General features: G+C 71.7%; 50 protein-coding genes and 1 tRNA gene (1 of these 51 only partly in view). 28 read left to right on the forward strand and 23 right to left on the reverse strand.

Going from position 1 to position 56862, the window contains the following annotated elements; all coding sequences use genetic code 11:
• From ACFYOB_RS04480 to uvrB, 4 genes are all read right to left on the reverse strand, one after another.
• On the reverse strand, positions 1–1063 hold a 1063-nt coding region (locus tag ACFYOB_RS04480), incomplete at its 3' end, for a TerC family protein (RefSeq protein WP_388554382.1).
• A gap of 270 nt (positions 1064–1333) precedes the next feature.
• Entirely contained in the window at positions 1334–3328 is a 1995-nt protein-coding gene (locus ACFYOB_RS04485; RefSeq protein ID WP_388554385.1) for a TerD family protein, read from the reverse strand.
• 39 nt (positions 3329–3367) lie between these two features.
• Positions 3368–3946: a TerD family protein gene (locus tag ACFYOB_RS04490; protein ID WP_328925100.1), complete on the reverse strand. Its 579-nt coding sequence runs from the start codon at positions 3944–3946 to the stop codon at positions 3368–3370.
• Positions 3947–4034: 88 nt separating this feature from the next.
• A complete protein-coding gene (uvrB, locus tag ACFYOB_RS04495; protein WP_388554388.1) occupies positions 4035–6188 on the reverse strand; it encodes an excinuclease ABC subunit UvrB in 2154 nt (717 codons plus the stop codon).
• Between the two features lie 291 nt (positions 6189–6479).
• Between uvrB and ACFYOB_RS04500 the strand changes: the two genes are divergently transcribed.
• From ACFYOB_RS04500 to ACFYOB_RS04510, 3 genes are all read left to right on the forward strand, one after another.
• Positions 6480–7385, forward strand: a complete 906-nt coding sequence (locus tag ACFYOB_RS04500; RefSeq protein WP_388554390.1) for a glycerophosphodiester phosphodiesterase — start codon at positions 6480–6482, stop codon at positions 7383–7385.
• 113 nt (positions 7386–7498) lie between these two features.
• Positions 7499–8062, forward strand: a complete 564-nt coding sequence (locus ACFYOB_RS04505) for a methylated-DNA--[protein]-cysteine S-methyltransferase (protein WP_388554393.1) — start codon at positions 7499–7501, stop codon at positions 8060–8062.
• Positions 8063–8229: 167 nt separating this feature from the next.
• Positions 8230–9525: an MFS transporter gene (locus ACFYOB_RS04510; protein ID WP_388554395.1), complete on the forward strand. Its 1296-nt coding sequence runs from the start codon at positions 8230–8232 to the stop codon at positions 9523–9525.
• On the opposite strand, the gene ACFYOB_RS04515 is transcribed toward ACFYOB_RS04510, so the two are convergent.
• A complete protein-coding gene (locus ACFYOB_RS04515) occupies positions 9515–9892 on the reverse strand; it encodes a cupin domain-containing protein (protein WP_388554398.1) in 378 nt (125 codons plus the stop codon). The two genes, ACFYOB_RS04510 and ACFYOB_RS04515, sit on opposite strands and share 11 nt — an antisense overlap.
• Before the next feature lie 178 nt (positions 9893–10070).
• Between ACFYOB_RS04515 and ACFYOB_RS04520 the strand changes: the two genes are divergently transcribed.
• A complete protein-coding gene (locus ACFYOB_RS04520) occupies positions 10071–11015 on the forward strand; it encodes a pseudouridine-5'-phosphate glycosidase (protein WP_388554401.1) in 945 nt (314 codons plus the stop codon).
• Complete coding sequence (locus ACFYOB_RS04525) at positions 11012–11926, forward strand: carbohydrate kinase family protein (protein WP_388554403.1); 915 nt, start codon at positions 11012–11014, stop codon at positions 11924–11926. Before ACFYOB_RS04520 ends, ACFYOB_RS04525 begins: the two co-directional genes overlap by 4 nt.
• 50 nt (positions 11927–11976) lie before the next feature.
• On the opposite strand, the gene ACFYOB_RS04530 is transcribed toward ACFYOB_RS04525, so the two are convergent.
• Together ACFYOB_RS04530 and ACFYOB_RS04535 are read right to left on the reverse strand one after the other, a co-directional pair.
• Positions 11977–12618, reverse strand: coding sequence for a uridine kinase (locus ACFYOB_RS04530; RefSeq protein ID WP_388554404.1), 642 nt, complete (start codon positions 12616–12618; stop codon positions 11977–11979).
• Positions 12619–12628: 10 nt separating this feature from the next.
• On the reverse strand, positions 12629–13009 hold the full coding sequence (locus tag ACFYOB_RS04535) for a cupin domain-containing protein (RefSeq protein ID WP_388554406.1): 381 nt from the start codon (positions 13007–13009) through the stop codon (positions 12629–12631).
• Between the two features lie 146 nt (positions 13010–13155).
• On the opposite strand from ACFYOB_RS04535, the gene ACFYOB_RS04540 reads away from it, so the two are divergent.
• Positions 13156–13812 carry a DUF2293 domain-containing protein gene (locus ACFYOB_RS04540; protein ID WP_388554408.1) on the forward strand — a complete coding sequence of 219 codons (657 nt, stop codon included), beginning with the start codon at positions 13156–13158 and terminating at the stop codon, positions 13810–13812.
• On the opposite strand, the gene ACFYOB_RS04545 is transcribed toward ACFYOB_RS04540, so the two are convergent.
• Positions 13805–14587, reverse strand: coding sequence for a chaplin (locus ACFYOB_RS04545; protein WP_388554410.1), 783 nt, complete (start codon positions 14585–14587; stop codon positions 13805–13807). The two genes, ACFYOB_RS04540 and ACFYOB_RS04545, sit on opposite strands and share 8 nt — an antisense overlap.
• 34 nt (positions 14588–14621) lie before the next feature.
• On the opposite strand from ACFYOB_RS04545, the gene ACFYOB_RS04550 reads away from it, so the two are divergent.
• The 4 genes from ACFYOB_RS04550 (at position 14622) to ACFYOB_RS04565 (ending at position 19181) form a co-directional block, all read left to right on the forward strand.
• The gene (locus ACFYOB_RS04550) at positions 14622–15161 is read left to right on the forward strand and encodes a hypothetical protein (protein ID WP_388554413.1); all 540 of its coding nucleotides are present in this window, start codon (positions 14622–14624) and stop codon (positions 15159–15161) included.
• Between the two features lie 154 nt (positions 15162–15315).
• A complete protein-coding gene (locus ACFYOB_RS04555) occupies positions 15316–16152 on the forward strand; it encodes a vWA domain-containing protein (protein WP_388554416.1) in 837 nt (278 codons plus the stop codon).
• Positions 16149–16997 (forward strand): hypothetical protein, encoded by an 849-nt coding sequence (locus tag ACFYOB_RS04560; protein ID WP_388554419.1) that lies wholly within the window; start codon positions 16149–16151, stop codon positions 16995–16997. Before ACFYOB_RS04555 ends, ACFYOB_RS04560 begins: the two co-directional genes overlap by 4 nt.
• Positions 16998–17000: 3 nt before the next feature.
• Positions 17001–19181 carry a hypothetical protein gene (locus ACFYOB_RS04565; protein ID WP_388554421.1) on the forward strand — a complete coding sequence of 727 codons (2181 nt, stop codon included), beginning with the start codon at positions 17001–17003 and terminating at the stop codon, positions 19179–19181.
• An 18-nt stretch (positions 19182–19199) separates the two neighbouring features.
• On the opposite strand, the gene ACFYOB_RS04570 is transcribed toward ACFYOB_RS04565, so the two are convergent.
• The 3 genes from ACFYOB_RS04570 to ACFYOB_RS04580 all read right to left on the reverse strand — a co-directional run bounded on the left by ACFYOB_RS04570 (position 19200) and on the right by ACFYOB_RS04580 (position 24670).
• A complete protein-coding gene (locus tag ACFYOB_RS04570; protein WP_388554424.1) occupies positions 19200–20405 on the reverse strand; it encodes an SWIM zinc finger family protein in 1206 nt (401 codons plus the stop codon).
• Positions 20402–23248, reverse strand: coding sequence for an SNF2-related protein (locus ACFYOB_RS04575; RefSeq protein WP_388554427.1), 2847 nt, complete (start codon positions 23246–23248; stop codon positions 20402–20404). The genes ACFYOB_RS04570 and ACFYOB_RS04575 overlap by 4 nt, the downstream gene beginning before the upstream one ends.
• An 87-nt stretch (positions 23249–23335) precedes the next feature.
• Positions 23336–24670, reverse strand: coding sequence for a helix-turn-helix domain-containing protein (locus ACFYOB_RS04580; RefSeq protein WP_388554430.1), 1335 nt, complete (start codon positions 24668–24670; stop codon positions 23336–23338).
• A gap of 169 nt (positions 24671–24839) precedes the next feature.
• Between ACFYOB_RS04580 and ACFYOB_RS04585 the strand changes: the two genes are divergently transcribed.
• Complete coding sequence (locus ACFYOB_RS04585; protein WP_388554433.1) at positions 24840–25457, forward strand: hypothetical protein; 618 nt, start codon at positions 24840–24842, stop codon at positions 25455–25457.
• Between the two features lie 37 nt (positions 25458–25494).
• On the forward strand, positions 25495–25755 hold the full coding sequence (locus tag ACFYOB_RS04590) for a DUF6343 family protein (RefSeq protein ID WP_388555553.1): 261 nt from the start codon (positions 25495–25497) through the stop codon (positions 25753–25755).
• Between the two features lie 3 nt (positions 25756–25758).
• Here the strand turns inward: ACFYOB_RS04590 and ACFYOB_RS04595 are convergent, their stop codons facing one another.
• From ACFYOB_RS04595 to rpsA, 4 genes are all read right to left on the reverse strand, one after another.
• Positions 25759–26160 (reverse strand): tetratricopeptide repeat protein, encoded by a 402-nt coding sequence (locus tag ACFYOB_RS04595; protein ID WP_388554436.1) that lies wholly within the window; start codon positions 26158–26160, stop codon positions 25759–25761.
• A 51-nt stretch (positions 26161–26211) separates the two neighbouring features.
• Positions 26212–26826 carry a dephospho-CoA kinase gene (gene coaE / locus ACFYOB_RS04600; protein WP_388554438.1) on the reverse strand — a complete coding sequence of 205 codons (615 nt, stop codon included), beginning with the start codon at positions 26824–26826 and terminating at the stop codon, positions 26212–26214.
• A gap of 76 nt (positions 26827–26902) precedes the next feature.
• On the reverse strand, positions 26903–27841 hold the full coding sequence (locus tag ACFYOB_RS04605; RefSeq protein ID WP_328925119.1) for a PAC2 family protein: 939 nt from the start codon (positions 27839–27841) through the stop codon (positions 26903–26905).
• A gap of 178 nt (positions 27842–28019) precedes the next feature.
• On the reverse strand, positions 28020–29528 hold the full coding sequence (gene rpsA / locus ACFYOB_RS04610; RefSeq protein WP_030010959.1) for a 30S ribosomal protein S1: 1509 nt from the start codon (positions 29526–29528) through the stop codon (positions 28020–28022).
• Between the two features lie 406 nt (positions 29529–29934).
• On the opposite strand from rpsA, the gene ACFYOB_RS04615 reads away from it, so the two are divergent.
• Entirely contained in the window at positions 29935–30795 is an 861-nt protein-coding gene (locus ACFYOB_RS04615; RefSeq protein ID WP_388554441.1) for a class I SAM-dependent methyltransferase, read from the forward strand.
• Between the two features lie 4 nt (positions 30796–30799).
• The gene (gene hrpB, locus ACFYOB_RS04620; protein ID WP_388554444.1) at positions 30800–33346 is read left to right on the forward strand and encodes an ATP-dependent helicase HrpB; all 2547 of its coding nucleotides are present in this window, start codon (positions 30800–30802) and stop codon (positions 33344–33346) included.
• Here the strand turns inward: hrpB and ACFYOB_RS04625 are convergent.
• From ACFYOB_RS04625 to ACFYOB_RS04635, 3 genes are all read right to left on the reverse strand, one after another.
• Positions 33336–34310, reverse strand: coding sequence for a DUF3068 domain-containing protein (locus tag ACFYOB_RS04625; RefSeq protein ID WP_388554447.1), 975 nt, complete (start codon positions 34308–34310; stop codon positions 33336–33338). The two genes, hrpB and ACFYOB_RS04625, sit on opposite strands and share 11 nt — an antisense overlap.
• A gap of 14 nt (positions 34311–34324) precedes the next feature.
• Positions 34325–34465 (reverse strand): SPW_0924 family protein, encoded by a 141-nt coding sequence (locus tag ACFYOB_RS04630; RefSeq protein ID WP_215019838.1) that lies wholly within the window; start codon positions 34463–34465, stop codon positions 34325–34327.
• A gap of 199 nt (positions 34466–34664) precedes the next feature.
• Complete coding sequence (locus ACFYOB_RS04635) at positions 34665–35939, reverse strand: lytic transglycosylase domain-containing protein (protein ID WP_388554450.1); 1275 nt, start codon at positions 35937–35939, stop codon at positions 34665–34667.
• Between the two features lie 110 nt (positions 35940–36049).
• On the opposite strand from ACFYOB_RS04635, the gene ACFYOB_RS04640 reads away from it, so the two are divergent.
• Complete coding sequence (locus ACFYOB_RS04640) at positions 36050–36913, forward strand: DUF4184 family protein (RefSeq protein ID WP_388554453.1); 864 nt, start codon at positions 36050–36052, stop codon at positions 36911–36913.
• A 40-nt stretch (positions 36914–36953) separates the two neighbouring features.
• On the opposite strand, the gene polA is transcribed toward ACFYOB_RS04640, so the two are convergent.
• Positions 36954–39677 (reverse strand): DNA polymerase I, encoded by a 2724-nt coding sequence (polA, locus tag ACFYOB_RS04645; protein WP_388554455.1) that lies wholly within the window; start codon positions 39675–39677, stop codon positions 36954–36956.
• A gap of 133 nt (positions 39678–39810) precedes the next feature.
• Between polA and ACFYOB_RS04650 the strand changes: the two genes are divergently transcribed.
• The 8 genes from ACFYOB_RS04650 (at position 39811) to ACFYOB_RS04685 (ending at position 49485) form a co-directional block, all read left to right on the forward strand.
• Positions 39811–42081 (forward strand): FdhF/YdeP family oxidoreductase, encoded by a 2271-nt coding sequence (locus ACFYOB_RS04650; protein ID WP_388554458.1) that lies wholly within the window; start codon positions 39811–39813, stop codon positions 42079–42081.
• A gap of 54 nt (positions 42082–42135) precedes the next feature.
• Entirely contained in the window at positions 42136–42615 is a 480-nt protein-coding gene (locus tag ACFYOB_RS04655; RefSeq protein ID WP_388554461.1) for a PaaI family thioesterase, read from the forward strand.
• Positions 42616–42823: 208 nt separating this feature from the next.
• A complete protein-coding gene (locus ACFYOB_RS04660) occupies positions 42824–43225 on the forward strand; it encodes a hypothetical protein (protein WP_388554464.1) in 402 nt (133 codons plus the stop codon).
• A 551-nt stretch (positions 43226–43776) separates the two neighbouring features.
• Positions 43777–45012, forward strand: coding sequence for a branched-chain amino acid ABC transporter substrate-binding protein (locus tag ACFYOB_RS04665; RefSeq protein ID WP_388554467.1), 1236 nt, complete (start codon positions 43777–43779; stop codon positions 45010–45012).
• 141 nt (positions 45013–45153) lie between these two features.
• A complete protein-coding gene (locus ACFYOB_RS04670) occupies positions 45154–46086 on the forward strand; it encodes a branched-chain amino acid ABC transporter permease (RefSeq protein ID WP_388554470.1) in 933 nt (310 codons plus the stop codon).
• Positions 46087–46091: 5 nt separating this feature from the next.
• Positions 46092–47813: a branched-chain amino acid ABC transporter permease gene (locus ACFYOB_RS04675; protein ID WP_388554473.1), complete on the forward strand. Its 1722-nt coding sequence runs from the start codon at positions 46092–46094 to the stop codon at positions 47811–47813.
• A 5-nt stretch (positions 47814–47818) separates the two neighbouring features.
• Positions 47819–48772 carry an ABC transporter ATP-binding protein gene (locus ACFYOB_RS04680; RefSeq protein ID WP_388554476.1) on the forward strand — a complete coding sequence of 318 codons (954 nt, stop codon included), beginning with the start codon at positions 47819–47821 and terminating at the stop codon, positions 48770–48772.
• Positions 48769–49485 carry an ABC transporter ATP-binding protein gene (locus ACFYOB_RS04685; RefSeq protein WP_388554479.1) on the forward strand — a complete coding sequence of 239 codons (717 nt, stop codon included), beginning with the start codon at positions 48769–48771 and terminating at the stop codon, positions 49483–49485. The genes ACFYOB_RS04680 and ACFYOB_RS04685 overlap by 4 nt, the downstream gene beginning before the upstream one ends.
• A gap of 58 nt (positions 49486–49543) precedes the next feature.
• Here the strand turns inward: ACFYOB_RS04685 and ACFYOB_RS04690 are convergent, their stop codons facing one another.
• The gene (locus ACFYOB_RS04690; protein WP_388554482.1) at positions 49544–50194 is read right to left on the reverse strand and encodes an ANTAR domain-containing response regulator; all 651 of its coding nucleotides are present in this window, start codon (positions 50192–50194) and stop codon (positions 49544–49546) included.
• Between the two features lie 93 nt (positions 50195–50287).
• Between ACFYOB_RS04690 and ACFYOB_RS04695 the strand changes: the two genes are divergently transcribed.
• A tRNA-Leu gene (locus tag ACFYOB_RS04695) sits at positions 50288–50370 on the forward strand.
• Positions 50371–50457: 87 nt separating this feature from the next.
• Positions 50458–51246: a helix-turn-helix domain-containing protein gene (locus ACFYOB_RS04700; protein ID WP_388554485.1), complete on the forward strand. Its 789-nt coding sequence runs from the start codon at positions 50458–50460 to the stop codon at positions 51244–51246.
• Here the strand turns inward: ACFYOB_RS04700 and ACFYOB_RS04705 are convergent.
• Positions 51243–52208 (reverse strand): GlxA family transcriptional regulator, encoded by a 966-nt coding sequence (locus ACFYOB_RS04705; protein WP_388554488.1) that lies wholly within the window; start codon positions 52206–52208, stop codon positions 51243–51245. The genes ACFYOB_RS04700 and ACFYOB_RS04705 overlap by 4 nt on opposite strands.
• A 111-nt stretch (positions 52209–52319) precedes the next feature.
• Between ACFYOB_RS04705 and ACFYOB_RS04710 the strand changes: the two genes are divergently transcribed.
• Both ACFYOB_RS04710 and ACFYOB_RS04715 read left to right on the forward strand, forming a co-directional pair.
• Positions 52320–52643 carry a putative quinol monooxygenase gene (locus tag ACFYOB_RS04710; RefSeq protein ID WP_388554491.1) on the forward strand — a complete coding sequence of 108 codons (324 nt, stop codon included), beginning with the start codon at positions 52320–52322 and terminating at the stop codon, positions 52641–52643.
• 80 nt (positions 52644–52723) lie between these two features.
• Positions 52724–52975, forward strand: coding sequence for an EF-hand domain-containing protein (locus tag ACFYOB_RS04715; protein WP_388554494.1), 252 nt, complete (start codon positions 52724–52726; stop codon positions 52973–52975).
• 85 nt (positions 52976–53060) lie between these two features.
• Here the strand turns inward: ACFYOB_RS04715 and pyk are convergent, their stop codons facing one another.
• Both pyk and ACFYOB_RS04725 read right to left on the reverse strand, forming a co-directional pair.
• Positions 53061–54488 carry a pyruvate kinase gene (gene pyk / locus ACFYOB_RS04720; RefSeq protein ID WP_388554497.1) on the reverse strand — a complete coding sequence of 476 codons (1428 nt, stop codon included), beginning with the start codon at positions 54486–54488 and terminating at the stop codon, positions 53061–53063.
• Positions 54489–54659: 171 nt separating this feature from the next.
• Positions 54660–55361, reverse strand: a complete 702-nt coding sequence (locus ACFYOB_RS04725; protein ID WP_388554500.1) for an SIMPL domain-containing protein — start codon at positions 55359–55361, stop codon at positions 54660–54662.
• 128 nt (positions 55362–55489) lie between these two features.
• Here ACFYOB_RS04725 and ACFYOB_RS04730 point away from each other — a divergent pair, with 128 nt between their 5' ends.
• Positions 55490–56862, forward strand: the 5' portion of a protein-coding gene (locus ACFYOB_RS04730; RefSeq protein WP_388555556.1) for a bifunctional metallophosphatase/5'-nucleotidase. Its footprint extends 412 nt past the window's final position; only the first 1373 of its 1785 coding nucleotides appear in the window; the start codon lies at positions 55490–55492; its stop codon lies off the right edge, out of view.

Consider the following 56862-nt stretch of genomic DNA (forward strand, 5'->3'; position numbering starts at 1 on the left):
CCCGGGGGGCGGGGGGGGCGGGCGGGGCCGGGGGGGGGCCCCCGCGGCCCCCGCCCCGGGGTGCCCCCCGGGGGCCCCCCCCCCGGGGGGGCCGCGGGGGGGGGGGGGCGCCCCCGCCCCCCCCCCGCTTCTTCGAGGCCATCAGGCTGGTGATCGTGGTGATGACCAGGACACCGCAGATGACACCCAGGGAGACCGGGATCGAGATCACCGGGACGTGCACCCCGTTCTCGTGCAGCGCGTGCAGCACCAGCTTGACGCCGATGAAGCCCAGGATGACCGACAGGCCGTAGCTGAGGTGGACCAGCTTCTTGAGCAGGCCGCCGATGAGGAAGTACAGCTGGCGCAGACCCATCAGGGCGAAGGCATTGGCGGTGAAGACGATGTACGGGTCCTGGGTGAGGCCGAAGATCGCGGGGATCGAGTCCAGCGCGAAGAGCACGTCGGTGGTGCCGATGGCGAGCATGACGACCATCAGCGGGGTCAGGACGCGCTTGCCGTTGCTCTGGATGAAGAGCTTGGTGCCGTGGTACCTGTCGGCGACGCCGAACTTCTTCTCGACGGACTTGAGGAGACGGTTCTCCTCGAACTCGTCCTCCTCCTCGTCCTTGCGGGCCTCCTGGATCAGCTTCCACGCGGTGTAGATCAGGAACGCGCCGAAGAGGTAGAAGACCCAGGAGAAGCTGGCGATGATCGCCGCGCCGGCCGCGATGAAGACCGCGCGCAGGACCAGGGCGATCAGCACGCCCACGAGCAGTACGCGCTGCTGGAGGTGGGAGGGCACCGCGAACTTCGCCATGATCAGGACGAAGACGAAGAGGTTGTCCACGCTCAGGGACTTCTCGGTGATGAAGCCCGCGAAGAACTCCTGGGAGGCCTGGCCGTTCCCGAAGAACCACAGACCGAGGCCGAAGAGCCCGGCGAGGACGATCCAGACGACCGTCCAGGTGCCCGCTTCCTTGATCGATACGTCGTGCGGTTTGCGGCCGATGAAGAAATCGGCGCCGATGAGGAGGGACAGACCAAGGATGGTCAGCGCCCACAGGGTCCAGGAAACTTCCACGGTAAACACGCCTCCGGCGGATGGCTCAGCACTTCGTCAGCGTCATCGCTGCCGGAGGTCTCTTCCACCCGGGCGGCCTGGAGGCCGTGGGCCGACGCCCCGGGACCGACTGCGCTCATGAATCCGCAGTGGTCCGTATTGACGGGTACGCCGTAGCAGGAAAGCAGGAATACTCCCCTCCGCGCTCACCAGGGTACCCGCCGGAGACGGCCAAGGTAAAGGGAATCCCAAGAACTGGTCAGCGGCAGGTCATCAGCCTGCCGCTGACCGTCACGGGCGGGCGCGCCGACGGGCCTCCGCGATCCGGTCCAGTGCCTGTTCGAGGACCCGGCTGCCCTGCGGGGGCAGGTCCGGCTCGAAGGTCCAGGCGTGGTGGACCCAGGGGTCGGCGAGGTGGTTGTCCGGCACCGGCGACAGCCGCATCAGCGAGCGCCACAGCGGGTCCAGCAGCGGCCCGTAGGCCGAGGCCTCGTCACGGTCCGCGACCATCAGCAGGTGCACGCCGACCGCCGGACCCTCGTCGGCGAGGTAGCGCAGCTGGGTCACGGCCCGGTCGTCGAAGCCGTGCGGGAAGTCGTGCACGAGGAGCAGCTGGTCGGCGGTGTCCACGTCCGGCGGCAGGTCCTCGGGGGCTCCGGCCCGCACCGCCATCTGTACGAGGTCCACCCGCCGGGTCAGCCGCGCCAGGGTCTCGGTGACCCCGGCGGCCCCGGCGGCGGGCGGGGCCGCCAGCACCCCGGCCCGGACCAGCGGAGCCAGCGAGGCGGCTGCGGCCCCGGCCGCGTCGATGACGTGGACGGCGAACCGGTCGCCGGGGTGGACCGCGAGCAGCCGAGCCGCGTGCGCGACGGCCATGTCCATGGCGGCCCGGCGCAGCCGGTCGGTGTCCATGGCCATAGCGGACTCGGAACCGGTGCGGCCGTTGTCGATCCAGATGCCGCGCTCCAGCGGGAGCCTCATCAGCATCGGGATGCGCAGATCGGGCCGCTCGGGCAGGTGCAGGTCGCCCAGGCGCAGGGCCAGCGGGCTCTCCTCGGGCAGCCCGTTCGACCGGCTGTCGTGCCAGACCGGGTTGTCCCAGCGGGCGTACGCGGCCGGCAGCGCGGGCTCGACGACCTCCGCCTCGGCGATCAGCTGGGCGAGGTCCCGGTCGAGGACGGCCTGGGCCTGGGCGACCAGCTCCTCGCGGCGCGCCCGGGCGGTGTCGCGGGCGGCGTTCCCGGAGCCTCCGAGGCGGTGGCGCGGGTCGGACAGGGCCTCGTCGAGCTCGCGGTCCATGCGGGAATCGGCGAAGTCGACGGCGCTGCGGTACGCGGCGACCGTGCGGGCCAGGTCCTCGAACATGCCCCACACCTGGTTGTAGAGCCGCTCCTCCATGGACCAGCCGCTGGCGTCCCCGGCGACGGGCTGCGGGAACTGTCCGGGCTCCGTCGGCGGAGCGGCCTGCGGCGCGGGCTCGGGCGGCTCGGTGCTGGCGCGGCGGCGCCGCGGGTGGGCGTAGCTGATGGTGGGCGGGGAGTCCGCGGTGTCGCCGCCGGGCGCCGGGTGCGGCGCGGGGCCGGGCGTACCGGCGTAGGGGACCCCGGAGACGGGGATCGGGTCCGGGGGCTCGGGAGTGGGCGCGGGGGCCTGGGCGGGAGCCCCGGCCGCTGTCCGCGGGGCGTGCAGATCACCGGCCAGGCTCGGCCGGGCGGAGAGCGCGCCGTCCGCCTGCCCGGTCCCCGCGGCCGTCGCCAGTGCGGCGGCGGCGAGCGCGGCGGCCTCCGGTGCGGCCAGTCCGCCGTCGGCCAGCAGGGCGCCGAGGCCGTCGGCGTATCCCTGGCCCACGGCCCGGACCTTCCAGGCGCCCTGGCGGCGGTACAGCTCCAGGGCCACGACGGCCGTCTCGGCGTCCAGCCCGGTCAGGGTGTATCCGGCGAGCTCGGCGCCCTCCGGGTCGGCCACGGCCACGTAGGAGGCCGGGACCGCGCCGAAGCGCACCGGGCCGCCGGGCGGCAGGACGAGCACTACGCCGACCCGGTGGACCTGCGTGGCGACCGCGTCGAGGTCGACGGCGAAGGTGTGCCGCTCGGCGAGCTCCCCCGGCGCGCGGACCCCCGGGAGGGTCCGGGCGCCCGGGTGTGCCAGTGCCCCGGGGCCTTCGAACCGGCCCTGTTCATCGGCGAGCGAGGCCAGGGCGAGCACGGGTGTGCCCGCCGAGACCCTGATCTCCACCCGGCTCTGGGACACGGGGTGGTTCTGCCCCCGGACCAGTTCGGCCGTCATCGTGCAGCCCTCCCCCGTGCCTTCTTCTCTTGTTGCGTCTTACAGGTGCGGCAGGATCGCCGGCATCAGGTCCTGGAACGTACGGCCGTTGGCCGGGTTGCCGAGGGCCGTCATCTGCCAGCCGGCGCCCGAACGCGACACCTTCGCCATGATCTGCGCCGTGTACTGGCCGCCGCCGTCGAGGGTGTAGCGGGCCAGCTCCTGGCCGTTGGTCTCGTCGACGATGCGGCAGAACGCGTTCTGCACTTCCTGGAACGTCTGGCCGGTGAAGGAGTTCACCGTGAAGACGATCTGGTCGATGTGGACCGGCACGCGCTGGAGGTCGACGAGGATCGCCTCGTCGTCCCCGCCCTGGCCGACGCCGCCGACGAGGTTGTCACCGGTGTGCCGAACCGAGCCGTCGTCGCTCTGCAGGTGCCGGAAGAAGACGACGTCCACCGGCTGCTTGTCGGCGAAGAGTACCGCCGACGCGTCCAGGTCGATCTCCTGGGTCCGCGACCCGAACAGCCCGCGGCGCTTGGCCGCCTGCCAGCCGAGGCCCATCCGGACCGCGGTCAGCGTGCCCCCGTCCGACTTCTGCAGACTGATGGCCTGACCCTTGGTCATGTTGACCGTCACGCGCTGTCCCCTCTCCATAGCCCGCCCCGATAACAGGAGCGCAGCGTGTACCTGCGGCTGTGACCCAACCCTACTGACAGGCCACGGGTCAGGCGAGGCCCGCTTCCTTCATCTGTCGCAGCTCCTTCTTCAGCTCGCTGACCTCGTCCCGGATCCGGGCCGCGACCTCGAACTGCAACTCCGCGGCCGCCCCGCGCATCCGCTCGGTCATCTGCTCGATGAGCGAAGCCAGTTCGGCGGCGGGCCGGTCGGTGAGCACCTCGGCCTTGGCCGCGCCCTTCGCGCCCTTGCCGCCCGCCTTGCCCTTGGTCTGGGCCGCCTTGCCGCCGAGCGCCGGAACCGGAGCCTTGGCCCCCTTGCCGTCCGCCGCCTGCCGGTACCCGGTGCCGAGGAGCTGCTCGGTGTCCAGTTCCTCGCGGGCGATGGTGGCGACGATGTCGTTGATCTTCTTGCGCAGCGGCTGCGGGTCGATCCCGTTGGCCGTGTTGTAGGCGACCTGCTTCTCCCGGCGGCGGTTGGTCTCGTCGATCGCCTGCGCCATCGCCGGGGTGATGCTGTCCGCGTACATGTGGACCTGGCCCGACACGTTGCGCGCCGCGCGGCCGATGGTCTGGATCAGGGAGGTGCCCGAGCGCAGGAAGCCCTGCTTGTCGGCATCGAGGATCGCGACGAGCGACACCTCGGGCAGGTCGAGGCCCTCACGCAGCAGGTTGATGCCGACCAGGACGTCGAACTCGCCGGACCGGAGCTCGCGCAGCAGCTCGATGCGGCGCAGCGTGTCCACGTCGCTGTGCAGGTAGCGGACCTGGATGCCGAGCTCCAGGAAGTAGTCCGTGAGGTCCTCGGCCATCTTCTTGGTGAGGGTGGTGACCAGGACCCGCTCGTCCTTCTCCACCCGCTCGCGGATCTCGTGGACCAGGTCGTCGATCTGGCCCTCGGTCGGCTTGACCACGACCTCGGGGTCGATGAGGCCGGTGGGGCGGATGATCTGCTCGACGAAGCCGTCGCCGCGCGAGAGCTCGTACTTGCCGGGGGTCGCCGACAGGTAGACGGTCTGGCCGATGCGCTCCTGGAACTCCTCCCACTTCAGCGGCCGGTTGTCGAGCGCCGACGGCAGCCGGAATCCGTGGTCGACCAGGGTCCGCTTGCGCGAGGCGTCGCCCTCGTACATGGCGCCGATCTGCGGCACGGTGACGTGCGACTCGTCGATGACGAGGAGGAAGTCCTCCGGGAAGTAGTCGATGAGGGTGTTGGGCGCGGACCCCGGCTCGCGGTCGTCCATGTGCAGCGAGTAGTTCTCGATGCCGGAGCAGGACCCGATCTGCCGCATCATCTCCAGGTCGTAGGTGGTGCGCATGCGCAGCCGCTGGGCCTCCAGCATCTTGCCCTGCTTCTCCAGCTCGGCGAGGCGCTGGGCCAGCTCGGCCTCGATGCCGCGGACCGCCTTCTCCATGCGCTCGGGGCCGGCGACGTAGTGGCTTGCGGGGAACACGTACAGCTCGCGGTCCTCGCTGATGACCTCGCCGGTCAGCGGGTGCAGGGTGGACAGGGCCTCGATCTCGTCGCCGAACATCTCGATGCGGACGGCCAGTTCCTCGTAGACCGGGAAGATCTCGATGGTGTCGCCGCGCACCCGGAAGGTGCCGCGCGTGAACGCCACGTCGTTGCGGGTGTACTGGATGTCGACGAAGCGGCGCAGCAGCTGGTCCCGGTCGATCTCCTCGCCCACCTTGAGGGAGACCATCCGGTCGACGTACTCCTGCGGGGTACCGAGGCCGTAGATGCAGGACACGGAGGCGACGACGATGACGTCTCGCCGGGTCAGGAGCGAGTTGGTGGCGGAGTGGCGCAGCCGCTCCACCTCCTCGTTGATCGAGGAGTCCTTCTCGATGTATGTGTCCGACTGCGGAACGTAGGCCTCGGGCTGGTAGTAGTCGTAGTACGACACGAAGTACTCGACGGCGTTGTTCGGCAGGAGCTCTCGGAACTCGTTCGCCAGCTGGGCGGCGAGGGTCTTGTTCGGCGCCATCACCAGGGTGGGGCGCTGGAGCTTCTCGATCATCCACGCGGTGGTCGCCGACTTGCCCGTGCCGGTCGCACCCAGCAGGACGACATCCTTCTCACCTGCACGGATGCGCTTCTCCAGCTCGGCGATGGCCGTCGGCTGGTCGCCGCTGGGCTTGTAGGGGCTGACGACCTCGAAAGGCGCCACCGTGCGTTCGATCTTCGATACGGGCCGCATGACTCAACCGTACGGCCCCCCACTGACACTCACGTGACACGCGGGCGGATCCGCTCGTATCCGGGCTGGTCCGCGCCGGTCCGCGCGCAGTCCGCGGGGCGCCCGTGCGCGGCTGCCCGGCCGGACCGCCCTCACACGTTCTGGTCCGTTTGTCGTAGTTCGGTGGCGGCCCGGTGATCTTCAACCCCATGATCGCGGTGAAGACCCCGCTGTGAAGTGCATCGCCACAAAGTCCGCCCCTCCGCACCCGTCTGACGCAGGAACAGGGCTCCCGACCCGAGGAGAACGCACATGTACGTCCGACCCGCCGCCGCGGCCGCCGCCGCATTCCTGGGCTTCACCCTCACCCTGCTGGGCGGGACGGCGTCGTACGCCGCCACCGGCCCCGATTCCCCCACGACCGCCCGGGCAGCACTGGGAGGACCCGTCGTGTACGCCCACCGGGGGGCCTCGGCGTACGCCCCGGAGAACACCCTCGACTCGATCGACCTGGCGATGCGGCTGGGCTTCGAATGGGTCGAGAACGACGTGCAGCGCACCCGGGACGGCGAGCTGGTGGTCATCCACGACGACACCCTGGCCCGGACCACCGACGTCGAGCAGGTGTTCCCCGGCCGCCAGCCCTGGCGGGTCAAGGACTTCACGGCCGCGGAGATCGCCCGGCTGGACGCGGGCAGCTGGTTCGGGGAGGAGTACGAGGGCGCCCGGGTGCCGACCCTGCACGAGTACCTCGACCGGGTATCGCGCAACCAGCAGCGGCTGCTGCTGGAGATCAAGAAGCCGGAGCTCTACCCCGGCATCGAGGAGCAGACCCTGAAGGTACTGGAAGAGGCCGGCTGGCTCGACCGGCGCCACGTGACGCAGCGCCTGGTGGTGCAGAGCTTCAGCGCCGACAGCGTCCGCATCGTGCACGGCCTGCGCCCGGACCTCGTGACGGCCTTCCTGGGCACCCCGGCGGTGGCGGACCTGCCGAGGTACGCGCAGTTCACCGACCGGATCAACCCGTGGCACACCACGATCTCGGCCGACTGGGTCTCGGCGGTGCACGGCCTGCTGGGGGCCCACGGCAAGGCCATGGAGGTGGACACCTGGATCGTGGACGACGCCGCGACCGCCCGCAAGGTCCAGGCGATGGGCGTGGACGGGATCATCACCAACGCCCCGGACGTCGTCCAGGAGGCGGTGGGCGGCTACTGAGCCGGGCCCGGACGGGCGGTGCCGCGAGCGCCGACGGCGCCGTCGGCGCCGTCGGCCGTGTCGGCGCTGTCGGCGCTGTCGGCGCTGTCGGTGGGGGGCCGTACCGTGGACGCGTGGACAGCACCGAGCGGCCCTGCGGGCCGCGCCTCGAATGGACCGTCGTCGCCAGCGACATCGGGCCCCTGCTCCTGGCCGCGACCCCGGAGGGGCTGGTCCGGGTCGAGTTCCATGCCGGGCCGGACCGGGTCGACGCCATGATCGGTTCGCTCGTCTCCCGGCTCGGCGCGGACGCCTGGCGGCCCGCACCGGGCGAGGAGGTGCTGCTGGCCGAGCCCGTACGCCAGCTCGCCGCGTACTTCTCCGGTTCGCTGCGGCGCTTCGAGCTGCCGCTGGACTGGCGCCTCAGCTCCGGCTTCAACCGGCAGGTGCTCCAGGAGCTGGACCGCTGCGTGCCCTACGGAGCGGTCGTCGGCTACGGGGAACTGGCCGCCCGCGTCGGCCAGCCCGGCGCCGCGCAGGCCGTGGGCAGCGCCATGGGCTCCAACCCGCTGCCGCTGGTCGTGGCCTGCCACCGGGTCGTGGAGAACGACGGGGGCATCGGGGGCTTCGGCGGCGGGGTCGAGACGAAGCGGCAGCTGCTCGCGCTGGAAGGCGTCCTCCCCCAGCCGCTGTTCTGAGCGGGCGGCGCGGCGGGCATCCGGACCCGGACCCCGGATACCGGATACTCGGTTCCGCCGCGCGGTAAGGGGTGTCACACTTCCGCGGTGACTACTCCTGCCGCCGCACCCGGTCTCACCGCGTCCGCCCGCGCCCCGCACCCGTCCCCGCGAAGGGGGTGGACGGCGTGACCGCCTCGCCCGGCACGGACCGGCCCACAGCCGCGGCCACCGGACCTGAGCTGGCCCGGCTGCAGCGCCGTACCACCGGCGTGCTCATCGCGAGCCAGGTCCTCGGCGGGCTCGGCGTGCCCATCAGCATCGCCCTGGCCCCCGTACTCGCGACCGAGGTCAGCGGCACCGAGGCCCTGTCCGGCCTCGCCTCCACCGCCGCGGTGATCGGTACGGCCCTGGTCTCCCTGCCGCTCGCCGCCCTGATGACCGCCCGCGGCCGCCGCCCGGGACTCGTCCTCGCGTACGCGATCGGCGCGGCCGGCGCCTTGCTCGTCGTCCTCGCCGCCACCGTCAAGAGCTTCCCGCTGCTGATGCTCGGCATGGCCGCCTTCGGCGCCGCCTCCTCAGCCAACCTGCAGGCCCGGTTCGCCGCCGCCGACCTCGCCGCCCCGGACCGCCGGGCCCGGGCGATCTCCGTCGTCGTGTGGGCGTCCACCATCGGCGCGGTGCTCGGCCCCAACCTGTCCGCCCCGGCCAGCCGCAGCTTCGCCGGGACCTCCATACCCGAGACGGCGGGCCCCTTCGTGTGGGCCGCCGCCGTCTTCCTGCTCACCGGCACGCTGATCGGCGTGCTCCTGCGACCGGACCCGCTGCTGACCGCCCGTGCGCTGGCCACGGCCGGGGAGCAGACCCGCGAGGGCCGCTCGCTGCGGGCCGGGATCGCCGCCGTCAAAACCTCCCCGCGGGCCCGGCTCGCCCTCGTCACCGTCGCCGTCTCACACACCACCATGGTCTCGATCATGGTGATGACCCCGATGGACCTGGGCCACCACGGCGCCGGGCTGGAGCTCATCGGCCTCGTGATCAGCGGTCACATCGCGGGCATGTTCGCCTTCTCGCCCGTGATGGGGTGGCTCGCGGACCGGATCGGCCGGCTGTCCGTGATCGGCCTGGCGGCCGGGCTGCTATCGGTCGCCGCCCTGCTCGCCGGCACGGCCGGGCCGCACCACGGCCAGACCGCGGCCGGCCTGTTCCTGCTCGGCCTCGGCTGGTCCGCCGGGATGGTGTCCGGCTCGGCGCTGCTGACGGACTCGGTGCCGCAGCCCGCGCGGGCCGCCGTACAGGGCCTGAGCGACCTGACGATGAACACGGCCGCGGGCGTGGGCGGCGCCGCCGCCGGCCTGGTCATGTCCCAGGCGAGCTACGGCTGGCTGAACGCCATCGGGGCCTGCCTGCTGCTGCCGATGGCGGCGCTCGCGCTGTTCACCGCGCGCCGCCACCCCGCTCCCGCGAAGGGCGTCAGCAGCTGATGTGGTAGGCCTTGCGGAGCGTCTCGTGCACGGTCCAGGTGGTCTTGTCGCCCTCCCGGAGCACGCAGGCGGAGCCGGGGCCCACCTCCAGGGTCTCGCCGCCCTCGACCTCGATGGTGGCGCGGCCGCTGACCACGACGAACAGCTCGTTGGCCTCGGTGTCCGTGACCACTCCGGGGGTGATCTGCCAGATCCCGCGCAGCTGCCTGCCGTCCGCCGACTCCCAGAGCACCTTGCCCGTCACGACGGGCTCGCCGGAGACGATCTGGCCGGGGTCGAGGTCTTCGGCCTCCAGTTCGACGTCCGGTACGGAGACGGCGAAGGAGGCGGGGGCTGCGGAGGCTGCGGAGTGGTCGCTGGTGCTCATGGCGCGCCAGCCTAATCCGGCCCGGCAGCGCGGCGCGGTGACCAGAGCGTCCAGGAACCGCCGGGCCCAGGGGTCACCCTGTCCAGTCAGGCCGCCGGGGGAACGGTACTCGGACAGGTTGTGACAGGTGGGACGGGAGCGCGTTTGGAGGCGCGGATCCCGTGCCATGGATGGGGACATGTCACTGCACACAGCAACTGAATCCCCGTCCGGCGGACCGGTCCTGTCGGAAGAGGTGCGCGAGGCGCTCGCCCGGCACCGGCCCGTCGTGGCCCTGGAGTCGACGATCATCGCGCACGGCCTGCCGCGTCCCCGCAATCTGGCGGTGGGGCTCGAACTGGAAGCGCTGGTCCGTTCGGAGGGCGCGGTTCCGGCGACGATCGCGGTCGTGGACGGGGTGGCCTACGCGGGCCTGGACAAGGACCAGCTGGAGCGGATCGCGGGCGGCGAGGGCGTACGCAAGCTCGGCCACCGGGATCTGGCCCCCGCGCTCGCGGTGGGGGCCACGGGGGCGACGACGGTGTCCGCGACCGCCTTCCTGGCGGCCCAGGCGGGCCTTCGGGTCTTCGCCACGGGCGGGCTGGGCGGCGTGCACCGCGAGTGGGCGCAGACGCAGGACGAGTCGGCGGACCTGTCGCTGCTGGCGCGGACGCGGATCACGGTGGTGTGCGCGGGGGTGAAGTCGATCCTGGACGTGCCGGCCACCCTGCAGCGGCTGGAGACGCTGGGGGTGGGGGTGCTCGGGTACCAGACCCGGCGGTTCCCCGGCTTCTACCTGGCGGATTCCGGCGAGCCGGTGGACTGGACCGTGGAGGGGCCGGACGAGGTCGCGGCGGTGATGGCCGCCCAGGACGCCCTGGGAGGCGTGGAGTCGGCGCTGCTGGTGGCCAATCCGGTGGCGGAGGCGGAGCAGCTGGATCCGGAGCTGCACGACCGGGTGCTGGCCGAGGCGCTCGCCGAGTGCCGCGAGCGCGGGATCACGGGGCAGGCGGTGACGCCGTTCCTGCTGGGGTTCCTGGTACGAGCGACGGCCGGGGCCTCGCTGGAGGCGAACCTGGCGGCGGTACGGGGCAACGTGCGGCTCGGGGCCAGGATCGCGGGGGCCTGGGCGGCACGGGCATGACCGCGTCGGGACCGGCCGTCCCGGGGGCGCTGCTGATCGTCGGTGACGTGGTGACCGATGTCGTGGCGATGCATCCCGAACCGCTGGCTCCGGCCACCGACACGGCCGCCCGGATCCGGACCCTGCCCGGTGGCGCAGGGGCCAACGCCGCCTGCTGGGCGGCCCTCATGGGGGCCGCGGAGGTACGGCTCCTGGCGCGGGTGGGCGCCGAGTCGGCGCGGTGGCACGAGCGGGCCCTGGTGGACGCGGGGGTGCGGCCGCGGCTGGTGATCGACCGGGAGGAGCCGACCGGGACGGTGGTCGCGCTGGTGGGCAAGGACGCGGAGCGGACCTTCCTGACCGACAGCGGGGCCGCGCTCCGGCTGTGCCCCGCCGACTGGACGCCGGCGCTGCTGGACGGGGTGGCCCATCTCCACCTGTCCGGGTACCTGTTCTTCGCCGACAGCAGCCGGGAGCTGGCCCTGGTCGCGCTGCGGGCGGCCCGGGCCCGGGGGGTGCCGGTGAGCGTGGATCCCGCCTCGGCCGGATTCCTGGCCGGGCTGGGCCCGCGGCGGTTCCTCGACGAGGTGGCGGGGGCCGACGTACTGCTGCCCAACGAGGACGAGGCACGGCTGCTGGCCGGACTGCCGGAGCCGGCCGCGTTGGCCCGGGCGGCGGCGCGGCTGAGCCGCCGGGTGCCGCTGGTGGTGGTGACCCGGGGGGCTGCCGGGGCGCTGGTCGCCGAGCGGGGCCGGATCACCGCCGAGGTCAGGGCTGAACCGGCCGAGGCGGTGGACTCCACGGGGGCGGGGGACGCGTTCACCGGGGGGTTCCTGGCGGCGCGGCTGGCGGGGGCGGATCCGGTGGAGGCGGCTCGGGCAGGCTGCCGTGCCGCCGCGCTGGCGGTCTCCCGGCTGGGCGGAAGGCCGTAGCCCCGGCCGTTGCCCGGGGCGCCCCGGCGGCTGCTCGGGCGGGCGGCCCGTCAGCGGTCGCGGATGTCCGTCCATGCCGGGTGGCGGGGGTCGTCGGCCCTGACCAGCGCGTCAGCCTGCGCCGCCGGGTCGGTCTCGGCCTCGTAGCGGGCGAAGGCCGGGAGGGTCCAGCGTGCGGACTCCTCGGTGCGGCGGGCGAGCGCGCCCGGGGAGAGCCGGATGTGGACGCTCAGGTCGAAGGGGAACCAGTGGCCCAGCAGCAGCGGGCCGTGCACGATCACCACACCGCCGGGCGGGAGTTCGACGTACGGGCTGCGCGTCGCCCGGTCGGTCACCGGGTCCCAGAGATCGGGCAGCACCCGCCCCGTCCCACCGGGGTCGGTCGGGCCGAACACCTCCCGCCAGAGCGCGGCCGTGTCGTACCAGCCGCCGAGGTACGAGTCCACGTCCTGGCGGCCGAACTCGAAGCGGAGGGAGGCCGGCCGCAGGAAGCCCTCGGCCGGTACCACCAGGACCGCCCGTCCGCGCAGCCGCAGCGCCTCGGCGAGGTGTCCGGCGAGCACGCCGGTCCCGGCGGCCGGCGCTCCGTCGATGCCCACCCGCTGCCGGCCGTCCTGGCCGGTGTCGCGGCCGTCGAGGTGACCGGCGAGCCGCTCGGCCATCCGCTGCCATGTGATCGCTTCCAGCTGCACCGGCCCATTGTCACGCGGCGTGCTCCCGGCAGACGGCCGGGGGGATCCCGGCCGGCGCCGGGGCGGGTATGGAGAACGGGGTCAGGGCGGTCCCCGCGGGAAGCGCCGGGGTCACGTGGATCACGACCGGCTCACTGCCGAGGTTGTGGCCCAGGTGTATGTGCCGTATGCCCGCGGGCTCCACGAAGGCGGTCCCGGCACGGTGCACCTCGACCGACCGGTCGTGCAGGACGCGGGTCAGCGTCCCCGTGAGCACGACGGCGTTCAGCCGCACCCGGTGGTAGTGCCAGCCGGTGCAGCCGCCCGGAGGGATGACGACTTCCCGCGCCCCGGAGCCCGCGGCGGTGCGCGCCCTCGTCGGCCGGATCGTCATCGTCTTCTGTCCAGCCATGTACACGTGTCCTCCTCGGTGGACCGGCCGTCGTCGATCCGGGCCCACGGTAGAAGGACCGCAGGTCGTCGAGGAAGAGATGATCGAACATCAACCGCCGCCCCGCACCAGGTGATAGGAGGTCCCGGCGGCGGTATCACACCCGTATGAGCCTGGTCGTCTTCGAGTCCGCGAAGCAGATCCACTGCGCCGAGTGCCGGCAGGGCCCGCTCCGGCACCTCGTGCGCGAGGCGGGCGTGCCGCGCTGCCTGGACTGCGCCGATCTCGGGCATCTGGTCTACCTCCCGCGCGGGGACGCGGCGCTCACCCGCCGCTCCCGCGAGGCGAGTTCGCTCTCCGCCGTCGTCGTCCGCTTCAACAGGCGCCGCCGCCGCTACGAACGCCAGGGGCTCTTCGTCGAGGACGCCGCCCTGGCGCGCGCGGAGCGTGCCTGCCTCGTGGACGCCGAGGCGCGGGCCCGGCGCCGGGAGCGCGACCGGCTAAGGCGCGCCGCGGAGGACACCCGGTTCACGGCGGCCTTCGCGGCCGAGATAGTGCGGTTGTTCCCCGGCTGCCCGGCCGACCGGGCCGTGGCGATCGCCACCCACGCCTCGGTGCGCGGGAGCGGCCGGGTGGGCCGCAGTGCGGCCGGCCGGGCCCTCGACGAACTGGCGGTCTCGTACGCGGTACGGGCGGCCGTGCGGCACACCGACACCGAGTACGACGCCCTGCTGATGGCCGGGGTCCCGCGCTTCGCGGCCCGGGCCCGGCTGGCCGCCCGGATCGACGCCATCCTGGACGGGTGGCGTACGCCCCCTAGTTGAGGCGGAAGCGGCGGTAGAGCAGTACCCCGCCGAGCAGCAGCGCTCCCCCGCCCGGCAGCAGGTAGCCGACGCCGTCGGCCCCGGTGTGGGCGAGCGCCTCGTTGTGCCGGGGCGGTGCGGGCGGGGTCGGGGCGGGCGGTGCGGGCGGGGTCACGGGGCGCGAGGTGACGGGGGGCCGGACGGGTTCGGCTTCGCCGGGCGTCCCGCCGTTGACCGAGGTGTTGCCGTGGGAGCTGTTGCCGACGCCGACGACGCTCACCGCGTTGCCGCTGATGTTCAGCGGCAGGTCGACGGGGAGCTGGAGCCCGTTGCCGGACAGCACCCCCGGCGAATCCTTTCCGCGTCCTTCGGCACTGGCCCCTCCGCTGTTTCCGGCTCCGTGTTTCGACGGATGCGAGGGCCTCGGTTCCGGATGCCCTCCGCCGCCCCCTGGCGCCTCGTTGGCACAGCGGTTCCCCGCGGCCGGGTTGAGTACGCCGATCACGCTCACGGTGTTCCCGCACACGTTCACCGGGACGTGCACCGGCAGTTGCACCAGGTTCCCGGACAGCAGTCCCGGCGAGCGTTCGGCCTGACCACCCGCGTCCGCATCGGCGTAGGCGAATCCGCTCACACCCGCGACCGCCAGCCCACCTCCCGCAACCACCGCCGCGATCAAGCCATTCCGACGACTGTGACGCATCAGTCTTCCCGCCTTCCGGAGGAGTTCACGGGCGCTGCACCCGCACCGGAAACAACGCCCTGAACCCATTCGGGTTATAGAGCCGGTAGGCATTTCACTCCATCGTGTACTGGGTAGTGCCTACTTCATGACTGGACGACCGCTGCTCCTCCTCGACGTCGACGGCCCGCTGAACCCCTTCCGCTCACCCCTCGCCGGACTGCGCGGCTACCGGAGCCACCGCATGCGGCCGGACGTCTGGCTCGACTACCGCGACCCGGAATCCCGCAGCGCCCGGCGCGGCGCGCGGGTCCGCCTCCATCCCTCCCACGGCGCCCGGCTGCTGGCCCTGCCCTTCGAACTCACCTGGGCCACCGCCTGGACGCACCAGGCCAACACGATGATCGCCCCGCACATCGGACTTCCCGGTGATCTGCCTGTCATCGAATGGCCGGAACTCTTCACCCGCGACCCGGACGGCCTCTCGTGGAAGACCCGCGCCCTCGTCGACTGGGCGGCCGGCCGCCCCTTCGCCTGGGTCGACGACATGATCAACCCCCGTGACCGGGCGTGGGTCAGCGCCCACCACCCGGCCCCGGCCCTCCTCCTGCGCATCCACCCCAGCCGCGGCCTCCGGGACCGCGACTTCACGACGCTGACCCGCTGGGCGGACCAACTGGCCGGATAGGGAGGGCGCGTACCCGGAGATCACGATTACCCCCTGCGGCTGCCCGCGGTCGCCCTAACATCACGCGTGGGGGATCTCGGTATGCGTGTGCCGGCCAGTGTGTCGTCGGGTCCTCCGTCGGACCGAACCTTCGCAGCCCCGTCAGGAGTTCCAGGTGCCGTACACCGCCGAGATCAGCCGCAGCAATCCGACGAGCATCATCTTCCTCGTCGACCAGTCGACCTCGATGAGCGATCCCATCGGCGGCGAGATCCCCCAGCAGAAGGCCGATGTCGTCGCCGACGCGATCAACCGGCTGCTGACGGAACTGTCCATCAAGTGCGCCAAGGAAGAAGGCGTGCGGGACTACTTCCACGTCGCGGTGATCGGTTACGGCGCGAACGTGGGTTCGGCCTTCGCCGGCTCGCTGGCGGGCCGGGACATCGTGCCGCTGAGCGAGGTCGCGGACAATCCCGCCCGCGTCGACGAGCGCAGCAAGAAGGTCCCGGACGGCGCCGGAGGTCTCGTCGAGACCAGCGTCAGCTTCCCGCTCTGGATGGACCCGGTCGCCCACGGCGGCACCCCCATGAACCGCGCCCTGAAGTACGCCGAGAGCCTGGTCGCCGGCTGGACCGAGCGCTACCCCGCGAGCTTCCCGCCCATCGTCATCAACCTGACGGACGGCGAGTCGACGGACGGCGACCCGTCCGCCGCCGCCGACGCCATCACCTCGCACGCCACGGCCGACGGCGCCGCCCTGCTGTTCAACCTGCACGTCTCGGCCGCGGGTGGGACCCCGACCGCGTTCCCCGACAGCGCCGACGGTCTCCCCGACAGCTACGCCCGCACCCTGTTCGCCATGTCGAGCCCGCTGCCGAGCCACATGCGCTCGTACGCCGCCTCGCAGGGGCAGCGGGTGAGCGAGACGACCCGCGGTTTCGTCTACAACGCGGACATCACCACGATCGTCCAGTTCCTGGACATCGGCACCCGCGCCACCGAGCTGCGGTGAGCACACCGCCCTGCGTGTACGTCACGCACCTGGTGGCGCCCAAGCACGGGAGCTCGGAAGCGGAATGCGAGGACGCCGTCGCCGTTCTCCCCGCCTGTACCCATGTCGACATGCTCCGGGAGCCGTTGACCGCGAGCGTCTGCGACGGCGCCACGGAGAGCGTGCTGGCCAAGGACTGGGCCCGGCTCCTGTCCCGGGCGGCGGCCGTGGCGGCCATGGCCCGGCCCGAGGTCATGACGGGCGGCCCGGCGTTCGAGGAGTTCACGGCGGACGCCGTGGCGCGGTGGGACCCGTGGCTGGAGACGTACACGGCGACACGTGCCGGGGAAGGCCGGCCGCTCAAGTGGTACGAGCGGGTCAAGCTCGATGCCGGAGCCTTCGCGACGCTCCTGGTCGTCCGTGTCGACCCGGCCTCCGAACCCGGCCCCGAACCCGAACCCGGACCCACCTGGCACTGGCGGGCGGCCGCCCTGGGCGACAGCTGCCTCTTCCACATACGCGACGACCGGCTGCTGGGCTCGTTCCCGGTGCAGCGGGCGGAGGAGTTCGGCACCACACCCGACCTGTTCGGCAGCCGCAACCACGACACCGGGCTGCTGGAGGAACGTACCCGGTTCACCGAGGGCGACGCCCGGGCCGGGGACCGGCTGCTGCTGATGACGGACGCCCTCGCGGCCTGGTTCCTGTCGGCCCCCGACCCGCAGTCCGCCCTCCACGAACTGCTGGACTTCTCGGGACCGGACGACCTGGCGGCGTTCGCGCGGTGGCTCACGGGGCTCCGCGAGCGCCAGAACCTCCGCAACGACGACGTGGCCGTCGTACGGATCGACTTCGAAGGGCGGTGAACCGTGGGCGCGCGCACCGGTCCGCACCGGCAGTTCCCCAGCGGCGCGGCGTACGCGGAGGCTCTGCAGCACACGGAGCTCTGTTTCCGGCACCCCGAACTGAAGGGCGCCAGGCCCGAACTCACCAAGCTCGGCCTGCCCCGCGCCATCTCGGGTGCCTTCGCCAGCGTGTTCTCGCTGACCTCCGCCGCGTCAGGGCAGCGGTACGCCGTCAAGTGCTTCACCCGGCACATCCCGGACCAGGAACTGCGCTACCGGGAGATCAGCTCCGAGCTCGCCGGCCTCGACCCCGCCGAGCTGTCCCAGCTGTGGAAGCTCGGCTTCGAGTACCTCCCGGACGCCATCAGGGTGGGCGGCGGCCTCTTCCCCGTCCTGAAGATGGACTGGATCGAGGCCGTCACCCTCTCCGCCTGGCTGGACACCCACCACGGCGACAGCGCCGCCGTCGACCGGCTCGCGGGCCGCTTCGCGGAGCTGACGTCCGATCTGGCCACCCACGGGATCGCCCACGGGGACCTCCAGCACGGCAACCTCCTCGTCGCCGGGGACGGAACCTTCCGGCTCGTGGACTACGACGGGATGTACGTGCCCGCGCTGGCCGGTCACGGCGGGACGGAGCGCGGCCACCGGAACTACCAGTCGCCCGCCCGCGGCAACGACGACTTCGGGGCCGACCTCGACCGGTTCTCCTCGTGGGTCATCTTCCTCGCGCTGAAGGCCGTCGCCGCCGATCCCGGTCTGTGGGCGCGCCTGCACGAACCGAGCGGGGAATTCCTGCTGCTCACCGAGGAGGACTTCAAGAGCCCTTCGACATCGGGCAATCTGCTGACCCTGCTCGCCCACCCCGACCGGACCGTGCGCGGACTCGCCGATCACGTGAGATCGCTGGCGTACCAGCCGCTCTCGGCCCTGCCCCCGCTCGCCCCGGCCGTCCCCGCGCGGGCCACCGCCGCCCAGGCCGCCCGGGCCACGGTCGCGGTCCCGCCCCAGCGGTCCGCCGGCACGGGCCCGTTGCCCGGCTGGATGGCCGACCATCTCCTCGCGCCCCCGCCCACTGCTGCCGAGGCGGGGGCCACCGCACTGCCGGACGGGTTCCTCCGGCGCCGGCTGCTCGACGTGGTGAGCGCCGCCCTGCTGCCGCTCTCGCTCGCCGCATCCGTGCTGATGGTGCTCGCGGACCTGCTCGTACCGATGGGCGTCCAGGCGGCGCCGCTCGCCTTCGCCGCACTGGTCTCGGCCTTCACGCGGCGCCGCCGCACGGAGACGAAGGTGACGCAGGCGGTCCTGGCGGGCCTGAACAGCCGCATGAGGCAGCTCGACAGCCCTGAGAAGAGCGCCGACAAGCTCCGCAAGGAGCGGGCGAAGTTCGACTCCGCCGAGGCGAACCGCCAGGTCCGGCTCCCGCAGGACCAGCAGGCACTGACCGCCCGCTACCACAAGGAACTGAAGTCGGCGGAAGAGACCAAGCTCAGGACGCAGCGCGACATCGACCGCAGGATCGCCGCCGTCGACGGCGACCTCCGCAAGGCCCTCGCCAGGGCGCTCACCACCCGGCAGGCGGACTTCGTGCGGGACCGCCTCAGCCACAGGACGATCGCCCACGCGCGGGTACGCGGCATCGGGGAGGCACTGACCCGACAGCTGGCCACGGCGGGCATCCGCACGGCCGCGGACTTCACCGGCTACCGCACCTTCCAGAACACCAGGTACAACACCGTCGGGGCGGCTCTCGTCCTGGCCAACGGCGACGTGGTGAAGATCCCCGGCATCGGCGAGGCCAAGGCCAGGGCCCTCGTCGCCTGGCGCCAGACCGAGGCCGCGGCCGCCACCGGCAGCCGGCCCGTCCGGCTCACCGCCGCGGAACGGACGTCGATCGAGCAGGACTTCGAGCGCAGGCGCACCCTGCTGGGCGGCCGGCGCAAGGCGGCGGAGGGCGTCGCCGACACCGAGCGGGCCCAGGCCAAGCGCCGCCTGGAGGACGGCCGAACCCGGCTCGCGCAGGAGGCCGCTGCCGCCGATGCCCGGGCTCGGAGGCAGCGGCAGGAGTTCGGCCGCCGGACCGTCCAACTACGGCAGGACACGGCTCGGTACGAGGCGCTGCGCGGCTCCCTGGCCGAGGCACAGCGCCACAGCCGCGAACTCTCGTACGCCCGCTACCTCCGCTTCCTCTACCTCGGCCGCTGACGGCCGGGCGCGGCCCGCTCAGTGCAGCAGGGCGGTGACCGGGTCCGGGGAGGGGCGGCCCGTGGGCCACCAGTCGTCGTCGTCAGGGCGGGACTCGTAGGCGTACCAGAGGGCGTCACGGCCGAGGCGGAGCTGGCGGGTGCGGGCCGTGAGGCGGTTGCGCTCGGGGCGGAAGGAGCCCTGGGCGGCAGCGAGGAGCGCCGGGCGGGCCCGGTCGAAGGGCCCGGCCGGCGGGTCCCAGGGCTCTTCGAGGGCGGCGAGCGCGGGACGGCCGCCCTGCCGCCAAGCCGCCGCGGCGCGGGCGAGGTCGGTGGTGGTACGGCCGGTGGCGCGGGCCAGGTCGCGGTAGAGGGCGCGGGCGGCGCCGGTGAGCCCGGCCGTGGGGTACGCGGAGGCCAGCCGGACGGCGTCCTGCCACAGGCTGAGCCCGGCGATCGGGTCCTCGGCCGTGGTGAGGACGGCCAGCGCGCGGGCGGCGGCATCGGAGGCGAGCTGGTCCAGGGCGAGCGGGTCCGGCGCGGCCGGGTCGGCCGGGCAGGCCGGCGGGACCCCCGCGGCGGCGGGCGCGGGAAGCGGCGCGGGCAGCAGCGGCAGGCTGGTACGGGCGAGCGCCGCCCGGGCCGGGACGCCGGGGAAGTCCGGCGTGGCGTCGGGCTGTTCGCGTGCGGCGTGGGCGGCATTGCGGCGGGTCAGCTCGTCGAGGAGCTCCCGCTCGCCGCGGCCGCGCAGGAGCAGCAGCACGAAGGGGTCCTCGTCGAGGAGCCGGGCCGCCCGGTAACAGAGGGCCGCCGCGTGCTTGCACGGCGGACGCGCGACGTCCGGGCAGGAGCAGCGCGCCACGAGCTCGCCCGCGCCGGGCAGGACCGCCTCGGCGAGCGACTGCGGAACCTCCCGCTCCAGCAGGGCGGCGAGCGCCGCGGGGTCGGCCGCGACCGTCTCCAGCAGCTCCTCCCACGCGCCGTCCGCGAAGGCGGGCAGCGTCAGCTCGGTGCGGTACGGGCGGGGGCGGCTGCCCCGGACGTACGCCACGATCCGGCCGGGGGTGACGGTGACGGCGTCGACGTGCCCTTCGGCGGCGTACGTACGGCCCCGGGCCAGCCGGGCCGGGTCGCGGGACACCGATTCGAGGGCCGATACCCAGGCCCGGCCCCACCAGCTCACCGCCTGCGCCCCGGCGGGCACGGTCTCGAAGGTGCGGCGGCGGTCGTCCCGCGCGGTGATCACGTCGGCCTCCGCAGGGAGACGAGGTCGGCCAGTTCACGGTCGGTCAGCTCGGTCAGCGCCGACTCGCCGGAGCCCAGGACGGCATCGGCCAGGGCCCGCTTCGCCTCCAGCATCTCGGCGATCCGGTCCTCCACGGTCCCCTCGGCGATGATCCGGTGCACCTGCACGGGCTGGGTCTGGCCGATCCGGTAGGCGCGGTCGGTGGCCTGCTCCTCGACGGCCGGGTTCCACCAGCGGTCGAAGTGGATGACGTGGCCGGCCCGGGTCAGATTCAGCCCGGTCCCCGCCGCCTTCAAGGAGAGCAGGAAGACCGGGACTTCGCCCGCCTGGAAACGGTCGACGAGCTCCTCCCGGCGCGGGACCGGAGTTCCGCCGTGCAGCAGCTGGTGGGAGATCCCCCGGGCCGCCAGGTGCCGCTCGATGAGCCGGGCCATCGTCACGTACTGCGTGAAGACCAGCACCGAACCGCCCTCGGCGAGGATCGTGTCCAGCAGCTCGTCCAGCAGGGCGAGCTTGCCGGAGCGGTGCGGGATCCGCGGCTCGGCCTCCTTCAGGTACTGCGCGGGGTGGTTGCAGATCTGCTTGAGCGAGGCCAGCAACGTCATGATCATGCCGCGACGCTCGATGCCCTCGCTCGACTCGATCACCGCCATCGCCTCGTCCACCGCGGCCTGGTAGAGCGAGGCCTGCTCCCGGGTCAGGGAGACGGGGTGGTCGGTCTCCGTCTTGGGGGGCAGCTCGGGTGCGATACCGGGATCCGACTTCTTGCGCCGCAGCAGGAACGGCCGTACGAGCGCGGACAGCCGGGCCACCGCCGCCTCGTTGCCGCCGTCCTCCTCCTGCTGGTGCTCCACCGGGCGGGCATGGCGGGCCCGGAAGGCGGTGAGCGGGCCCAGCAGGCCGGGCGTCGTCCAGTCGAGCAGGGCCCACAGCTCGGAGAGGTTGTTCTCCACCGGGGTGCCGGTCAGCGCCACCCGGGCCGGCGCCGGAACCGTGCGCAGCGCCTTGGCCGTCGCCGAGTGCGGGTTCTTGACGTGCTGCGCCTCATCGGCGACGACCATGCCCCAGCTCTGCTCGGCCAGGAGCGGGGCGCTGGCGCGCATCGTCCCGTACGTGGTGAGCACGAACCCGCCCGCGGCGGATCCGAGGTCGTCGAGGCTGCGGGCGCCGCCGTGGAAGCGGCGCACCGGCGTGCCTGGGGCGAACCTTTCGATCTCGCGCTGCCAGTTGCCCAGCAGGGACGCGGGACACACCACGAGCGTCGGCTCGGGGCGGTCGCGGTGCAGGTGGAGCGCGATCAGGGTGACGGTCTTGCCGAGCCCCATGTCGTCGGCGAGGCAGCCGCCGAGGCCGAGGGAGGTCATCAGGTCCAGCCAGGCCAGGCCGCGCGCCTGGTAGTCCCGCAGGGTGGCCTTGAGCGCGGCCGGCTGCGGCAGCGGGGCCAGCTCCCCCGTCAGCCGCTCCCGCAGGGCGGCCAGCGCCCCGACCGGAACCGCCTCGACGGACTCCCCGTCGATCTCGGCCGTCCCGGACAATACGGTCGCCAGCGCGTCCACCGGGTCCAGCAGGCCCAGGTCCCGCTTGCGCGCCTTGCGCACCAGCTCGGGGTCGACCCGCACCCACCGGTCCCGCAGCCGCACCACCGGCCGGTGGGCCTGCGCGAGGGCGTCCATCTCGCCCGGGGTGAGCCGGTCGCCGCCCAGCGCCAGCTCCCAGGAGAAGGCGAAGAGGTGCGCGGCGTCGAAGAAGGCCGTGCCGTCGGTGGCGGACCCGGGCGCGGTGGACCGTACGACGGCGGTCGCCGACAGCGTACGGGCCAGCTCGCGCGGCCAGTGGACCAGGACTCCCGCGGCCGCCAGCCGGGTCGCGGCCACTCCCAGCAGGTCTTCGAGCTCCGGGTCCGACAGGGCGAGGGCGTCGGGGACCGGCTGGTCGAGCAGGCGCAGCAGGGGCGGCCAGACCCGCGCGGCCCGACGCAGCGCGAGCACGGCATCGATCCGGGCGCGCGGCCCGAAGCCCGCGGCGGCCACGCCCGCCCACAGCTGTGCGGCGTCGGTGACGAGGGTCGGATCGGCGAGGCTGTGCACCTGGACCACGGCGGCCCCGGCGCGACGGACGTCCGCGTCCTCCGCCTCGTCGAAGAGACGGAAGGACGACAGGTCGAGCCGCAGCGAGATCCCCACGCCTGTGTCCGCTCCGGCCGCGACCTGCGCGGCCCAGTCCTGTATGCCCGGCACCCGCTGCGGCTCCCGGGCGGCGAACGGCCGTCCGGCCGCGACCGGCGCGGCCGGGGTGCGGGGCAGACTGTCGGCGACCGCGTCGAGGAAGGAACGGACCAGCGCTTCCGGCTCGGGCAGTTGGAGCGGGCGGCGGCCGGCCAGCGGGGTCGCGTAGCCCTCGTGGGGCAGCGCGGCGGCGATCGCGCGGAGGTGGTCGACATCGGCGGCGTCGAGCGGCCCCGCACGCCATGCGTCGATGCCCTCGGGGGTGAGCCCGGGGAGCAGCCGGCCCCGGGCGACCAGTGTGAGCGCCTGTGTGGCGGCGGTGCCCCAGGCCCGGGTGGCGGGGTGCGAGGCCGGGCTGCGGGGTGCCCGGGCGAGCAGCGGCAGGGCGGCGGTGACGGAGAGGGCCACTGCGGGCACCGTCCGGCTGCGGACCCCTTCGCCGTGCGGGCGGACGACGGTGAGCTGCACCGGCGCACCCGCCTCGGGCAGCGCGTCCCCGTCGGGCGCCCAGAAGACGACGCGCCCCTGCCGGGGAACGGCGGCGGGCAGGAAGACGGCCGCGTGGCGCAGCAGTGCGGCTGTCCGCGACTGCGACTGCGACTGCGACTGCGCTGCCACGGTGTCCCCCTCCCCGGTCGATGTCCAGACGGACCCCTCTGCCGACGAGTCTAGGCGTGGCCGCTGACAATGCCTCTGACCTGGGGTTCAGCGTCCCCAGCGACCCTGTTCCGCGGCGTATCCGTACACGGGTCGGCCGGTGGCCGCGCTGGTGCGCAGCGGCCGTCCGCCGTCGTCGATCCGGAGGGTGCCGGAGTCGGCCGGCCCGGTCCAGCGCAGGTCGAGGTACCAGTCGCAGTCGCAGCCCGTGGTGGCCGCTTCCACGCGCAGGACGACCGGCTCGGACGCCGAGACCCGCAGCGGGAAGGCGGGGGCCGGGACGGGGCCCCCGGCGTCGTTCCCGGCGACGGGCCGGGCCAGGGGGCGCGGCGCGTCCAGGTTGACGGCGAAGGCTGCCGGGGTGAGGGACCCGCCGCAGCCCTGGGACATCTGGTAGACGTTCCAGGCCGGCGGGGTGCGCCGCGCGGCCACCCGTACCTCCAGGTCCTCCAGGACCACGCTGCCCGCGCCCGTCCCGTGCAGGGTGACCTCGACGATCTGGGCCCCGGCGTGGACGGCGCGCTGCGCCGAGGCCCAGGCCGGCGCGTCCGCCTCGACGGGCGGCGGTGGCACCGAGCCGGGGCCCCGTTCGGCGAGGTAGGCGTGATCGCAGCCGTAGGCCCACACGTGCGACCGTACGGCCGCCTTGAGCGGTACCGACGCCGTCGAGGGCGAAGGCCGGGACGGCGGCGCCGGAGCCGAGGCGGACGCCGGACCGCCCTGTGCCGGCACGGGCGAAGGGGACGAGGACGAGGGCGATGACGTCCCCGGCGCCGGGGTCCCGGCCGCGTCCGGCGGCGCCGAGGGGGCGACCGGGGTGGCCGGGCCGGCCGCCCCCGCGGACCCCGTCGCCCCCGCCACGCCGGGCGGCGTCCCGCGCTCGGGCAGGGACGCCGCCAGTACCGCCACGGCCACCGCGCCCGCGCTCACCCCGGCGGCGAGGACGGCGGCCGCCCGCCGCCGGTACCGAGGGGGCCGGACGGACACCGGCGCCCGCTCCGGCTCCGCGGCGGGTACGACAGCGGGTTCCGCCACGGCGCCCAGGGCCGGTTCCGGGATTGGTCCCGAGGTCGGTTCCGGAGCCGGTTCCGGGGCCGGCGCCGGGTCGGGCCGCCCCGCCGCGCGCCTGCGCGCGTCCGCCAGCAGCCACGCCCGGTGCAGATCCACGGCCTCCCCGGGCGAGGCCCCGCAGGCCCGGGCGAAACGGTCCACCACCGCGAACTCCGTCGGCACGGCCTCCCCGTTGCAGTAGCGGTGCAGCGTCGAGGTGCTCGTGTGCAGCCTGCGCGCCAGCGTCCCGTAACTCAGCCCCGCGCGCTCCTTCAGCTCCCGCATGAGCCGCGCGAACCGCTCCGCCTCGCCCACGGCGTTCCCCCGTCCCACGACTGCGTTCCATGCCGGGGGTGTTCCCCCAGGTGACAGCACGTACGGCCATTCCAGTGTCCCGAATCCGCAGCGATCCGTCGCCCCACGCCCCGGCCCGGGGAAAGGCTGTTCACGTACGCCGTCACACCGATCAGCACGACGACCACGACCACGGGGAGTACCCACCATGTTCCGACGCTCCGGCACCGTCGCCACCCTCACCACCGCCCTCGTCTCGGCGGCCACGGCCCTCGTCCTCACCGCCCCGGGCTCTGCCACGGCGGCCACCGCGCCCGGCTTCATCGGCGGCACCGACCTGCCGCCACACCCCACCTCGCCCTGGTACGCGGGCGCGGTCGCCAAGGGGCTGCCCGAGTTCGCGCCGTTCTGCCTGGACGGCGCGCTCCCGGCGGCGGGCAGCTGGCACCGCGACTTCGGCACGGAGTACGATACCGGCGCGGTGCAGATCTCCGTACGGGCCGCCTCACCCGCCGCGGCCGCCAAGCTCGCCGGCACCCTGGAGCACAAGGTCGCGGCCTGCGCGGCCGACTGGCTGCGCACGACCCCGGGCGGCACGGCCTCCTGGCAGGACTACGGGAAGCTCGCCGTCGAGGAGGGCGCGCACGTCTACGGGGTGCACACCTCGATCCCCGACTCCGAGCCCGGCGTGCACCTCTACGGAATCGGACGCGACGCCTCCACCGTCACGGTCGTGAAGTGGGGCCAGATGGGCGACCTGTCCGACGCCCCGGTAGCCGGCTTCAGGAAGACGACCACGACGGCCGTGAACAAGCTCAACCCGTAAACGGCCGGAGTGGGACCATGGACATGAGGCGATGACCATGCGTTCCGGGAACGAGCCGGTGACCGCCCGCAGTCCGCTGCGGCTGCGGTTCTGGCTGAGCCTGTGGGGGCTGATCTGGGCCGCCGCCGGGACGGCCCTCTTCTCGCTGGCCGACCGTCCCGGCTGGGCGGCGGCCTGCGGTGCGGTCGTGCTGCTGGCGGCCGTGGACCTGGCCGTGATCATCCACCACATCCACCAGGGCCCGCACTATCAGCCCGGCCCCGACGTCCCGCCGTACGAACCGCCCGGGAGCCGGTGAGGCTCAGTCCTCGAAGCGGGCCGCCGCCAGGTACTCCGGCTGCGGATCCAGGGCGGCGGCGAGGCGGAAGTGCTTGCGCGCCTGGTCGTGCCGCCCGGAGCGCTGGTGCGTACGGGCAAGTGCGAAGTGGGCGAAGGCATTGTCCGGCTCCCGCTCCAGCACCAGCTCGAACTCCAGCTCCGCCGGACGCAGTTGGGCGGCGGCGAAGAAGGCCCGGGCGCGCAGCAGCCGGGCCGCCGTGTTCTCGGGGTGGGCGGCTATGACGGAGTCGAGCAGCTTGACCGCGCCGCGCGGGTCGCGTGCGGCGAGCAGCTGCTCGGCGGCCCGGTAGTCGATGACGTGCGTCTCCGGGCTCGTCGACGGCGGCTTCGAGGACGACGAGGGGTGCGGCGTGGTGTCGGACACGTGTGAGTTCCTTCCCTCTGCGGGCGCGTTCAACGCCCGCCCCCGGACCCGCTATTGCGCCGCCCGCTCCCGCGTCGCCCGCGATGTGAGCTCCGCCCACACCTTGCGCACCTGCGGCTCCAGAGCCTCCAGCGGCCCGTCGTTGTCGATCACGAGCGTCGCCACGGCGAGCCGCTGCTCCCGCGTGGCCTGCGCGGCCATCCGGGCCCGCGCCTCCTCCTCGGCCATCCCGCGCAGCGCGGTGAGCCGCGCCAGCTGCGTCCGCGGCGCCGCGTCCACCACGACCACCAGGTCGTACAGCGGCGCCAGCCCGTTCTCCGCTAGCAGCGGTACGTCGTGCACCACGATCGCGTCGGCCCCCGCGGCGGCCTCCAGCTCGGCCGACCTGGCCCCGACCAGTGGGTGCACGATCGCGTTGAGGGTCTGGAGCTTCGCCGGGTCGGCGAACACGATCGACCCGAGCTTCGGCCGGTCCAGCGCCCCCTCCTCGGTCAGCACCGACTCCCCGAAGGCCGCCACGACGGCCGCGAGCCCCGGCGTACCGGGCTCGACGACCTCCCGCGCGATCCGGTCGGCGTCCACGACGACCGCTCCGTACCCCGCCAGCAGCCGCGAGACCTCGCTCTTGCCGGCACCGATTCCGCCCGTCAGGCCCACTTTCAGCATGCTCGCAGCCTAGACCCCGCCCCTGCCCGGGCCACAGGCCCCCGGTCGCCCAGCCCCCGGTCCGGCGGTCCGGCCCTCAGCTTTCGCCCTCGCGTTCCGCCAGGAACCGCTCGAACTCGCGCCCGATCTCGTCCGCCGAAGGGATCTCCGCGGGCTCGGCCATCATGTTGCCCCGGGTCTCGGCACCGGCCGCCGCGTCGTACTGGTGCTCCAGCCCCTGGACCAGGCTGACCAGTTCCTCGTCGCCCTCCCGGATCTGCCGGTCGATCTCCGTCTGGGTGCGGTGGGCCTCGGTCCGCAGGGCGTGCGCCACGGCCGGCAGGACCAGCCCGGTCGCCGCCGTGATCGCCTCCAGCACCGTCAGCGCGGCGTCCGGGTACGGGGAGCGCGCGACGTAGTGCGGTACGTGCGCGGCGACGCCGAGCACGTCGTGCCCGGCCTGGGCCAGGCGGAACTCGACCAGCGACTCCGCGCTGCCCGGAACCTGCGCCTCGTCGAAGGGGCTGCGGTGGCCCGGCATGAGGTCGGTCCGGTTGCCGTGCGGGGTGATGCCGACGGGCCGCGTGTGCGGGACGCCCATCGGAATGCCGTGGAAGTTGACCGACAGCCGCACGCCGAGGCGCTCGACGATCTGCCGGACGGCGACGCTGAAGCGCTCCCACTCCACGTCCGGCTCCGGGCCGGACAGCAGCAGGAAGGGGGCTCCGGTGGCGTCCTGGACGAGCCGGACCTCCAGCCGGGGCTCCTCGAACTCGGTCCAGTGGTCGCGCTGGAAGGTCAGCAGCGGGCGGCGGGCCCGGTAGTCCACCAGCCGGTCCGCGTCGAAACGCGCCACGACCTGGTGGGGCAGGGTGTCCAGGAGGCGCTCGACGATCTGCTCGCCGGCCTCACCCGCGTCGATGTACCCCTCGAAGTGGTACAGCATGACCAGCCCGGCAGAGTCCTGGGCGAGCGCCAGGTCGGCCACCGCCAGGCCCTTGGCGTCCCATTCGTACAGACCCTGTGGATCAAGCACCGTCACCACTCCTCCCTCGTCGCGTTCTCTGCCAAGAACGTCCAAGGAGGCGCCACCATTCCCCAGTTGGCCAACCGGATCACGGGGAAACGCGGAAAGGCCCGCCCCCCGAAGGGGACGGGCCTCACCGTTCACATCAACCAGCTCGGCTCACACCGGGGTGTGATGCGCGCTGCGATCAGCTCTGGCCGCCGGCCAGCTTCTCGCGGAGCGCGGCCAGGGCCTCGTCCGACGCCAGGGCGCCGGAGGTCTCGTCCGACTCCGAGGAGTACGAACCACCCGAGATGCCCGCACCGGCGTTGCCACCGGCGGCCGGGGCGGCAGCGCCCTCGGCGGCAGCGGCCTCGTCGGCCTCGCGGCTCTTGATGACCTGAGCCTGGTGCTGCTCGAAGCGCTGCTGCGCCTCGGCGTACTGGGTCTCCCAGGCCTCGCGCTGCTTGTCGAAGCCCTCGAGCCAGTCGTTGGTCTCGGGGTCGAAGCCCTCGGGGTAGATGTAGTTGCCCTGGTCGTCGTAAGACGCGGCCATGCCGTACAGGGTCGGGTCGAACTCGACCGACGCCGGGTCGGCACCGAAGGACTCGTTGGCCTGCTTCAGCGACAGCGAGATCCGGCGACGCTCGAGGTCGATGTCGATGACCTTGACGAAGATCTCGTCGTTGACCTGGACGACCTGCTCCGGGATCTCCACGTGGCGCTCGGCCAGCTCGGAGATGTGGACCAGACCCTCGATGCCCTCGTCCACGCGGACGAACGCACCGAACGGAACCAGCTTGGTGACCTTACCCGGGACGACCTGACCGATCTGGTGGGTCCGGGCGAACTGCTGCCACGGGTCTTCCTGCGTCGCCTTCAGCGACAGGGAGACGCGCTCGCGGTCCATGTCGACGTCGAGGACCTCGACGGTGACTTCCTGGCCGACCTCGACAACCTCGGACGGGTGGTCGATGTGCTTCCAGGACAGCTCGGAGACGTGGACGAGACCGTCGACGCCACCCAGGTCCACGAAGGCACCGAAGTTGACGATCGAGGAAACGACGCCGGAGCGGACCTGACCCTTCTGCAGGGTGGTGAGGAACGTCTGGCGAACCTCGGACTGGGTCTGCTCGAGCCAGGCGCGGCGGGACAGGACCACGTTGTTGCGGTTCTTGTCCAGCTCGATGATCTTCGCCTCGAGCTCCTTGCCCACGTAGGGCTGGAGGTCGCGGACGCGACGCATCTCGACGAGGGAGGCCGGCAGGAAGCCGCGGAGGCCGATGTCGAGGATGAGACCACCCTTGACGACCTCGATGACGGTACCGGTGACGATGCCGTCTTCTTCCTTGATCTTCTCGATCGTGCCCCAGGCACGCTCGTACTGAGCGCGCTTCTTGGACAGGATCAGACGGCCTTCCTTGTCCTCCTTCTGGAGAACCAGGGCCTCGATCTCGTCGCCGACCTTGACGACCTCGTTCGGGTCGACGTCGTGCTTGATCGAGAGCTCACGGCTCGGGATCACGCCTTCGGTCTTGTAACCGATGTCGAGCAGGACCTCGTCCCGGTCGACCTTCACGATGACGCCGTCGACGATGTCGCCGTCGTTGAAGTACTTGATCGTCTCGTCGATCGCGGCGAGGAAGGCTTCCTCGTTACCGATGTCGTTGACCGCTACCTGCGGAGTGGTAGAGGTGGTCTCGGTGCTGCTCGTCATGTGGGAAAGGGCTCCGGTTACGGACAGAAAGTCGTAGGTACTGCTACGCCGGGAGCCCTTATCGGCACCTGCCGAAGAAGCCGGACAGCCAAGGAAGCCCCTGATCCGCCTGAGCGGGGAGGCCTCGAAAACCGAGGGGACATCAACAGATGCAAGCGCAGCCTGCTAGGTCTGAGGAGCACAGGCTCGCAGCGCAACTTGTAGCATACGGGGGCAGCCGGACACGGTCAATGCGCGAAGGCGGACACCCCCGGCGGATCGCCGTATAACCGGCACAATTCGTGGGCGGGGAGGCCGTGATGGCACTTCCTTGCCACGTTCCGCAGACACACCCGCGGACACCCGCGGACACCTGCGGGCATCCGCAGACATCCGAAGACATTCGCAGACTACGACGACGGGCCCCATGAACCAAGAGGACTACGCCCCCGAAGACGCGTACGAGGCCGATCCGGGCTCCGGGGACGACGCCGAGGCCACACGGCGTGACGCCGGAGAAGCGGAGAGCAGCCGGGCGAGCCGCGGCTGGTGGGACCGCAACGCCGACGAGTACCAGAGCGAGCACGGCGCCTTCCTCGGCGACGACCGCTTCGTATGGGGGCCGGAAGGCCTGGACGAGGCGGATGCGGCCCTCCTCGGCCCCGCCTCCTCCCTCAAGGGCAAGGACGTCCTGGAGATCGGCGCCGGCGCCGCCCAGTGCTCGCGCTGGCTGGCGGCCCAGGGCGCCCGCCCCGTCGCCCTCGACCTCTCCCACCGCCAGCTCCAGCACGCCCTGCGCATCGGCGGCGACGACGTGCCGGGGGCCCGGCTCGTCGAGGCCGATGCCGGGAGGCTCCCCTTCCGCGACGGCTCCTTCGACCTCGCCTGCTCCGCATACGGGGCCGTCCCCTTCGTCGCCGACCCGGTGAACGTGATGCGCGAGGTCCGCCGCGTACTGCGCCCCGGCGGCCGCTGGGTCTTCTCCGTCACCCACCCCATCCGCTGGGCCTTCCCCGACGAGCCCGGCCCCGAGGGGCTCTCCGTCGCCGCCTCCTACTTCGACCGGACCCCGTACGTGGAACAGGACGAGCAGGGCCGCGCCGTGTACGTGGAGCACCACCGCACGATCGGCGACCGGGTCCGCGACGTGGTGGCGGGCGGGTTCCGCCTCGTCGACCTGGTCGAGCCCGAGTGGCCCGAATGGAACAGCCAGGAGTGGGGCGGCTGGTCCCCACTGCGCGGCAACCTGATCCCGGGCACGGCGATCTTCGTCTGCGAGAGGGACTGATCCCTTGATCCGCCAGGCCGACCTCGACGCCCTTCCCGTACGGGAGGCCGTGCCCGCGCTCGTCTCGGCGCTGGACGGCCACGGCACCGCCGTGCTGTGCGCCCCGCCCGGCACGGGCAAGACCACGCTGGTGCCGCTGGTGCTGGCGGGGCTGGTGGGCGGCGGCCCGCGGCGCCGGGTCGTGGTCGCAGAGCCGCGGCGGATCGCCGCCCGGGCGGCGGCGCGACGGATGGCCTGGCTGCTGGGCGAGCCGGTGGGCGGCTCGGTGGGCTTCACCGTGCGCGGGGAGCGCGTGGTGGGCCCGTCGGCCGTGGTGGAGGTGGTCACCACCGGAGTACTGCTGCAGCGGCTCCAGCGGGACCAGGAGCTGGCCGGTGTGGACGTGGTGGTCCTGGACGAGTGCCACGAGCGGCACCTGGACGCCGACACGGTCGCCGCCTTCCTCCTGGACGTACGGGAAACGCTCCGCCCGGAGCTGCGCCTGGTCGCGGCTTCGGCGACGACCGACGCCGCCGGGTGGTCCCACGTCCTTGGTCAGGGCCGTCTCGGCGGTGCGCCGGTGGTGGAGGCGGCCGGGGTCTCGTACCCGGTGGAGACGGTCTGGGCCCCTCCGGTCCGGCCGGTACGGCCCCCGCACGGGATGCGGGTGGACCCGGCCCAGCTGACGCACGTGGCCTCGGTGGTGCGGCGGGCCCTCGCCGAGCGCGAGGGCGACGTCCTGTGCTTCCTGCCCGGCGTCGGCGAGATCGCCCGGGTGGCCGGGCAGCTGGGCGCGGTGGACGCCGAGGTGCTCCAGGTCCACGGGCGGGCCCCGGCGTCGGTGCAGGACGCGGCGCTGACGGCTTCGCCGCACCGCCGGGTGATCCTCGCGACGGCGGTCGCCGAGTCCAGCCTGACCGTGCCGGGCGTGCGTGTGGTGGTGGACTCCGGGCTGGCCCGCGAGCCCCGGACGGACCACGCGCGGGGCCTGGGCGCGCTGGCGACGGTACGGGCCTCCCGCGCGGCCGGGCGCCAGCGGGCGGGCCGGGCCGGGCGCGAGGCGCCGGGTGCGGTGTACCGCTGCTGGACGGAGGCGGAGGACGTCCGCCTGCCCGCGTTCCCCGCGCCGGAGATCCGCATCGCCGACCTGGCGCAGTTCGCCCTGCAGGCCGCGTGCTGGGGTGACCCGGACGCGGCGGGGCTCGCGCTGCTGGACCCGCCGCCGGCCGGGGCGATGGCCGCGGCGCGTGAGGTGCTGGTCGCGATCGGCGCCGTGGACCGGACGGGGCGGCCGACCCCGCGGGGGCTGCGGATGGCCCGGCTGGGCCTGCACCCCCGGCTGGCCCGGGCGCTGCTGGACGGTTCCGCGGCCGTCGGGGCCCGCCGCGCGGCGGAGGTGGTGGCGCTGCTGAGCGAGGAGCCGCCGCGGGACTACGGGGACGATCTGGCCGGCGCCTGGCGGCAGGCCCGTCGGGGCGGCGACGGCTACGCGGGGCGCTGGCGCGCGGAGGTCGGCCGTCTGGAGCGGGCCGTCCGGGACTCCGCGGGGCCTGAGGAGCGGGGTCCGGGGCAGAGCCCCGGCAGCGGCGCCGCACCCGATGACATAGCCGCCGGGCTGGTGGCCGCGCTCGCGTTTCCGGAGCGGGTTGCCAAGGCCAGGGGGGAAACGGCCTTCCTCATGGCTTCGGGCACGGCGGCCGAGCTCGGTGACGGGTCACCGCTGCGCCGGGCGCCCTGGCTGGCCGTCGCGGTCGCCGACAGGCCCCCGCACTCCGCGTCCGCGCGGATCCGGCTGGCCGCCGTCATCGACGAGGACACCGCCGTGGCCGCCGCCGGGCACCTGCGCACGGCTGCGGAGGAGGTGCACTGGGAGGACGGGGACGTCGTCGCCCGCTCGGCGAGGCGGCTGGGCGCGATCGAACTCGCGATACGCCCGTTGCGCAGCCCCGACGCGGTCCTCGTACGGGCCGCCCTGCTCGACGGGCTACGCGCCGAAGGCCTCGGCCTGCTGCGCTGGTCCGCGGACGCGGAAGGGCTCCGGGCCCGACTGGGCTTCCTGCACCGGACGCTCGGCGGCGCCTGGCCCGACGTGGCGGACGACGGCGCGCTGCTGGACCGGGCCGACGACTGGCTGGAGCCGGAGCTGTCGCGCGCCCGGCGCCGCGCGGACCTCGGGCGGATCGACGCCGGGCAGGCCCTGAACCGGCTCCTGCCGTGGGCCACCGGCGAGGCCTCCCGGCTGGACGAGCTGGCTCCGGAACGGCTGGAGGTCCCCAGCGGGTCCCGGATCCGGGTGGACTACTTCGCTGAGCAGCCGGTGCTGGCCGTGAAGCTCCAGGAGCTGTTCGGGCTGGCCGAGACCCCCCGGATCGCGGGCGTGCCGGTCCTGGTGCACCTGCTGTCACCCGCCGGACGGCCCGCCGCCGTCACCGCCGACCTCGCCTCGTTCTGGCGGGGCGGCTACCGCGCGGTCCGCGCCGAGCTCCGGGGCCGCTACCCCAAGCACCCCTGGCCGGAGGACCCGGCCACCGCCGAGCCCACCCGCCACACCAACGCCCGCCTCAGGCGCTGACCTCTTCCGCCCGCACGCGCCGGCCGCGCGCCTCCAGCCACAGGGCCAGCCCGAGGAGCGCCAGCCCGCCGGCTGCCAGGCCGGCCGGCGCGTAGGTGTGCAGCGCGAGGACCTTCGTGCGGTTGGAGGCGACCAGGTCGAGGGTGTACTCGGCGTAGTCCTCGCGCATCTTCACGTGCCCGGCGAAGGCGGTGAGCTTGCCGTCGGGGCCGCCCGCCGCGATTCCGCCGCGCATCTCCTGCTGGATCTCCTGCTCGGCGTTGACGGGCGCCCCGGTCACCGGGTCGACCCAGAACATCGCCTTCGTCGTGTACCAGAGGGTGGTGCCGGTGGCCGCCTCGATCGTGGCCGGGTCGATGCCCTCGATCGGCATCTTCTTCGGCATGGGCACCTTGGTCCACGGGACGGTCTGCTCGAAGTAGTAGACGTCCATGCCCCGGTACTTGCGCGGGCCGACGTAGTGGATCGGCGAGGAGGTACGGGTCTGCGCGTCGAAGTACACGTAGTCGCGCGGCTCGGTGAAGAACGGCCACTTGAACTCGATGCCCTCGCGTTTGACGGCGTCCCCGTCGACCATCTCACCGGTGGCGTGCACCGGGTCCTGGGTGTGGGCGTCGAAGATGTAGCGCTCGGGGATCTGGGACACCATCTTCCCGTCCGGCCCGATGATGTACGTCAGCGTGTCCCAGACGACGACGTCCTTGCCGGCGCTCGACTCGATCTCCTTCGACGCCTCCACGTCGCCCTTGAGGGTCTGGACGATGGTGACCTTGTCGACCTTCTTGGGCTGCATGCCGCCGGTGTAGTCGAGGAGGGTCGCGTCCTTCGCCTCCAGGACCATCTCCTGGTACTGGCCCGGCGGGATCTTGGCGAGCCGCGGGTACGCGTACCAGCGCAGCAGCGGTGCGAGGGCCGCGCAGAACACGGCTAGGGCCAGCAGGAGAAGGCTCGCTCTGCGTCGCATGGCCGGGCCCTCCTCTACTTTCCGGGCGCGGCGGGCGCGGTGGTGAGCAGGGGCTTGGGTGAGGTCGTGCCTTCGGGCGCCCCGAGCGCCGTGATGGCGAGGACGAGGAGCACCGCGAGGACGAGCCCGCTGGCGGCGGCGATGAATGCGCGCATGCCGGGCCTCCGGAATCTGATAGGGCGTCAGGGCGGAGGCACCGTAGCAATGCGGACGCGAGATGAGAACCGTCTGGGCCATGGATCACGGGGAACGCCCCTGACCTGCGGTCGAGCCGTGCGCTGAGGCCGTCGGGCCCACCACTGAACCGTCCGAGGGCCGCGAACCCGGGCGACTGCGGGGTTTCCCCCGGGTCGGTCACCCCCGGCGTGGGGACGGGGACCGCGGCGTGGACGGGGACGGCGTGGGTCCGGGCTTCGCCGTCGCGGTGGCCGTCGGGGACGGGCTCGTCGACGGGCTGGGCGTGGGCTTGGGGCTCGGCGTGGGCGTGGGCGTGGGCGTCGGCGTCGGCGTCGGCGTGGGGGTGGGAGCCGGCGTGGGGGTGGGAGTCGGCGTCGGCGTGGGGGTGGGAGTCGGCGTCGGCGTGGGGGTGGGTGTGGGAGTCGGCGTGGGGGTCGGCGTAGGCGTGGGAGTCGGAGGCATGGGAGTCGGCGTCGGAGAGGGGGTCGTGGGCGACGGGGTCGGCCTCGGATCCCGTGAGGGGCTGGGCTTAGGCGTGGGAGCGGGGCTCGGCTTCGCCGGTGTCACCACGGGCGCGCCCGTGCCCCCCTCGTCCGGGACCCCGTGCGCCCCCTTGAGGTAGTAGGTGAACCAGGACCGCACCGTCTTCAGGTACTCGGCGGACTGGTTGTACGAGAGCACCGCCCGGTCCAGGTCGGCGTCCACCCGCAGGTCCCGGGTCCCCGCGCAGAGGTAACGGCCGGCCGCAAGAGCCGCGTCGTACACGTTGTTCGGGTTGCGCCGGCCGTCGCCGTCCGCGTCCTGGCCCCAGGCCGCCCACGTGGAGGGGATGAACTGCATGGGCCCGACCGCCCGGTCGTACCTGGCGTCCCCGTCGTACGCCCCGCCGTCCGTGTCCGGGATGTTCGCGAAGCCGTTGCCGTCGAGCACCGGTCCCAGGATCGGCCGCAGCGTGGTCCCGGCCGCGTCCACCCGGCCGCCGCGGGCCTGCCCGGACTCGACCTTGCCGATCGCCGCGAGGAGCTGCCAGCGCAGTCCGCAGCCGGCGTCGCTCTCCCCCACCGTCTTTTCCGCCCGCAGGTACGCCGCGAGCACGCTCGCCGGTATCCCCTGCGAGCCGACTCCCGCCGACGCGCCCTCGGACCCGGTCCCGGACCCGGACGCGGCCACCGCCTGCTCCACCGGCGCGGCCGACGCGCCGCCCTCCGGAAGCAGCACGGCCGGCGGCTCGGGGCTCACCAGGGGAGGCAGTTCGGTGAAATAGGAGGAGTCGCCTCCGCTTCCGGCCGCCGCCGGGAGGGGCGGCGTACCGTCCTCTCCGGCCGCGGCGATCCGGTCCTGGCGCCCGCCGCCCGGTCCTTGGGAAGCGATCACCGCGGCGACCACCAGGGCGCAGACCAGGGCGGCCGTCCCGCCCCTGCGCAGCCTGCGTCCGATTATTCGAGCCGACATGAGCCGGACCCCTCCCCCTCGACGTCGGGCGCGACCATACGTCAACTCCCTGTGCGAGGCACGTACTGTGGACCGGAATTCACCACATCCGCACGTCAACGCGAGGTGCCATGCCCTTCACCCTCAGCCATGCGGCCGCCGTACTTCCGGCCGTCCGCCGGACCGGGCGCGCGCGGGGGCCGATGGTCGCCTCGGCGCTGGTCCTCGGATCGTTCGCGCCGGACACCTTCTACTTCGCCGACGCGGTCGTCGAAGGGGTCATGTCGTACGGCACGTTCACGCATTCGCTGCCCGGCGTCCTCACGGCCGACGCCGTGCTCACCGCGGCCCTCGTGGGGTGCTGGCTGCTGCTGCGCGAGCCGCTGATCGCGCTCCTGCCGCGCACCTGGCGGGGCCGCGTCCACGCCTTCGTGCGCGGCGAGCACTGGCGGGGGCGCCAACTGCCCGCACTGGCCCTCTGGTTCTACCTCTCGGCGGTCACCGGCTCCCTCACGCACGTGGTGTGGGACAGCTTCACCCACCTGGACCGCTGGGGAACGAACGCCCTGCCGACGCTCGGTGAGCCGCTCGCCTTCGGCCTGCCGGTCTACACCTACCTGCAGTACGGCAGTTCGGCGGTAGCGGCCTGCGCCCTGCTCTGGTTCACGGTGACCGCACTGCGGCGGCTGCCGGCCTCGCCCGTTCCGGCGGCCGTGCCGGTGCTGACCCGCGCCGAGCTGTGGGGCGCGCTCGCGCTGGTCGTGGCGTGCCTGGCGGCCGGGGTCACGCTGCGCGTGATCCGCTTCTTCACGTTCTTCGACCGGATCCGCTCGCCGCTCGACATCATCCCGACGGTCTGCTTCGGCGCGGGCGGCGGCCTCGCCGTGGGCCTGCTGCTGTACGGGGTCCTCGTACGACTGCGGCACCGCGGCGACCGCGGAGCCCGCGATCGTTCGTACGAGGACATGCGAACGCCCGTCCCCACCGCCCGGTAGGCGGCGGGAACGGGCGCGGCGCCGAAGTCGCGGGCGCGGGTCAGTGCGCGGCGGACTCCCAGTCGGAGCCGACGCCCACCGAGACGTCCAGCGGGGCGCGGAGGTCGACGGCGGCGCCCATCTCGCGGCGTACCAGCTCCTCCACTGAACCGCGCTCGCCCGGGGCGATCTCCAGCACGATTTCGTCGTGGACCTGGAGCAGCATCCGCGACTTCAGGCCGGCCGCCACGATCGCCTTGTCCACGCGCAGCATCGCGATCTTGACGATGTCGGCCGCGGTGCCCTGGATCGGGGCGTTGAGCGCCATCCGCTCAGCGGCCTCGCGGCGCTGGCGGTTGTCGCTGCCCAGATCGGGCAGGTACCGGCGACGGCCGAAGATCGTCGCCGTGTACCCGGTGGCCCGGGCCTCGTCGACGACGCGCTGCAGGTAGTCGCGGACCCCGCCGAACCGCTCGAAGAAGGTCTCCATCAGGCCGCGCGCCTCGGCGGGCTCGATGTTCAGCTGCTGGGCGAGACCGAAGGCGGACAGCCCGTACGCGAGGCCGTACGACATGGCCTTGATCTTGCGGCGCATCTCGGCGTCGACGTGGGACCGCTCCACGCCGAACACCTGGGAGGCGACGGTGGTGTGCAGGTCCTCGCCGGTCGCGAACGCCTCGATCAGGCCCTCGTCCTCGGAGAGGTGGGCCATCACGCGCAGCTCGATCTGGCTGTAGTCGGCGGTCATGAGGGACTCGAAGCCCTCGCCGACGACGAAGCCGCGGCGGATCGCGCGGCCCTCGTCGGTACGCACCGGCACGTTCTGCAGGTTGGGGTCGGTGGACGACAGGCGTCCGGTCGCGGCGACGGTCTGGCTGAAGCTGGTGTGCACCCGGCCGTCGGCGGCGATCGTCTTGACCAGGCCCTCGACGGTGACGCGCAGCTTGGCCTGCTCCCGGTGCCGCAGCATGATCACCGGCAGTTCGTGGTCGGTCTGCGCGGCCAGCCAGGCCAGCGCGTCTGCGTCCGTGGTGTAGCCGGTCTTGGTCTTCTTCGTCTTCGGCAGGTCCAGCTCTCCGAAGAAGACCTCCTGGAGCTGCTTGGGCGAGCCGAGGTTGAACTCGTGGCCGACCGCCGCGTGCGCCTCCTTCACCGCCTGCTGCACCGCTCCGGCGAACTGCTGCTCCATGGCCTCCAGGTGGTCGCGGTCGGCGGCGATGCCGGCCCGCTCCATCCGGGCGAGCAGCTCGGAGGTGGGCAGCTCCATGTCGTGGAGCAGCTCGGCCGCGCCGACCTCGGTGAGCTTGCCGGTGAACGCGTCCCCCAGGTCGAGGACGGCGCGGGCCTGCGCCATCAGCGCCTCCGCCTCGGCCGTCTCGTCGGCGCCGAAGGCGAGCTGGCCGTGGGCGGCGGCCGGCGCGAGCTCCCGGTGCAGGTACTCGTTGGACAGCACGTCGAGCGCGAAGGAGCGGCGGCCCGGCTTGACCAGGTAGGCGGCGAGCGCGGTGTCCATGGTGACGCCCGCGAGGCTCCAGCCGTGCTCGGGGAAGACCCGCATCAGGCCCTTGGCGTTGTGCACGACCTTCGGCTTAGCCGCATCGGCCGCCCAGGCCGCGAAGGCCCGCTCGTCGGCCTCGTCCAGCTCGGACGGCTCGAACCAGGCGGCCGCGCCCTCGGCCGAGGCCAGCGCGATCTCGCTGATGCTGCCCTGCCCCAGCGCCCAGCTGTCGACGGTGGACACGCCCAGCGGTGCGCCCGCGTGGGCTTCGAGCCACGGCGCGAGCTCGCCCGCGCCCAGCACGGAGCCGTCCAGCTCCACGGCCGCCGCGGCCGGAGCCGGGGCCGCTTCCTCGGCCGCGCCCGGGTCCACGGCCAGCAGCCGCTCGCGCAGCGAGGCGTTGCGGATCTCCAGCACGTCCAGCACCCCGGTCACGGCGGACCGGTCGTACGGGAGGCGGGCCAGGTCGGCCGGGGTCTTGGACAGCTCGACGTCCTTGACCATCTCGGTCAGGACGCGGTTGAGCTTGACGGCCTCCAGGTGGTCCCGGAAGTTCTGCCCGGCCTTGCCCTTGACCTCCTCGGCGCGCTCCACGAGCTGCGCGAACGACCCGAACTGGGTGATCCACTTGGCTGCGGTCTTCTCGCCGACGCCCGGGATGCCCGGCAGGTTGTCGGACGGGTCACCGCGCAGCGCCGCGAAGTCCGGGTACTGCTGCGGGGTGAGGCCGTACTTCTCCTCCACCTTCTCCGGGGTGAACCGGGTCAGCTCGGAGACGCCCTTGGTCGGGTAGAGCACGGTGGTGCGCTCGGAGACGAGCTGGAAGGAGTCGCGGTCGCCGGTGACGATCAGCACGTCGAAGCCGGCGGCCTCCGCCTGCGTCGCCAGCGTCGCGATCACGTCGTCGGCCTCGAAGCCGTCGATCGCGAACCTCGGCACGTGCATGGCGTCGAGCAGCTCGCCGATCAGCTCGACCTGCCCCTTGAACTCGTCGGGGGTCTTGGAGCGGTTCGCCTTGTACTCGGGGAACTCCGTCGAGCGCCACGTCTTGCGGGACACGTCGAACGCCACCGCGAAGTGCGTGGGCGCCTCGTCGCGCAGCGTGTTCGCCAGCATCGACGCGAAGCCGTAGATGGCGTTGGTCGGCTGGCCGGTCGCGGTCGTGAAGTTCTCCGCGGGCAGCGCGAAGAACGCCCGGTACGCCAGGGAGTGCCCGTCCATGAGCATCAGGCGGGGGCGGTCCGCTGCGGTCGTCTGGTCGGTCTTCTTCGATGCTGAATCTGCCACGCCCCCGATCCTAGGCGGCCCCGCTGACAATTCCGGCGTCGGCAATGTCCGCAGGGCGTGACAGGATCGGACGCCTACCCGAACACATGCAGCGGCCGCCGCTGCGACGCCCGACTGCTCAAAGGGGAGCGACATGGCCACCAAGCCGCCCGCAGGTGATCCCGTACAGGACGCGCCGCAGGTCGCGCCCCCCAAGCACGCCGCCGCCGGCCTGCCCGCGATCGGGCACACCCTGCGGATCGCGCAGCAGCAGATGGGCGTCGTCCGCACCGCGCGCACCCTGCTCAAGGTCAACCAGAAGGACGGCTTCGACTGCCCGGGCTGCGCCTGGCCCGAAGGCGACAAGCGGCACACCGCCGAGTTCTGCGAGAACGGCGCCAAGGCGGTCGCCGAGGAGGCCACGCTGCGCCGGGTCACCCCGGAGTTCTTCGCCGCGCACCCGCTCGCCGACCTCGCCACGCGCTCCGGGTACTGGCTGGGCCAGCAGGGCCGGATCACACACCCGATGTACCTGCCGGAGGGCGGCGACCGGTACAAGGCGGTCAGCTGGGAACGGGCCTTCGAGATCATCGCCGAGGAGCTGACGGCCCTCGACTCCCCCGACGAGGCCCTCTTCTACACCTCGGGCCGCACCAGCAACGAGGCCGCGTTCCTCTTCCAGCTCTTCGCCCGCGAGTTCGGCACCAACAACCTGCCCGACTGCTCCAACATGTGCCACGAGTCCTCGGGCTCCGCACTGAACGAGACCATCGGCATCGGCAAGGGCAGCGTCTCCCTCGAAGACCTCCACCAGGCGGACCTGATCATCGTCGCCGGGCAGAACCCGGGCACCAACCACCCGCGCATGCTCTCCGCCCTGGAGAAGGCCAAGTCCGCAGGCGCGAAGATCATCTCGGTGAACCCGCTGCCCGAGGCCGGCCTGGAGCGCTTCAAGAACCCCCAGACCCCGGTCGGCATGCTCAAGGGCACCGCCCTGAACGACCTCTTCCTGCAGATCCGCATCGGCGGGGACCAGGCCCTCTTCCGCCTCCTCAACAAGCTCGTCATCGAGACGGAGGGCGCCACCGACGAGGCCTTCATCCGCGAGCACACCCACGGCTACGAGGAGCTCGCGGCCGCCGCCGAGAAGGCCGACTGGGCCGAGACGCTCACCGCCACCGGCCTGACCCGGCCCGAGATCGAGCAGGCTCTGGCCATGGTCCTGGCCTCGAAGCGCACCATCGTCTGCTGGGCCATGGGCCTCACCCAGCACAAGCACTCCGTCGCCACCATCCGCGAGGTCGTCAACCTCCTGCTGCTGCGCGGCAACATCGGCCGCCCCGGCGCCGGCGTCTGCCCCGTCCGCGGTCACTCCAACGTCCAGGGCGACCGCACCATGGGCATCTTCGAGCGCCCCGCGCCCGCCTTCCTCGACTCGCTCGACCGCGAATTCCAGATCACCTCGCCGCGCGGGCACGGCTACGACGTGGTCCGCTCCATCCAGGCCCTGCGCGACGGCGAGGCCAAGGTCCTCTTCGCCATGGGCGGCAACTTCGTCGGCGCGACCCCCGACACCGACGTCACAGAGGCCGCGATCCGCCGCGCCTCCCTCACCGTTCACGTCTCCACCAAGCTCAACCGCTCCCACGCGGTCACCGGCCGGCGCGCCCTGATCCTGCCGACCCTCGGCCGCACCGACAAGGACGTACAGGCCTCCGGCAAGCAGTTCGTCACCGTCGAGGACTCCATGGGCATGGTCCACGCCTCCCGCGGCAACCTCGCCCCCGCTTCCCCGCACCTGCTCTCCGAGCCCGCGATCGTGGCCCGCATGGCCCGCGCGGTCCTCGGCGGGGCCTCGAAGACCCCGTGGGAGGAGTTCGAGCGGGACTACGCGGCCATCCGCGACCGGATCTCCCGCGTGATCCCCGGCTTCGAGGACTTCAACGCCCGCGCGGCCCGCCCCGAGGGCTTCCGCCTCCCGCACGCCCCGCGCGACGAGCGCCGCTTCCCCACCACGACCGGCAAGGCCAATTTCACCGCCGCGCCCGTCGAGTACCCGAAGATCCCCGAGGGCCGGCTGCTGCTCCAGACCCTGCGCAGCCACGACCAGTACAACACCACCATCTACGGCCTCGACGACCGCTACCGGGGGATCACCGGCGGCCGCCGCGTCGTCATGGTCAACCCCGAGGACGCCGCGGAGCTCGGGCTCGCGGACGGTTCGTACACGGACCTGGTGAGCGAGTGGAACGACGCCGTGGAGCGGCGCGCGCCCGGCTTCCGCGTCGTGCACTACCCGACCGCACGGGGCTGCGCGGCCGCGTACTACCCCGAGACCAACGTGCTGGTGCCGCTCGACTCCACCGCGGACACCAGCAATACCCCGGCGAGCAAGTCCGTCGTCATCCGCTTCGAACCGGCCTGATAGAACGACCTCAGGACAAGCAGGTTAACGAGCGTTGACGAACGGAGCCGGCCCATGGGCGAGAAGCACGCAGTGAGGTTCCCGCAGGAGGTCCTCGACGAGTACGCGGCCCTGGGCATCGACCTGCCCGCGCTGTTCTCGGCGGGCGACCTCGGCGAGCGCATGGACATCCGCATCCTGGAGGCCTCAGCCGAGCGGGTCGTCGGCACCATGCCGGTCAAGGGCAACACCCAGCCGTACGGACTGCTGCACGGCGGGGCCTCCGCCGTCCTCGCCGAGACCCTCGGCTCCGTCGGCGCGATGATGCACGGCGGCATCAGCAAGATCGCCGTCGGCGTGGACCTGAACTGCACCCACCACCGGGGCGTGCGCTCCGGCGTCGTCACCGGAGTCGCCACCCCCGTACACCGGGGCCGCTCCACCACCACCTTCGACATCGTGATCAGCGACGAGCAGGACCGGCGCGTCTGCACCGCCCGGCTGACCTGCCTGCTGCGCGACGCCCCGGCCGGCGACGCCCCGGCCGGAGCCTGACCCCGGCCGGCCCCCGCACACGGGCGCCACACCCACAACGGGCGCCACCCGCAGGTCCGGACCCCGCCCCACGCGCGGCGGGTCCGGGCCTGCCGCCGTCCGGCGCCATCCGGCCCCTTGGGACCCCGACCCGACCGGAATCCGCCAGTCCGCGCCCGTTCCTGCCGCTGCTGTTGTGTCACCGATGGTGACCGCCTACCTTCCCCTCATGGGGACCCAGCCACGCTCCACGGTCCGGTACGCCGCCTCCACCCTGCTCGCGGCGCTCGCCCTGACCGGATGCTCGCCTTCCGCCCCACCCTCCGCGGCCGGCACCGGGACCCCGGCGTCCAGCCCTTCCTCCCCCGCACAGATCTGCACCAGCCTCGTGTCCTACTGGGCGAAGGAGACCCTTCTGGGCACCAAGTGGTCCGGTCTGGACTGGGAGCAGAAGGGGCTGTCCAACGACCAGTACGCGATCCACGAGGAAGCCGTGGCCGCAGGCCGGGCCGAGGAGCGAACTGCCGGGCGGGACAGGGCACTTGAGCTGATCGACCGGCTCGTCGCCCAGCGCTGCACCGAGCGGAACGGCGCGACGTGGAGCTCGGAGAACTGGCGACCCCCGACGTGAGCCAGGTCACCGCATTCCCGAGCACGCTGTCCGCCTTCCGGGCACTCGCCGCCGCGGGGCCCGACCGCAGGTGAGGGGCACTTTCGCGCCGAGAACAAGATCCATCCGAGCGAAATGGATCACCTTTGCCTACCCCCGGGCATCACTCTGCGTAATGGTCACGTCGTATGTAATCCCGCCTTTTCCCCTGCGAAAGCCACCGGGCGAATTCCTCCGGACACACGCAGCTACATTTGGCGCAATTTGATCTAAGACAGGTGCATGGAGGCCTCAAGCCCCTTAGAGGAACAGGTAATTCTCACGATGCGGACATTCCCAGGTGTCGCAAAACGTCCGTTTTGTCCACACTCCCACCACGCATTCTTGGCCTTGGCATAACAAGAGCGTCACATCCTCCTTTCTCCGCTCCCCGTGTTCACCACCTCGGGCCTAGAGTCACGGCCAGTCACCGCGCCGCTGGGCGCGACCAGCACGGCCGCTGTACATCCCAGTGCGGCCCGGCGACCGAACGGCACCTCACAGAGGGAGCCGCGCCAGGGAAAGGAAGAATCGTGCGACACCGTTCTTTGCTCGTCCTCACCACCGTGATCACCACGGGAGCACTGACCCTCACCGCCTGCGGATCGCGCGATGAGGCGAAGGGCGGGGACAAGTCCGACGGCAAGAAGACCGTCGTCGTCATCGGCGTGGACGCCCCCCTCACCGGCTCGCTTTCCGCTCTCGGCCAGGGCATCAAGAACTCGGTCGACCTCGCGGCCAAGACGGCCAACAAGAACAACGAGGTCCCCGGCATCGAGTTCAAGGTCGAGGCCCTCGACGACCAGGCGGTCCCCGCCTCCGGTCAGGCCAACGCCACCAAGCTCGTCGGCAACAAGGACGTCGTAGGCGTCGTCGGCCCGCTGAACTCCGGCGTCGCCCAGCAGATGCAGGGCGTCTTCGCCTCCGCCAAGCTGGCGCAGGTCTCGCCCGCCAACACCAACCCCTCGCTCAGCCAGGGCGACAACTGGGGCAAGGGCGAGTTCAAGCGCCCCTTCGACACCTACTTCCGCACCGCCGCCACCGACGTGGTCCAGGGCAAGTTCGCCGCCCAGTACCTCTTCAAGGACGCCGGCAAGAAGAAGGTCTTCGTCGTCGACGACAAGCAGACCTACGGCGCCGGCCTGGCCGCGATCTTCTCCGACGAGTTCAAGAAGCTCGGCGGCGAGGTCGTCGGTACCGACCACGTCACCGTGAAGGAGACCGACTTCTCCTCCACCGCCGACAAGGTCAAGTCCTCCGGTGCCGACTCCGTCTACTTCGGCGGCCAGTACCCCGAGGGCGGCCTGCTCGCCGACCAGATCAAGAAGACCGGCGCCAACATCCCGCTCATGGGCGGCGACGGCATCCAGGACCCCGCCTTCATCACCGCCTCCGGCGAGGCCAACGAGGGCGACCTCTCCACCTCCATCGGTTACCCGGTCGAGAAGCTCCCCACCGCCAAGACCTTCATCGCCGACTACCAGGCAGCCGGCTACAAGGACCCCTACGCGGCCTACGGCGGCTACTCCTACGACGCCGGCTGGTCCGTCATCCAGGCCGTCAAGGCCGTCGTCGCCGCCAACAGCGGCAAGCTCCCCACCGACGCCCGCGCCAAGGTCGTCGAGGCTCTCGGCAAGGTCTCCTTCGAGGGCGTGACCGGCAAGGTCGCGTTCGACCAGTACGGCGACACCACCAACAAGCAGCTCACGGTCTACAAGGTCGAGGGCGGCAAGTGGATCGACGTCAAGAGCGACACCTTCAACCAGTAACCCCCACGTCCCGCCAGCCGGGACTCCCAGGCCGGTCCGTCCCGACGGCGGTCTGACCCCCTCATAAAGAACCAGCCGCGCGAGGGCGCAACAGCGCCCTCGCGCGGAGTCTTATCCGACACGCTCATCGGAGGCCCTGCGGTGCACGAACTGCCGCAACAGCTGGCCAACGGCCTTGCCCTCGGTGCCCTTTATGGCCTCATCGCCATCGGGTACACCATGGTCTACGGCATCGTCCAGCTCATCAACTTCGCCCACGGCGAGATCTTCATGATCGGCGGCTTCGGCGCGCTCACCGCCTACGCCGCACTCCCGACCGGCACCTCCCTGCTGATCGCGATACCCGTCATGATCGTCGGAGGCGCACTCGCCTCGGTCCTCGTCGCGACCGCAGCCGAACGCTTCGCCTACCGCCCCCTGCGCAGCGCCCCACGGCTCGCCCCGCTCATCACCGCAATCGGCCTCTCGATCGCGCTCCAGCAGCTTGTCTGGCAGTTCTACCCGGACGCCAAGAAGGCAGTCAGCTTCCCTGAGTTCAAGGGTGCCGCCTTCAAGATCACCGACAGCCTGGCCATCCAGCGCGCGGACCTCTTCGTCCTCATCCTCGCCCCGCTCTGCATGCTCGCCCTCGGCGTCTTCGTCTCCAAGAGCCGCAGCGGCCGCGCCATGCAGGCCACCGCGCAGGACCCCGACACCGCGAAGCTGATGGGCATCAACACCGACCGCATCATCGTCATGGCCTTCGCCATCGGTGCCGCGTTCGCCGCCGTCGCCGCCGTCGCCTACGGCCTCGACAAGGGCCAGATCAACTTCGAAATGGGCTTCATCCTCGGACTGAAGGCCTTCACCGCAGCCGTCCTCGGCGGCATCGGCAACATCTACGGCGCCATGGTCGGCGGCGTCGTCCTCGGCCTCGCCGAAGCCCTGTCGATCGCCTACATCGAAGACATCCCCGGCATGTCGCAGCTCGGCGGTGGAGCCTGGTCCAACGTCTGGGCGTTCGTACTCCTCATCGTCGTCCTCCTCGTGCGGCCACAAGGCCTGCTCGGCGAGCGCGTCGCGGATCGGGCGTGAAAAACATGACCACCAACACCACCCCGCAGACCGACGTCGCCAAGCAGGGCACCGCCCCCGCCGCACTCCTCTACGCGGTCATCGGCGGCAGCCTCCTCACCGTCATCAGCGCCTTCCTCGCCTGGACCTGGACCGACGAGTTCCCCGGTGACCTCACCTACTACGGCAGCCCGGCGCCCATCCAGTCCCTCAGCCTGATCGCCGGACTCCTCACCGCCGCCTTCGCGCTCTCCGCGCTCGGCGTCAAGGGCCTGCGCTGGCTCACCCCCACCGGCGCCCGCAAGCCCGTATGGATCCTCTCGCTCGGCACCCTCGCCGGCACCTGGTTCACGGTCATCGCCATCGCCGTGGTCCTCGGCGGCTTCGTCCACCTGGAGCCCGGCGCCTACGTCGCCCTCGTCGGATCGCTCATCCCGGCCCTCGCCGCGTACAAGCTCCCCGACGACAGCCACAAGGCGTCCCCCGCCAAGCAGCTGCCCGCCTGGGCCGAGATCCTCATCATCACCGGCGTCTTCGCCCTCGGCCTCTACGTCATCACCTTCGGCATCGACACCGATGACAAGGAACCGCAGCTCTTCGTCACGTACCTGCTCACCGTCGGCATCGCGGGCTTCGCCCTGCTCAAGGCCGGTCTCTTCGACCGCCTCGGCACCCTCACCGCGAAGCACCGCCAGGTCACCCTGCTCGGCACCGCGGCCGCCGCGATCGGCTTCCCGTTCATCCAGCAGAGCGGCGACACCTACACGCTCATCGCGGTCAACATCCTGATCTTCGCGACCGTCGCCCTCGGCCTCAACGTCGTCGTCGGCCTCGCCGGCCTCCTCGACCTCGGATACGTCGCCTTCCTCGGTGTCGGCGCCTACGCCGCGGCCCTGGTCTCCGGCAGCACCGCCTCCGCCTTCGGCATCCACCTGCCCTTCTGGGCGGCGGTCATCGTCGGCGCACTCGCCTCGCTCGTCTTCGGCGTGATCATCGGTGCACCCACCCTGCGCCTGCGCGGCGACTACCTCGCCATCGTCACCCTCGGCTTCGGAGAAATCTTCCGCATCGCCATGGGCAACCTCGACGGCGACTCCGGCCCGGACATCACCAACGGCCCGAACGGCATCCCCAACATCCCCCACCTCGACCTGTTCGGGTGGAACTTCGGGGAGTCCCACACCGTCGGCGGCATCGTCCTCGGCGCCTACGCCAACTACTACTTCCTGATGCTGCTCGTCATGGCCGTAGTGGTACTGGTCTTCTCCCGTGCCGGCAACAGCCGCATCGGCCGCGCCTGGGTCGCCATCCGCGAAGACGAGACCGCCGCCGAAGCCATGGGCATCAACGGCTTCAAGGTCAAGCTCATCGCCTTCGCCCTCGGCGCCACCCTCGCCGGCCTCGCCGGCACCGTCCAGGCACACGTCAACAGCACGGTCGTCCCCGAGAACTACGTCTTCGCCGGGCCCGTCCCGCCGAACTCCGCGTTCCTCCTCGCCGCCGTCATCCTCGGCGGCATGGGCACCATCCGCGGCCCCATCCTCGGCGCCGCACTGCTCTTCCTGATCCCGGCGAAGCTGGCCTTCCTCCAGGACTACCAGCTCCTCGCCTTCGGCATCGCCCTCATCCTGCTCATGCGCTTCCGCCCCGAAGGCCTCATCGCCAACAAGCGGGCGCAGCTCGAGTACCACGACGACACCGCTGACCAGGCCCCCGCGGACCTGGCCACCGCCAAGGCGGGGGCGTGAACGACATGACCACCACAGACACCACCACCAAGACCACGGTGCTCGAAGCCAGCGGCGTCACCATGCGCTTCGGCGGCCTCACCGCCGTCAAGGGCGTCGACCTCAAGGTCAACGCCGGCGAGATCGTCGGCCTCATCGGCCCCAACGGCGCCGGCAAGACCACCTTCTTCAACTGCCTCACCGGGCTGTACGTCCCCACCGAGGGCACCGTCAGCTACAAGGGCACCGTCCTGCCGCCCACGCCCCACAAGGTCACCGCGGCCGGCGTCGCCCGCACCTTCCAGAACATCCGGCTCTTCCACAACATGACCGTGCTGGAGAACGTCCTCGTCGGACGCCACACCCGCACCAAGGAAGGCCTCTGGTCCGCCATCCTGCGCGGCCCCGGCTTCAAGAAGGCCGAAGCCGCCAGCGAAGCACGCGCCATGGAACTCCTCGAGTTCATCGGCCTGCAGAACAAGGCCGGCCACCTCGCCAAGAACCTCCCCTACGGCGAGCAGCGCAAGCTCGAAATCGCCCGCGCCCTTGCCAGCGACCCCGGTCTCATCCTCCTGGACGAGCCCACCGCCGGCATGAACCCGCAGGAGACGCGAGCGGCCGAAGAACTCATCTTCGCCATCCGCGACATGGGCATCGCCGTCCTCGTCATCGAGCACGACATGCGCTTCATCTTCAACCTGTGCGACCGCGTCGCCTGCCTCGTCCAGGGCGAGAAGCTCATCGAGGGCACGGCCGCAGAGGTCCAGGGCGACGAGCGCGTCATCGCCGCCTACCTCGGCACCCCCTTCGAGGGCGACCCCGGCGCCGCAGAAGTAGCCGAGGTCGAAGCAGCCGAAGCCGCCGCCGAAGCGGAATCCGCAGCCGAGGCCGAGGCCGAGGCCGAAGCCGAAGCCACGGACGAAGAAGCGGAAGCGGACAGCACCACCAGCACCACCAGCACGGAAGGAGAGGCCAAGTGACCGCAATGCTCAAGGTCGAAGACCTCAAAGTCGCCTACGGCAAGATCGAAGCCGTCAAGGGAATCTCCTTCGAAGTCAACGAAGGCGAAATCGTCTGCCTCGTCGGCACCAACGGCGCCGGCAAGACGACCACCCTGCGCACCCTCTCCGGGCTCCTCAAGCCCAAGAGCGGCAGCATCACCTTCGACGGACAGCCGCTCGCCAGCGTCCCCGCCCACAAGATCGTCTCCCTGGGCCTCGCCCACTCCCCCGAGGGACGCCACATCTTCCCCCGGCTGACGATCGCCGAAAACCTCCAGCTCGGCGCGTTCCTGCGCACCGACAAGGACGGCATCGAGAAGGACATCCAGCGCGCCTACGAGATGTTCCCCATCCTGGGCGAACGCCGCAAGCAGGCCGCCGGCACCCTCTCGGGCGGTGAGCAGCAGATGCTCGCCATGGGCCGGGCCCTCATGTCCCAGCCCAAGCTCCTCATGCTGGACGAGCCCTCCATGGGTCTCTCCCCGCTGATGATGCAGAAGATCATGGCGACCATCTCCGAGCTCAAGGCCTCGGGCATGACCATCCTGCTCGTCGAGCAGAACGCCCAGGCGGCGCTCTCGCTCGCCGACCAGGCTCACGTCATGGAGATCGGCAAGATCGTTCTCTCCGGCACCGGCCAGCACCTCCTCCACGACGAGGACGTCCGCAAGGCCTACCTCGGCGAGGACTGACAAAACGTGTGAGGCCCGCCTCTCCTCGGGGGGAGGCGGGCCTCACGCATGTCCGCGTCTACTGGGCGGCGTTCTTCTTCTCCTCGGCGTCCTCGATGACCGCCTCCGCGACCTGCTGCATGGACATGCGGCGGTCCATGGAGGTCTTCTGGATCCACCGGAAGGCCGCGGGCTCGGTGAGCCCGTACTGGGTCTGCAGGATGCTCTTGGCACGGTCGACGAGCTTGCGCGTCTCCAGCCGGAGCGAAAGGTCGGCGACCTCCTTCTCCAGCGCCTTCAGCTCGGCGAAGCGGGACACCGCCATCTCGATGGCCGGCACGACATCGCTCTTGCTGAACGGCTTGACGAGGTACGCCATGGCACCGGCGTCCCGGGCGCGTTCGACGAGGTCGCGCTGCGAGAACGCGGTCAGCATCAGTACCGGGGCGATGGACTCCTCCGCGATCTTCTCGGCGGCGGAGATCCCGTCCAGGACGGGCATCTTCACGTCGAGGATGACCAGGTCCGGGCGGTGTTCGCGGGCCAGCTCGACGGCCGTCTGGCCGTCCCCGGCCTCACCGACGACGGCGTACCCCTCCTCCTCCAGCATCTCTTTCAGGTCGAGACGGATGAGCGCCTCGTCCTCGGCGATGACGACGCGGGTCGTCAGCGGCGGAACGTGCGACTGGTCGGCGTCGGGCGTGGGCGTCGACTCGTGCTCGGCGGTCACGGAGGCTCCTCTTTGCGGGGCTGCGCTGCTTGGATGAGCCTACCTAGCGGCGAACGCACCGCGGCACAGGGTACGCTTACGACGCTGCAGCCAGCCCGGTTGGAGGAACTGGTCATACTCGCGGTGCTCAAACCACCGTGCCTTCGGGCATGTGGGTTCGAATCCCACACCGGGCACAGTTGACGCAAAAGCGGACGTTCACCTTCGTGTGAACGTCCGCTTTTTGCTGCGTACGGCTATTGGTCGTCACTCACAGTGGCAACATGGAGTTCCATAGCCTCGAAGTACGACAGACGGCCATCTCACTGCTGCGCGGCGGCACGAAGAACGTGGAAGTAGCTCGGCGCCTTAATGTGCCCGTCGGCACGGTCGGCCATTGGAAGCATGCGGACCGCGCGAGGCGCGGCGAATGCCCCGGGGCCCACAACCCCGACTGTCCACGATGCGACGGCAGCCCGCTCGACTCGCAGGCGTACGCATATTTGTTGGGCCTCTATTTCGGTGACGGCCACATAAGCCACTACTCGCGTCACCGCGTGCCGAGCCTCAGGATCACCTGCGACGACAAGTGGCCAGGCCTCATGGATTCCGCCGAGCAGGCGATGCGGCGAGTGTTCCCATTCAACAAGGTGTGCCGGGCGCGCAAGGTCGGGTGCCACGACCTCAAGGTGTACTCGAAGCACCTCGCCTGCCTGTTCCCGCAGCACGGGCCCGGCAAGAAGCACGAGCGGCGGATCGTCCTCGAAGAGTGGCAGAAGGAGATCGTGGACGCCCACCCGTGGGAGTTCATCCGGGGGCTGATCCACTCCGACGGGTGCCGGATCACCAACTGGACCACCCGTATGGTCGGCGGCGTGAAGAAGCGCTACGAGTACCCCCGGTACTTCTTCACCAACAAGTCCGACGACATCCGCAGGCTCTGTACCGACACGCTCACCAAGGTCGGCGTCCGGTGGACGGTCCTGGCCCGGGGCAGCGATCCGTTCAACGTGTCCGTCGCCCGGAAGGACTCCGTGGCGCTGATGGACGCCCACATCGGGCCCAAGCACTAGGCCCCGGGGCTCCGCAGGCGGCCCGGGGTGATGCCGAGGCGCTGCCGGAGCAGGGTCGTGAGCGTCGAGGCGTTCTCGTAGCCGACGCGGCGGGCCACGGCTTCGGTCGGGAGGTCGGTGGTGCGTAGCAGGTGGGCGGCTTGTTCGAGGCGGATGGTTTGGGCGAAGCGGAGGGGTGAGATGCCGAGTACGCGGTCCACGGCGCGTTGGAGGGTGCGTTCGCTGGCGCCGATGGCGCGGGCTGCTTCGGGCATCTTGAGCGGTTGGTCGATGTGTTCTCGTATCCAGCGTTCGAAGGCTCCGACGGTGGGGTCGGTGCGGGCGAGGTGGCTGGGGATGGCGTATCCGGCTTGGGTGGGGCGGTCGTCGACGACGAGGTAGCGGGCGGTGAGGTCGGCGAGTGCGGGGCTGGTGCGGCGGATGAGTGAGAGTGCGAGGTCGAGGTGGGCCATGGCTGCGCCGGCGGTGGTGACGCCTTCGGCGTGGGTGAGCATGTGGCTTTCGTCGAGGGTGACTTGGGGGTAGCGCCGGCGGAATGCGGGGGCGAGCCACCAGCTGGTGGTGGCGGTGAGTCCGTCGAGTACTCCGGTTTCGGCGAGGAGGAAGGTGCTCGTGCAGGCGGCGGCGAGTGGGATGCCGGCCGTGTGCGCCTGCTGGATGGTGTCGCGTTCGGGTTGGCGCTGGGGTGCGGCTACCCAGCTGAGGAGGGGTTCGGGCTGTTTGGGGCCGGCGCCGGGTACGACGAGGAGGTCGGGGTCCGGGGCGTCTGTCGGGGGTACGGCCTCGATCGTGTGTCCGGAGGCGGTGCGTATGGGCCCGTTGGGGTTGACGCGGGTGAGTTCCCATGGTGGCGGGGGCTGGGGCAGTTCGGCCCTCAGTTCGTTGGCCATCTGCAGTACGTCGACGACCGTGGCCAGTCCGGAGTCGAAGAGTCCGTCCGTGACCAGCACCGAGATCTTCATGTCGGAAACGGTAAAGGAAGCGGCGGATCTGCCACTGGGTGGGGTGGTGGGCGCGGCCATAAGTTGATCTCACCGAACGGCGCGGATGCGCCCTGACGAAGGAGAAATGCGATGTCCAAGGCCCTGTCCTCCGATTCCGTCCGCCTCGGCCTGCTCGCCCGGATCGAGGCGAAGCCGGAGCACGTGAAGGATGTGGAGGAGCTGCTCACGGGGGCTCTGGCTCTGGCGCAGGAGGAGGCGTTCACCACGGTGTGGTTCGCTCTGCGTCTGGGTCCGACCACGTTCGGCATCTTCGACGCGTTCGGCAGTGACGAGGACCGTACGGCGCACTTGCAGGGCAAGATCGCTGCGGCGCTGATGGAGCAGGCGCCGCGCCTGCTGGCCGAGGCGCCGGAGATCGTGCCGGTGGATGTTCTGGCGGCCAAGCTGGCCTAGGAGCTGCCGTGGGGCCGTTGCCGGTGTCGGTCCGGGGCGGCGTAGGTTGAGGTCCAGGCATAGGAGAAGGGGACCGCGTGATGAGCGAGAAGGCTCGCAAGCTGTTCGATGCGCTGGATCTCAACCAGGACGGTCAGCTGACCCGGCTGGAGGTGATCACGGCTCTGCGGTCGAAGGGGCCGACCCTGGCGGCTCAGGGGGTGCTGCCGATGTGGGCGGTGGGGGATGTGGATGCTTCGTCGGCTCTGTTCGATGCGGCCGATGCGAACGGGGACGCGGTCCTGACGTTCGAGGAGTTCGCCGCGGTGGTCGATCGCCGGTTCGGCTGGTAGTCCCGCGGCGCGGGGTACCGCGTCGGGCGGACATGTGCCCGACGCGGGTCGTCTCGTCTGTGGCCGCGGCTGCCGCGGCGGGCGGCTAGCGGACTGCGTCGCCGATGTGGTGGACGCGGACCAGGTTGGTCGAGCCCGTGACGCCGGGGGGTGAGCCCGCGGTGATGACGACGACGTCGCCGCTCACGCAGCGGCCGATGCGCAGGAGTTCTTCTTCGACCTGGGCGACCATGGCGTCGGTCGAGTCGACGTGTGGGCCGAGGAAGGTTTCGACGCCCCAGGTGAGGTTGAGCTGGGAGCGGGTGGCGGGGTCGGGGGTGAAGGCGAGCAGGGGGATGGGTGAGCGGTAGCGGGAGAGCCGGCGGACGGTGTCTCCGCTCTGGGTGAAGGCGATGAGGAATTTCGCGTCGAGGAAGTCGCCGATTTCGGCGGCGGCGCGGGCGACGGCTCCGCCCTGGGTGCGGGGCTTGTTGCGTTCGGTGAGGGGTGGGAGGCCCTTGTCGAGGATGTCTTCTTCGGCGGCTTCGACGATGCGTGACATGGTGCGGACGGTTTCGACGGGGTATTTGCCGACGCTGGTTTCGCCCGAAAGCATGACGGCGTCGGTGCCGTCGATGATGGCGTTGGCGACGTCGGAGGCTTCGGCGCGGGTGGGCCGGGAGTTGTCGATCATCGAGTCGAGCATCTGGGTCGCGACGATGACGGGTTTGGCGTTGCGCTTGGCGAGTTTGACGGCGCGCTTTTGGACGATCGGGACTTGTTCCAGGGGCATTTCGACGCCGAGGTCGCCGCGGGCGACCATGATGCCGTCGAAGGCGGCGACGATGTCGTCGATGTTCTCGACGGCCTGAGGCTTTTCGATCTTGGCGATGACGGGGAGGCGGCGGCCTTCTTCGTCCATGATGCGGTGGACGTCTTCGATGTCGCGGCCGCTGCGGACGAAGGAGAGGGCGATGACGTCGGCGCCGGTGCGCAGGGCCCAGCGGAGGTCTTCGATGTCCTTGTCGGAGAGGGCGGGGACGGAGACGGCGACGCCGGGGAGGTTGAGGCCCTTGTGGTCGGAGACCATGCCGCCTTCGATGACGCGGGTGTGGACGCGGGGGCCGTCGATTGCGGTGACTTCGAGGGTGACGCGGCCGTCGTCGACGAGGATGCGTTCGCCGGTGGTGACGTCGGTGGCGAGTCCCTTGTAGGTGGTGCCGCAGGTGTGGCGGTCGCCTTCGTGGTCTTCGACGGTGATGGTGAACTCGTCGCCGCGTTCAAGGAGTACGGGGCCTTCGTGGAAGCGGCCGAGGCGGATCTTCGGGCCTTGAAGGTCGGCGAGGATGCCGATGCTGCGGCCGGTCTCGTCGGAGGCTTTGCGTACGCGCAGGTAGCGCTCTTCGTGTTCGGCGTAGGTGCCGTGGCTGAGATTGAAGCGGGCGATGTCCATTCCGGCTTCGACCAGGGCTTTGATCTGGTCGTATGAGTCGGTGGCGGGGCCCAGGGTACATACGATTTTCGCTCGGCGCATGAGGCGAGCGTATTCCCCTACCAGGCAGTAGGAAATTGGTTCCGGGTGTCCACTCAACAACCTTTGGGCAAAAGGTTGTTGACAACTGTTGAATGTGCATGGGGGTGCTCCGATGAGCACCCCCGGGGTGTCCGGTGATGGGCTTTCAGGGCTGCATTTCGGAGCTGTGCTTCACAGTTGGGGCGGGGTCATCGTGAAGCGGGCGTTCACCTGGGCGTAGATGGTCTGGCGTTGCGGTTCGAGGTCGAGGGGCGGGGCGCCGGCGTCTTCGGAGCCGCTGAAGGCCATGGTGCGCATGGTGGCGCCGGGGGTGCCTTGGAAGGGGGCGGCGTTCTCGGCGCCGAGGTCGGCGAGTTCGACGAGGGCGGCGAGGCGGGCGCCGAGGGCTTCGGCGTATTCGCGGGCGCGCTGGACGGCTTCGAGTACGGCTTGGCGGCGGGCTTGGCCGTGGGCGGGTGAGGTGGGGCGCAGGGCCCACCAGGGGCCGTCGATCTGGGTGAGTTCGAGGTCGGCGAGTCGGGTGGTGAGTTCGCCGAGGGCGGTGAAGTCGCTGAGTTCGGCGGTGATGTGGACGCGTCCGTGGTAGGCGCGGATGCGTTCGCCGCGGCCGTGGCGGGTGAGTTCGGGGCTGATGGAGAAGGCGCCGGTTTCGAGTTTTTCGACGGGGTCGCCGTAGCTCTTGACGAGGTCGAGGACGGCGTTGTTGCGGCGGGTGAGGTCTTCGAGGGCGGTTCGCCGGTCGGTGCCGCGGGCGCTGACGGTGATGCCGATGCGGGCGATCTCGGGGTCGACTTCGATGCGGGCTTCGCCGCGGACGGCGACGCGGGGTACTTCGGGGGTTCCGTAGGGCTGGTGCGATGCGTCCTGGGTCATGGTTTCACTCTCGCACTGTCGCTCGTACGGGTGCGGTCATCGGATCGAAACCTGGTGGGGGTGTTGCTGCTTGTTACCCGTGGGTCAGAATCTACGCGCGTTGTTCACGCCTCAAAAGGGGAGATGGCATGGCGTTCGACCGCAGGACTTTTCTGGGGACCACGGCCGCGACAGGTGCGGCCGTGGCGTTGGCGGGGGCTACGAGCACCCCGGCGGCCGCGCAGGCGGGTCCGCGTACCTATGCGTTCACGGTGATGGGCACGACCGATCTGCACGGGAATGTCTTCAACTGGGACTATTTCACGGACAAGGAGTTCGACGACAAGGCGCACAACGACGTCGGTCTGGCGAAGATCTCGACGCTGGTGAACCAGGTGCGTGCGGAGAAGGGGCGGTGCAACACGCTGCTGATCGACGCGGGTGACACGATCCAGGGCACGCAGCTTTCGTACTACTACGCGAAGGTGGATCCGATCACGGCGCGGCGGGGTCCGGTGCACCCGATGGCGCAGGCGATGAACGCGATCGGCTATGACGCGGCGGCGCTGGGGAACCACGAGTTCAACTACGGCATTCCGGTGCTGCGCAAGTTCGAGGAGCAGTGTGATTTCCCGCTGCTGGGTGCGAACGCGCTGGATGCGAAGACGCTGCGGCCGGCGTTCCCGCCGTACAGCATGCACCGGCTGCGCACGCCGTTCGGGCGGGACGTGAAGGTGGCGGTGCTGGGGCTGACGAACCCGGGTATCGCGATCTGGGACAAGGCGAACGTGCAGGGGAAGATGACGTTCCCGGGCCTGGAGGAGCAGGCGGCGAAGTACGTTCCGAAGCTGCGTTCGATGGGTGCGGACGTGGTGATCGTGTCGGCGCACTCGGGGTCGAGCGGGCTGTCGTCGTACGGTGACCAGCTGCCGTACGTCGAGAACGCGGCGGGTCTGGTGGCGGAGCAGGTGCCGGGGATCGACGCGATCCTGGTGGGGCACGCGCACACGGAGATTCCCGAGTACCGGGTGAAGAACAAGGCGACGGGCAAGGACGTGGTCCTGTCGGAGCCGCTGAAGTGGGGGCAGCGTCTGACGCTGTTCGACTTCGAGCTGACGTGGGCGAAGGGCCGCTGGTCGGTGGCGAAGGTCGCGGCGAGGGTGCTGAACTCGAACACGGCCGCGGAGGATCCGAAGATCACGGGTCTGCTGTCGGACGAGCACCGCAAGGTCGTGGCGTACGTGAACCAGGTGATAGGCACCTCGACGCAGGCGATGTCGTCGGCGGAGGGTCCGTTCAAGGACGTGGCGATCATCGACCTGATCAACCACGTCCAGGCGGAGACGGTGAAGGGGGCGCTGTCGGGTACGGAGTGGGCGGCGCTGCCGGTGCTGTCGCAGGCGTCGTGTTTCTCGCGGACGGCGTCGATCCCGGCCGGGCAGGTGACGATCAAGGACGCGGCCGGTCTGTATCCGTTCGAGAACACCATGGAGGCGCGGCTGCTCACCGGTGCGCAGCTGAA

Origin of the sequence: Streptomyces sp. NPDC006463 (assembly GCF_042870715.1) — a bacterium.
Lineage (GTDB): Bacteria > Actinomycetota > Actinomycetes > Streptomycetales > Streptomycetaceae > Streptomyces.

What these genes read in the sequence shown, in the direction of transcription:
- ACFYOB_RS04485 (WP_388554385.1), bottom strand. Translation starts at nt 3,328, where the DNA reads ATGACGGCCGAACTGGTCCGGGGGCAGAACCACCCCGTGTCCCAGAGC.
- uvrB (WP_388554388.1), bottom strand. Translation starts at nt 6,188, where the DNA reads ATGCGGCCCGTATCGAAGATCGAACGCACGGTGGCGCCTTTCGAGGTC.
- ACFYOB_RS04500 (WP_388554390.1), top strand. Translation starts at nt 6,480, where the DNA reads ATGTACGTCCGACCCGCCGCCGCGGCCGCCGCCGCATTCCTGGGCTTC.
- ACFYOB_RS04515 (WP_388554398.1), bottom strand. Translation starts at nt 9,892, where the DNA reads ATGAGCACCAGCGACCACTCCGCAGCCTCCGCAGCCCCCGCCTCCTTC.
- ACFYOB_RS04520 (WP_388554401.1), top strand. Translation starts at nt 10,071, where the DNA reads ATGTCACTGCACACAGCAACTGAATCCCCGTCCGGCGGACCGGTCCTG.
- ACFYOB_RS04525 (WP_388554403.1), top strand. Translation starts at nt 11,012, where the DNA reads ATGACCGCGTCGGGACCGGCCGTCCCGGGGGCGCTGCTGATCGTCGGT.
- ACFYOB_RS04535 (WP_388554406.1), bottom strand. Translation starts at nt 13,009, where the DNA reads ATGGCTGGACAGAAGACGATGACGATCCGGCCGACGAGGGCGCGCACC.
- ACFYOB_RS04540 (WP_388554408.1), top strand. Translation starts at nt 13,156, where the DNA reads ATGAGCCTGGTCGTCTTCGAGTCCGCGAAGCAGATCCACTGCGCCGAG.
- ACFYOB_RS04545 (WP_388554410.1), bottom strand. Translation starts at nt 14,587, where the DNA reads ATGCCTACCGGCTCTATAACCCGAATGGGTTCAGGGCGTTGTTTCCGG.
- ACFYOB_RS04550 (WP_388554413.1), top strand. Translation starts at nt 14,622, where the DNA reads ATGACTGGACGACCGCTGCTCCTCCTCGACGTCGACGGCCCGCTGAAC.
- ACFYOB_RS04585 (WP_388554433.1), top strand. Translation starts at nt 24,840, where the DNA reads ATGTTCCGACGCTCCGGCACCGTCGCCACCCTCACCACCGCCCTCGTC.
- ACFYOB_RS04590 (WP_388555553.1), top strand. Translation starts at nt 25,495, where the DNA reads ATGCGTTCCGGGAACGAGCCGGTGACCGCCCGCAGTCCGCTGCGGCTG.
- coaE (WP_388554438.1), bottom strand. Translation starts at nt 26,826, where the DNA reads ATGCTGAAAGTGGGCCTGACGGGCGGAATCGGTGCCGGCAAGAGCGAG.
- rpsA (WP_030010959.1), bottom strand. Translation starts at nt 29,528, where the DNA reads ATGACGAGCAGCACCGAGACCACCTCTACCACTCCGCAGGTAGCGGTC.
- ACFYOB_RS04615 (WP_388554441.1), top strand. Translation starts at nt 29,935, where the DNA reads ATGAACCAAGAGGACTACGCCCCCGAAGACGCGTACGAGGCCGATCCG.
- ACFYOB_RS04625 (WP_388554447.1), bottom strand. Translation starts at nt 34,310, where the DNA reads ATGCGACGCAGAGCGAGCCTTCTCCTGCTGGCCCTAGCCGTGTTCTGC.
- ACFYOB_RS04630 (WP_215019838.1), bottom strand. Translation starts at nt 34,465, where the DNA reads ATGCGCGCATTCATCGCCGCCGCCAGCGGGCTCGTCCTCGCGGTGCTC.
- ACFYOB_RS04635 (WP_388554450.1), bottom strand. Translation starts at nt 35,939, where the DNA reads ATGTCGGCTCGAATAATCGGACGCAGGCTGCGCAGGGGCGGGACGGCC.
- ACFYOB_RS04640 (WP_388554453.1), top strand. Translation starts at nt 36,050, where the DNA reads ATGCCCTTCACCCTCAGCCATGCGGCCGCCGTACTTCCGGCCGTCCGC.
- ACFYOB_RS04650 (WP_388554458.1), top strand. Translation starts at nt 39,811, where the DNA reads ATGGCCACCAAGCCGCCCGCAGGTGATCCCGTACAGGACGCGCCGCAG.
- ACFYOB_RS04655 (WP_388554461.1), top strand. Translation starts at nt 42,136, where the DNA reads ATGGGCGAGAAGCACGCAGTGAGGTTCCCGCAGGAGGTCCTCGACGAG.
- ACFYOB_RS04660 (WP_388554464.1), top strand. Translation starts at nt 42,824, where the DNA reads ATGGGGACCCAGCCACGCTCCACGGTCCGGTACGCCGCCTCCACCCTG.
- ACFYOB_RS04675 (WP_388554473.1), top strand. Translation starts at nt 46,092, where the DNA reads ATGACCACCAACACCACCCCGCAGACCGACGTCGCCAAGCAGGGCACC.
- ACFYOB_RS04680 (WP_388554476.1), top strand. Translation starts at nt 47,819, where the DNA reads ATGACCACCACAGACACCACCACCAAGACCACGGTGCTCGAAGCCAGC.
- ACFYOB_RS04700 (WP_388554485.1), top strand. Translation starts at nt 50,458, where the DNA reads ATGGAGTTCCATAGCCTCGAAGTACGACAGACGGCCATCTCACTGCTG.
- ACFYOB_RS04705 (WP_388554488.1), bottom strand. Translation starts at nt 52,208, where the DNA reads ATGAAGATCTCGGTGCTGGTCACGGACGGACTCTTCGACTCCGGACTG.
- ACFYOB_RS04710 (WP_388554491.1), top strand. Translation starts at nt 52,320, where the DNA reads ATGTCCAAGGCCCTGTCCTCCGATTCCGTCCGCCTCGGCCTGCTCGCC.
- ACFYOB_RS04715 (WP_388554494.1), top strand. Translation starts at nt 52,724, where the DNA reads ATGAGCGAGAAGGCTCGCAAGCTGTTCGATGCGCTGGATCTCAACCAG.
- pyk (WP_388554497.1), bottom strand. Translation starts at nt 54,488, where the DNA reads ATGCGCCGAGCGAAAATCGTATGTACCCTGGGCCCCGCCACCGACTCA.
- ACFYOB_RS04725 (WP_388554500.1), bottom strand. Translation starts at nt 55,361, where the DNA reads ATGACCCAGGACGCATCGCACCAGCCCTACGGAACCCCCGAAGTACCC.